We start from the raw sequence: 56,809 nt of genomic DNA, 5'->3' as shown, positions 1-56,809 counted from the left end.
CCGTCGGGCTCCACGCCCTGACTAACACGCACACTATGTTCCTGCGGACTCTGGACGCACGCACGGTGGCCTGGGTGGAGACCGGGTACTCAGGGGACTTGGTAGAGGAGACGGCCTCCGTCGAACGACTGCAACTCAGCTACGATTCCGTGCGCGATCTGGCCCTACCCCCGGCCGCCTCCCGGGAGTTCATCGCGGAGATGTTGGAGGAAGCACCGTGCGTTCCATCGACCTGAGCATTGCAACTTGGCGCAAGAGCAGCTACAGCAACCAGGACGGCGGTGAGTGCGTAGAGGTCTCCCACGACTTCTTGGCCACCGCCACCTGGCGCAGGAGCAGCCACAGCAACTCGAACGGCGGCCAGTGCCTGGAAGTCGCCGACAACAGCCCGGCGGGACTCGTCCCCATACGCGACAGCAAGAACCCCACAGGCCCGGCCCTGATCCTCTCCGCCCCCGCCTGGGGCGCCTTCCTCGGAGGCGTCAAGGCGGGCGGCTGACCCCCGGCACGGGAGGAAGTGCATGCGCACCATCGACCTGAGTACCGCAACCTGGCGCAAGAGTTCGTACAGCAATCCGGACGGCGGCCAGTGCGTCGAGGTCTCCCACGATTTCCTGACGGCCGCCGCTTGGCGCAGGAGCAGCCACAGCAACTCGAACGGCGGCGCATGCCTGGAAGTCGCCGACAACAGCCCGGCGGGACTCGTCCCCATACGCGACAGCAAGAACCCCACCGGCCCGGCACTGGTGCTCTCCGCCCCCGCCTGGTCGGCCTTCGTCGACGGCGTCAAGGCGGGCGGCTGACCCCCGGCACGGGAGGAAGTGCATGCACACCATCGACCTGAGCACCGCAACCTGGCGCAAGAGTTCGTACAGCAATCCGGACGGCGGCCAGTGCGTCGAGGTCTCCCACGACTTCCTGCGCGACGCCTTGTGGCGCAAGAGCAGCCACAGCAATCCGGACGGCGGCGCGTGCGTCGAGGTCTCCCACGACTTCCTGGCCACCGCCACCTGGCGCAGGAGCAGCCACAGCAACCAGGACGGTGGCGCATGCCTGGAAGTCGCCGTCGACAGCCCGGCGGGACTCGTCCCCATACGTGACAGCAAGAACCCCACAGGCCCGGCCCTGATCCTCTCCGCCCCCGCCTGGGACGCCTTCCTCGGGGGCGTCAAAGCGGGAGGTTGACCCCGCCGCGCACACCCGGCCCGGCGGGCGACCCGCTACCGTGGCCAGGATGAGCACCCCGGACGCCCCCCGTTCCCTGGCGGAAGCCCTCAGGGCGTGCGACGACGCGGCCATGGTCGCGTTGTTGCGGGCCCGGCCGGACCTCCTCACGCCGGTCCCGAACGACCTGTCGCAGCTCGCGACCCGCGCGGGCACGCGGGCGTCCGTCGTCCGCGCCCTGGAGCGGCTCGACCGGTTCACGCAGCAGGTCGCCGAGGCCCTCGCGGTGGCGTCGGAACCGGCCACGTACGGGGAGCTGCTCGGCCTCGTCGCCGGTGACGGCGAACCGGGCGAGGTCCGGGACGCCCTGGACCGGGCCCTCGCGACACTGCGCGGGCAGGCCCTGGTGTGGGGCGGCGAGGACCGGTTCCGCCTGGTGCGCACGGCACGGGAGCTGCTCGCGCCGACGCCGCAGCGGCCATCGCCGACAGGGCTCGGGCCGACCGTGGGCGAGGCGATGGCGGGGATGTCGCCGGGCCGCGTACAGAGCCTGGTCTCGGCGGCAGGCCTGGCGGCGACGCACGACGCGGTGTCGGCGGTGGAGGTGCTGACGGCACTGTTCACCGACCGCAAGCGGATGGCGGCGCTCCTGGACGAGGCGCCCCCGGCGTCCGTGGAGGTGCTCTCACGCCTCGTGTGGGGGCCGCCGTACGGCCAGGTCACCGCCGAACCGGCGGCGCACCTGCGCTGGCTCATCGACCGGGGACTGCTCCTTCCGACCGCGCCGGGGACGGTGGTGCTGCCGCGCGAGGTGGCCCTCCACCTGCGCGGGGGCCGCGCCCACCGGGTCCTTGAGGCGACCCCGCCGCCCGTGCTGGCCGCGCGCGAACACCGTCCACAGGTTGTGGACAGCACCGCCGCGGGCCAGGCGCACATGGCGCTCGCCACCGTCGAGGAACTCCTCAAGGACTGGGACGAGGGCGGTCCCGCGGTGCTGCGGGCGGGCGGCCTGAGCGTGCGCGACCTGAAGCGGACCGCGGTCGCCCTTGACGTACCGGAGCCGCAGGCGGCGTTCTGGGTGGAGCTCGCCTACGCGGCGGGACTGCTCGCGGCGGACGGCGAGACCGACGAGCGGTACGCCGCCACTCCCGCGTACGACACCTGGCAGGAACTGCCCGTCGCCGAGCGGTGGACGCGGCTCGCCACCGCCTGGCTGGTCGCGACCCGCACGCCGGGCCTCGTCGGCGGACGGGACAGCAAGGAACGCACCCTGTCCGCGCTCGGGCCCAACCTGGACCGCTCCGCCGCGCCCGAGGTGCGGGTACGCGTGCTCGAACTGCTCGCCGAACTGCCCGAGGGCGCCGCCCCCGACACGGAGTCCGTACTCGCCCGGCTCCGCTGGGAACGGCCCCCCGGCACGAGCGGCTCCGACCTGCGGGCCCGCCTCGCCCACTGGACCCTGGAGGAAGCCGAACTCCTCGGGGTCACGGGACGCGGCGCCCTGTCCGCCCACGGCCGGGCGCTGCTGGCAGGTGGCCTTGAGCAGCCCACACCCGTTCACCCCGGACCGGGGGGTGGGGCCGCCCCCTACCGGCCCCCCACCGCCGCCGAACTCGCCGCCGCGGGCAAGCAGGCGACCCGCCTGCTCACCCCCCTGCTCCCCGAACCCCTCGACCACGTGCTGCTGCAAGCAGACCTCACCGCCGTCGCACCAGGACCGCTGCGACGGCCCCTCGCCGACGCCCTCGCGGTGCTCGCCGACATCGAGTCCAAGGGCGGCGCCACCGTGTACCGGTTCACGCCCGGCTCCGTGCGCCGCGCGCTCGACGCCGGGCAGAGCGCGTCCGACCTGCACGCCTTCCTCACCGCGCACTCCCGCACACCCGTACCGCAGCCCCTCGCGTACCTGATCGACGACGTCGCGCGGAAACACGGCCACCTGCGCATCGGCGCCGCCTCCGCCTACGTACGCTGCGACGACGAGGGCGTCCTGAACGAGATCCTCGCCGACAAGCGCGGCGAGGGGCTGCGCCTCCGGCGGCTCGCGCCCACCGTGCTCGCCACCCCCGCCGACCCCGCGACCCTCATGGAAGGGCTGCGCTCCATGGGCTTCGCGCCCTCCGCGGAGAGCGCCGAGGGCGACGTCCTGATCACCCGCGCGCACAGCCACCGCACGCCGCCGCGCACGGCGCCCGAGCCGGTGCCCGACGGCCCGCCGCTGCCGGACGCCACCCTCATCGGCGCCGCCGTACGCGCCATCCGCGCCGGCGACCTCGCCTCCACGGCCCCCCGCAAGGCCGCGCCCACCGCCACCCCCGGCGAACTGCCCCGCACCGCCGCCGCCGAGACCCTCGCCACCATGCAGGCCGCCGTCCTCACCGGCGAGACCCTGTGGATCGGCTACGTCAACGCCGAGGGCGCCGCGAGCCAGCGCGTCATCGCGCCCGTACGCGTCGAGGGCGGCTTCGTCACCGCCTACGACCACACGGCCGACGAGGTCCGCACCTACCCGCTGCACCGGGTCACGGGTGTGGCGGAACTGGCGGACGATCCGAGCTGACCACGGGGCCCGGCAGGGCCTCGCCGCCGGACCCGGCCGGGCGGTCCGGCCTGCGCGTCCAGCGGTGCCACCAGTGATGGCGCCGCGGGTGCAGCGCACGGCCGAGGCGCCGCCCGGCGAGGAGATAACCGATCAGCGCACCGGCCGTGTTCAGGAGCACGTCGTCGACGTCGAAGGCCCGCCCGGTGACGAGAACGCCCTGCGCGCTCTCCACCATCAGCATCACCAGGGCCGTCACCACGGCGACCCGCGCAAAACCGCGCGCCTTCGGCATCAGCATCGGCAGCAGCACGCCGAAAGGCACGCCGAGCAGGATGTTGCCGCCGATCTGCTTGATCGTGTCCTTGAAGTCCGGCTGGTCCAGATACGCGCTGATGGAGTCGCCGGGGCGCAGGTTGGTGTGGGTGAGGTCGGTGGACCCGGGTGAGGGCACCAGGGTGGCCCTGGCCAGCAGGACGGCGAAGCCGACCATGCAGACGAAGCTGAGCAGCAGGACAAGGCCGCGGGCGAGCACCGCGGTGCGGGTCCCGCGCTGCAACCGCGGCACCGTCGCCGCCCGCTCGTCACCGGGCTGGGGGCCGCCCTCGTCACGGCGCTGAGGGCTCATCTCGTAACCGGGCTCAGGGCTCTTCCCGTAACCGGGCCCAGCGCTCTTCTCGTAGCGAGGCTCGGGGCCCTTCCCGTAACCGGGCCCAGGGCTCTCCTCGTAGCGAGGCTCGGGGCCCTTCCCGTAACCGGGCCCAGGGCTCTCCTCGTAACCGGGCTCGGAGCCCTTCTCGTAACGGGGCTCAAAGTCCTTCTCGTAACGGGGCTCAAAGCCCTTCTCGTCACCGTGCTCGTGCGTCGGCTCGGCAGTCATACCCCCCGGATACCCCCGAGCACGCGACGTAGCGAAGTTTCTCCGGCAGCGGGGTTCTCCGGCAGCGGCTGTCTCCCGGCAGCGAGGGTCTCCCGCCGGGGAACTTCAGCTCGGCGCACGCCCCGGCGCGCCAGGCGCACCGCGCCACCCCGTCCGACGCCCCGTGCCCCGGCCCGTCAGGACCACCTTCGGCCAACTCCCGCACGAACACATATCGTTACCCATAGCCTACATAGCGTGACCGTCACGAAACCGTTGCTCGACTCCGATCCGCGGCGCCTCGGGCCCTACCGCCTGGTGGGCGTGCTCGGGCGCGGCGGCATGGGCGAGGTCTTCCTCGCGCGGGACCGCCGCGGGCAGCTCGTCGCCGTCAAGCGGGTGCGGCCCTCGCTGGTGCACGAGCGGGACGCCCGGCGGCGGTTCGCCCGGGAGGTCGCGGCGGCCCGCCGGGTCGAGAGCCCCCTCGTCGCGCAGGTCCTCGACGCCGCCCCGGAGGCGGACCAGCCGTGGCTGGCCACGGAGTACGTACCGGGAATCGCGCTCTCCGAGGCCGTCGACACCTATGGACCGCTGCCGGAGCCGTACGTCCGCGCCATCGCCCGGCAGTTGACGGACGCCCTCGCCGCGATCCACCGCGCCGGGCTCGTGCACCGCGACTTCAAACCGTCGAACGTGCTGCTCAGCGCGCACGGCCCCCGTGTACTGGACTTCGGCGTCGCCCGACATCTGCACGCGAGCACCTTCACCACCAGCCAGGCCTTCCTCGGCACGCCCGCGTTCGCCGCGCCCGAGCAGTGGGACGCGGCCGGCCTCACCGGCGCCGCGGACGTCTTCTCGCTGGCCTCCACGCTGGTGTTCGCGCTGCGCAAGCGGGCGCCTTTCGACGCGGAGGACATGTGGCGGGTGATGTACGCGATCCGCTTCGACGAACCCGACCTGTCGGACCTGCCCTGCCACTGGCAGGCCCTCACGACGCGCTGCCTCGCCAAGGACCCGGCCCGGCGCCCCACCCTGGCCGAGCTGGCCACGGCACTCGACCACTTCCCCTCGGCCGGGGAGGACGTCGTCCTGCCGGACGGCCTCGCCGAACTGCTCCCCGCGCCCGCCGGGCCCCGGCCGCCGGGCCCCCGGCCGCGCGGGCCGGAGCCGGGTCCCGGTCGGCGGGAGGTGCTGCGGGCGGGGGCCGCGGTCCTGTTCGGGGCGGGGTGCGCGGGCCTGGTCGCGGGGGACCGGCGGGCGGGGGCCGAGGTGTGGACGTTCCGCACGCACGGCGCGGTCCACCAGCTCCTGGCCGCGGACGGGACCCTGTACGCGGTGGACTCCGTTGGCTACGTGTACGCCTTGGACGCGCGCACCGGCGAGTGCTTCTGGAGCGAGTGGCTCGACACCGGGAGCACGTGGCCCCGGCTCGGCGGCCCTGCCGTCGGCGCCCCGGCGCTCTACGTCACGGGTGACACGCTGTACGCCCTGAACCCGACGTCCGGGCAGGAACGGTGGAACCTCGGCCTGAGCGCCGCCGGTGCCCCGGTGGTGACACAGCAGGCCGTCTGCGTGATCACCCCCGACGCGCACGGCACCGGCGACGAACTCGCTCTCGTGGACCCTTACCTGGGCGAGCAGATCTCCGTGGGCCCCGACGGCCTCGCGGCCCGGGTGCGGGGCGGGCGGGACGCGTTCACGGCGCCCGCGGCTGTCGACGACACCACGCTCGTCATCGGCGAACGCAGGGGGACCCGCGGTCTCCTGCACCGCGTCAGCCTGGCGAACCGACGCGACCACCACATCGTCCTCCTGCCGGGCGACGCGCTCCCCGCCCCCGCCGCGCCCCTCCTACGCGGCGGCATCGCCTACCTCGGCACGACGGGCCCCGGCGCCGGACTCGCCGCCGTCGACGTGCACACCATGCGGCCCGTCTGGTCCCGCCCCCTCGGCCCGCCCGGCGAAACGTGGTCCACCCCGGTGTTCGACGACGTCACCGGCCTCGTCCACCTCACCGGCCGCAGCAGCGGCGTCCACGCCGTCGACCGCAGCACCGGCGAACCCGCCTGGACCCACCGCCTCACGGCCCCCACCCCCAGCACCCCCGCCCTCGCCGACGCCGTCCTGTACGTCCTCACCCTGGCCGGCGACCTCATCGCCCTGAACACCCGCGACCGCGGCACCCCCGTACAGCGCCGCTCCTACGCCCCCTTCCCCACCGGCACCCCGGCCCCCGCCCCCGTCACGGCCCACGGCCTCGTCCACTTCGCCACCGCCGACCGCGTCGTCCGCGCGGTCCCCCAGACGTCCGCCCCGACGGCATAGGCCCGTGCGTACGGGCGGCAGGGGCCGGTCCCACGGCGGCAGGGGCCCGCCCCCGGCGGCGATGCGGCACACTGGATGTTTGGCCTAGCGAAAGGGCACCCCCCGGTGAACGGACCGCTCATCGTCCAGTCGGACAAGACTCTGCTGCTCGAGGTGGACCACGAGCAGGCCGACGCCTGCCGCCGCGCCATCGCCCCGTTCGCGGAGCTGGAGCGCGCACCCGAACACATCCACACCTACCGCCTCACGCCCCTCGGCCTGTGGAACGCCCGCGCCGCCGGGCACGACGCCGAGCAGGTCGTCGACGCCCTCGTCGAGTACTCCCGCTACCCCGTCCCGCACGCCCTGCTCGTGGACGTCGCCGAGACCATGGCCCGCTACGGCCGCCTCACCCTCTCCAAGCACCCCACCCACGGCCTGGTCCTGACCAGCACCGACCGCCCCGTTCTTGAGGAGATCCTCCGCTCGAAGAAGGTCCAGCCGCTGGTCGGCGCGCGCGTCGACCCGGACACGGTCGCCGTGCACCCCTCCGAGCGCGGCCAGATCAAGCAGACCCTCCTGAAGCTGGGCTGGCCCGCGGAGGACCTCGCCGGGTACGTCGACGGCGAGGCCCACGCCATCGACCTGGACGAGACCGGCTGGGCGCTTCGCCCCTACCAGCGGCAGGCCGTGGAGAACTTCTGGCACGGCGGCAGCGGCGTCGTCGTACTGCCCTGCGGCGCGGGCAAGACCCTCGTCGGCGCGGGCGCCATGGCCGAGGCCAAGGCGACCACGCTCATCCTCGTCACCAACACGGTCTCCGCCCGCCAGTGGAAGCACGAGCTGGTCAAGCGCACCTCCCTCACCGAGGACGAGATCGGCGAGTACAGCGGTACGAAGAAGGAGATCCGCCCCGTCACCATCGCCACGTACCAGGTCCTCACGACCAGGCGGAAGGGCGTCTACCCGCACCTGGAGCTCTTCGACTCCCGCGACTGGGGCCTCATCCTCTACGACGAGGTGCACCTCCTGCCCGCGCCCGTCTTCAAGTTCACCGCCGACCTCCAGGCCCGGCGCCGGCTCGGGCTCACCGCGACCCTCGTACGCGAGGACGGCCGCGAGTCGGACGTCTTCTCCCTCATCGGGCCCAAGCGGTTCGACGCGCCCTGGAAGGAGATCGAGGCGCAGGGGTACATCGCGCCCGCCGACTGCGTCGAGGTCCGCGTCAACCTCACCGACAGCGAGCGGCTCGCGTACGCCACCGCCGAGGCCGAGGAGAAGTACCGCTTCTGCGCGACCACCGCGACCAAGCGGAAGGTCACCGAGGCGCTCGTGCGCAAGCACGCGGGGCAGCAGACGCTCGTCATCGGCCAGTACATCGACCAGCTCGACGAGCTGGGCGAGCATCTCGACGCGCCCGTCATCAAGGGCGAGACCACCAACGCGCAGCGCGAGAAGCTCTTCGGCGCCTTCCGCGAGGGCGAGATCTCCGTCCTCGTCGTCTCCAAGGTCGCCAACTTCTCCATCGACCTGCCCGAGGCCACCGTCGCCATCCAGGTCTCCGGCACCTTCGGCTCCCGCCAGGAGGAGGCCCAGCGCCTCGGCCGCGTCCTGCGGCCCAAGGCCGACGGGCACGAGGCCCGCTTCTACTCCGTCGTCGCCCGCGACACCATCGACCAGGACTTCGCGGCCCACCGCCAGCGGTTCCTCGCCGAGCAGGGGTACGCGTACCGGATTCTGGACGCGGACGCGGTACTGGCGGAGGACGCCTGAGGCCGGGGGCCCTGCCGGGGGCTCCCCAGTCCCGCCCCTTCCCGCTGTGTCGATCAGCGGCTCCGCCGCGGGCAGGGGCGCTGCGCCCCCTGGACCGCAGCCTCATGCGGTGCGTCAGCTCGCGGCGACCACCGAATGTTCTGGTGCGTCGAGCCACGCCGTCGTGTGGCCGTCGCTGTCCACGGTGAGGCCGAATCGGTCGATGCCCGGCCGCCCCTGCTCGTCCCACCAGCGGACGGCGGCTTCCACGTCGTCAGCCAGTGCTGACAGCCACCCTCCACCGTCCGTGGAGAGGTAGACGCGCTTGCCGTCATCCGTCACCCACGGCATGAGGCGAGCCGCCCCCGCTGATGCGTCGGCAAGGTCCCGCCTGCGCTGTCGGTCTGCGTCTGTCCTGCGAACCATCTCGGCCCCCGGCCTTCCGACTCTGGGATCACCGGGAACGCTAGGAGCTGGGAGCATGCCAATCCACGTGCGTAGCAAGGCAGTTCGCAAGGACCAGTGCGGGAACTGCCATGGCGCGTGGTAGTCAGCCGGTGACACCCAGGTGGGCGGCCATGTCGCGCATGTCCTGAGTCAGGGTGCGCTTTCGAGTCTTGAGCAGGTCCGTCATCACGTACCGGGCCATAGGCTGGTGCTTGATCCACTCACCGGACGTGCGGCGAACGGACATCAGCACATCCATGGCGTCCTGGTGCTGCTTCAGCGTCGAGTGCGCCCTGGCCACGTCCAGCCTGTGACGGTCCCAGTTCGGAGCGGTCGGCTTACCGAAGTTCCGAAGCGCCTTGCTGGCCAACAAGCCATCGTCCGCACGGCCGAGAACGCCTCGTGCGTCCCCGAACAGCGACAAATCCTCAACAACCTTCAGCTCCGCCGTGACAGGACCGAAGCCGCCCCAGTGGAGCGGGAACTCCGCGTTCTCACCACTCATCGCGCTGGCAGCCGTCCCCGCCATCCTGCGGGCCTCCCGCGCCACATCCGGGCGGTTGTTCCGGACGGTGGCAGACGCAACCCTCAGCCACAACTCACCCCACACGGCCAAGTGCGCCGGGGCCGCCTCTGACATACGGGGTTCGATCTCCGCTGCCGTCTGCGCCGCGAGCTGCTCACTCTCGTCAAACCGGTCCTGTCGCAGCAGCAGCCAGCACATCCCGACGACTCCCGTTGCAGCGGTGAGCGTCTGGCCGGTCTCCCGAGCAAGCCTGATCGCTTCCACCAACGCGTAGTACGCCATGTCGTACTGCCGAACCTGCGTCAGGTACTTGCCCGCCAGCAGCAGCGCATGACAACGAGCGATCATCGCCTGCTGCTGCTCCTCGCCCTCCAGCGCCTCCACGGCGGCCTCAGCGGACCGCAGCAGCCCCGGCAGGCGCTTGGCCACGGAGTCGTAGCGGTCCGCCCAGTAGAGCGCGTGAGCATCCGCTGTGACCCTCCGCAGCGCCGACAGTTCCTCGGTCTGCCCCCGGTCCGTCATCGGCGCAGCGAGGCCGACGGGAGGCATCAGAGCCTTGCGCAGCTCCACCAGGTAACGGCGGTTCGCCTCATCCCCGATCACCGGCGTCGTGGTCTCCGTGGCGAACAGTGCCGACGTGGGGACACCCAACGCGCGAGCCAGCGCATGCAACGTCTCCATACGCACGTCCCCGCCCTGCTCCACCTTGCGTACGGTCCCCACAGAGAGATCGGCCGCTTCGGCTAGCCGCTCCTGGTTCATGCCTGCCGTACGCCGGTGGTTCCTGACGTTCTCGGCCAGCCCAGTAGCCATGGTGCACGCTCCCTTTGACAGCAACGGCAGTCGTCACAGCAGCGTACGCCCGGCAAGTTGACCCCGGACACACGAAAGCCCCTGTGCTGGTCAGCCTGGTGAGGGTGATCAGCGCAGGGGTCCGCTCCGGAACGTCGGGAAAGGGGCGGGATCGGGGGCTTCGCAGCAGCGCCGTCCACCCGCACAGGACCACACCCCCCACCGCGTACGGCGAAGCCAACGGCTGTTGCCACCACGTGAGGTGGAGGTCGGCGGAACCGGCGTGCGGCACGAGCCACAGGGTGCGTGCCGTGAACAGCAGGGCGACCACCCCCGCCGCGCCCCTGCGCCCCTCCCCCACCAACACCACGACCACCGGCACACACCACACCCAGTGATGGGACCAACTGATGGGCGAGACGAGCAGCGCGGCGAAGGCGGCGACGAGCACCCCCCAGGCCGACCCCCCACACCGCCGGGCACCCCACAGCCCCGCGAGGGCGGCGAGCACGGCGGGCCCGACCCACAGCACCCGGGGCTCGGGCGCGGGCTCGTGGAGGAGCCGGGCGACCACCCCCTGCAAGGACTGGTTGTCGACGATCCACGCCTTCCCGACCCGCCCGGTCTCGAAGATCCGCCGCGTCCAGAAGTCGACACTGGCGGCGGGCAGCGCGAGCGCCCCCAGGAGCACGGTCCCGGCACACGCGGCCAAGGCGGTCACGGCTTCCCGCACCCGCGCACCCGGCCCCCGCGTCAGATCCCACAGGACCAGGCAGGCGAGCGCCAGGTTGATCTGCCCGAACAGCACGGTCTGGAAGACAGGTTCGAGCCACAGCGCGAACGCGGCGCCCGCGCACAGGGCCGCGGGCCGCGACGGAACCCCGGCGAGGCGGCAGGAGAGGTGCAGGAGCAGCAGCAGAAGAGCGACGTTGCCGACGACGAAGGCCGCCTTGAGGGCGGCGAGCGGCAGCCAGGTCGTGGGGACGAAGAGGAGGGCGGCGAACGGCGGGTAGGTGGCGGGCAGTTCCCACCGGGTGACGGTGAACCCGTACAGATCCCGTCCGTCGACGACGGCGGCACCCTCGGCCCGGTACACCTGGGCATCGGCCATGGGCAGCCCGTGCACTCCGCAGAGGGCGGCGAAGCCCGTACAGGAGAGGGCAAGGAGGAGGATTCCGGTCACCGCGTGGGGTGACCGTGTGGCCACGTACCGTCGCATCACGGCGGTGACCCTAGCGAAGGTCCGCGAACGGCCGGTGTATCCGGCCCGGCGGGCAGTCGCTCCGCGACAGGCAGTCGCCTCGCCTCAGCGGCGGGCAGTCGCCTCAGCGGCGGGCAGTCGCCTCAGCGGCGGCGGACGCCCGCCTCTTCCGCGAACTCGCCGAGCACGGCCACGCCGAAGGCCGTACCCATGAACACCTTCGCGGCCCGCAGGGCGGTGCCGAAGCGGTGCGGACGGTGGTCGCCGGAGAGCGCCGTGGCGCCGGCGGCGGGACGGGGGCCTGCGGGCCCGGAGGACAGGGACGCTGGGGTGAAGGTTGCGCTGCTCATGTATCCATGGTCCGCCCGTGGGGGCCCGCACGCATCGGCCTCGCGGGGTAACCGCGCATGGCCCCCGGTACGACTCGCGGGCGGTGCCGTCCGCCTCGGGACGGAGCCGCGAGGAGGACGTCCCTCAGGGTTTTCTCGGGGGTGCCTCAGGGTTTCGGGGGAACCGGCGGGACCGGCGGGACCGGAGGAAAATCGTTGGCCCCGCCACCGGACGCTCACCTAAGCTTTCCCCTTCCCGCCTCCCGCCCCAGCGGAGCGCCGCCGCCCGGCCGGAAACCGGCGGCCCCGAGCACGCACAGAGCACCGCACCACCCGTATCCGCCGGAGGCCCCCGCAGTGAACGCCGTACCCGTGCCCGGGCTCGCACGAGAGCCCGAGAGTCCCCTCGCCCGTGAGCGGGCGCACCTCACCGCATCCCGTTCCGCCCTGCGCGCCATGCGTGAGGACGTGGCGTCCCTGGACATCCGTGACGTGACGGCGAACTGGGTCAACGCCGCGGTCCTGCAGAGCCAGATCGACGACCGGATCAAGGCGCTCGCGGACCTCGCGCACACGCCCCTGTTCTTCGGCAGGCTCGACTTCCTGCACGCGCCGGGCGCCGAGCGGGCCGAGGGCGGCGAGGGCGGCGAGGGCGAGCGGTTCTACATCGGGCGCAGGCACGTGCACGACGCCGACGGCGACCCCATGGTGATCGACTGGCGCGCCCCCGTCTCCCAGCCGTTCTACCGGGCCTCGAAGAAGGACCCGCAGGACGTCGGCCTGCGCCGCCGCTTCGGTTACACCGCCGGTGAGCTGACCGCGTACGAGGACGAGCACCTGACGGACCCCGGCGAGGCCGAGCAGGTCAGCAAGCTGCTCCAGCAGGAGATCGAGCGCCCGCGCGTGGGCCCGATGCGGGACATCGTGGCGACGATCCAGCCGGAACAGGACGAGATCGTGCGCGGCGGGCTCACCGGCTCGGTCTGCGTCCAGGGAGGCCCCGGCACCGGCAAGACGGCGGTGGGCCTGCACCGGGTGGCGTACCTCCTGTACGCGCACCGGGAGCGGCTCGCCCGCACCGGCACCCTGGTCATCGGCCCGAACCGCTCCTTCCTGCACTACATCGAGCAGGTCCTGCCCGCGCTCGGCGAGTTGGAGGTCCGGCAGGCCACCGTCGCCGACCTGGTCGCACACGTCGAGGTGCGCGGCACGGACGACCCGGCGGCGGCCCTGGTCAAGGGCGACGCGCGGATGGCTCAGGTGCTGCGCGGGGCGCTGCGCTCGCACGTCACGATGCCGCGGGAGGGCATCGTGGTGGTGCGCGGCTCGCGCCGCTGGCGGGTTCCGGTGTACGAAGTGGAGGCGATCGTCGAGGAGTTGCTGGCCCGCGACATGCGGTACGGGGCCGCCCGCGAGGCCCTCCCGCAGCGCATCGCGCACTCCGTACTCGTCCAGATGGAACGCGCGGGGGAGGCCCCGGACGACCGGGTGCAGGACGCGGTGGCCCGCAACGCGGCGGTGAAGGCGGCCGTGAAGGCGATCTGGCCGCCCGTCGACCCGGCGAAGCTGGTGCTTCGGCTGCTGTCCGACGAGGAGTTCCTCGCCGCGCACGCCGAGGGGATCCTCGACGAGGTGGAGCAGAAGGCGGTGCTGTGGGCGAAGCCCGGGCGCGGGGTGAAGAGCGCCAAGTGGTCGGCGGCGGACGCGGTCCTGATCGACGAGGCCGCGGACCTCGTCTCCCGTACGCACTCACTCGGGCACGTCGTCCTGGACGAGGCGCAGGACCTCTCGCCGATGCAGTACCGGGCGGTGGGGCGCCGGTGCACCACCGGTTCCGCGACCGTCCTCGGGGATCTGGCGCAGGGGACCACGCCGTGGGCTACGCGGAGCTGGGACGAGGCGCTCGCGCACCTCGGCAAGCCGGACGCCGTGGTCGAGGAGCTGACCGCGGGGTTCCGCGTGCCGCGGGAGGTGATCGCGTACGCGTCCCGTCTTCTGCCCGTGATCGCGCCGGGCCTCGCGGAGGTGGGGTCGGTGCGGGAGGCTCCCGGCTCGCTGTCGGTGCGCCGGGTGTCCGACCCCACGGACGCGGTGCCTGCCGCCTGCGCCGAGTCACTCCGCCACGAGGGGTCCATCGGCCTGATCGCGGCGGACGCGCGCGTGCCCGACCTCGCGCGGGCCCTGGAGCGGGCCGGCCTCGGCTTCCTCTCCCCCGGCGAGGAGACCACCCCCGACGTCCGCCTCACCCTGGTCCCGGCGTCCCTGGCCAAGGGCCTGGAGTACGACTACGTGGTCCTGGACGAGCCGTCCGCCGTGGTGGCCGCCGAGCCCGACGAACGCACGGGCCTGCGACGCCTGTACGTGGCCCTGACCCGAGCGGTATCGGGCTTGACGGTGATCCACTCGACCCCCCTGCCCCCTGCCCTGTCCGGCACATAACGGGACCCCTCACACCGGCTGTGCCCACCGCTCCCGCCCCTGTCGCCCCAGAGCCGGGGGCCGCCGCACCGCCCCGAACGCCGCTCCGCGGCGGGAATCCCCCACCCGCCCACCCATCTCCAGCCCCCAGCCCGGCTCACCCACACCACGATGACCGTCCGACGACGCCCCCACCCACCGACCCGAGCCCGCCGAACAACGGCCGCGACACGGGAGACCCGAGCCGGGAGGCGGGCTGGAAACGGCCGGGCGGAGGGATTCCCGGCGCGAAGCAACGGGGTCGCCCCCCACCGACCCGCACACGCCGAACAACCACCGCTACACAGGAGACCCAAGCCCGGCCCCGGACTGGAAACGGGCGGGCGGGTGGGGGGGATTCCCGGCGCGAAGCGACGGGGCCACCCCACCGACCCGCACACGCCGAACAACCACCGCGACACAGGCGACCCAAGCCCGGAGGCGGGCTGGAAACGGGCGGGCGGGTGGGAAAGGCTCCCGGCGCGGAGCGACGGGGTCAGGAATCCAGGGCGCGGCGCCAAGCCGAAACGGCGGAGGCAGAGAGCGGAGCGCCCCACCCGTGGGGCCGAGCAGCTCCGCCGATGTGAAACCCATCAACCCCACCCGCCCGCAGCACGGCGACATGCTCAAGCCGAAGCCCCCCACCGACGAGCAACCGGGCCTCATACCCGGGCTCCCCGGAACGCGCCGCCTCGGAGAGCAACGTGCCGAGCCCCTCATCGACCCCACCCGCGGCCCCGGCGGTGAGATACGTGTCGAGCCCGGGCAGATCGGCGAGCTGTTTGCGCAGGGCGTCCCGGTCGGCGACCCGGTCGATGGCCCGGTGGAACGTCCACCGGCACCCGTCGAGCGCCCCCACGACCCGCTCGACGGCGGCGACATCGGCCCCGCCGGTCTCGGCGTCGAGGAAGCCGAGGACGAACTCGTCGGCCCCCGCGCCCCGCAACTCCCGCGCGCACCGCACCAGCGCGTCGACGTCCCCCGCGTCGAACCCGTCGGCGAGCCTCAGCATGACGCGCAGCGCGATGTCCACGGAGGCACGGATCTCGGCGAAGGCCTCGACGGACGGCGTGAGCCCGTCCGCGGCCATGTCGGTGACCAGTTCGAGGCGGTCCGCCCCTCCGGCCTGGGCGGCGACCGCGTCCTCGGCGTCGAGGGCGATCACCTCCAGGAGCGCGCGCTTGCTCATGGATGTCTTCCTTCGGGAATCGGCGGGTCCGGGCGGGCGTAGGCGTCGCGCGGAACGACGACCACGGAAACACAGGTCGACCACGGAAACACAGGTCTAGTCCAATTACCAGGGTACGCGCAGATCACCCCGGCGGGAATCGGACCGCGCCGGGGTGATCAGGCCAAGCGCCGCGAAGATCAGGCCACGCGGCACCGGAAATCTCAGCTCAGTGGCTGAAAGCCACGCAGCCGCAGGCTGTTGCCGACCACGAAGACGGACGAGAAGGCCATGGCCGCCCCGGCGAGCATCGGGTTGAGCAGCCCGGCCGCGGCGAGCGGCAGCGCGGCGACGTTGTAGGCGAAGGCCCAGAACAGGTTGGACCGGATCGTACCGAGGGTCTTCCGGGCCAGCCTGATCGCGTCGGCGGCGGCTCGCAGATCACCCCGTACCAAGGTCAGATCCCCCGCCTCGATGGCCGCGTCCGTCCCCGTACCCATCGCGAGCCCCAGGTCGGCCTGCGCGAGGGCCGCCGCGTCGTTGACGCCGTCACCGACCATGGCGACCGAACGCCCCTCCCCCTGGAGCCGCTTGACCACGTCGACCTTGTCCTGCGGAAGCACCTCGGCGATCACATGCTCCGCCGCGATGCCGACCTCGGCGGCGACGGACTCGGCGACGGCACGGTTGTCGCCGGTGAGCAGCATGGGCGTGAGCCCGAGCGCGCGCAGCCGCCGGATGGCCTCGGGGCTGGTCTCCTTCACGGCGTCGGCGACTTCGAGCACGGCCCGCGCCTCACCGTCCCAGGCGACGGCGATGGCGGTGCGCCCGGCCGCCTCCGCGGCGTCCTTGGCCCGCTTCAGCTCCTCCGGCAGTTGGATCGCCCACTCATGGAGCAACTGCTCACGCCCCACGAGCACCGCATGCCCCTCGACGATCCCCTGCACCCCGAGCCCCGCCACGTTGGCGAAGTCCTCCAGCGCCGGTAGTTCCCCGACCCGCTCGGCGGCGCCCGCGGCGACGGCCTGGGCGATCGGATGCTCGGAGGCGTGCTCCAGGGCACCCGCGAGCCGCAGCACCTCGTCCTCGGAGGCGTTGTCCCCCACTCGCGTGGCGAGCAACGTCATCCGGCCCGTGGTCACCGTGCCGGTCTTGTCCAGGACGATGGTGTCGACGCGCCGCGTGGTCTCAAGGACTTCCGGGCCCTTGATGAGGATGCCGAGCTGCGCGCCGCGTCCGGTGCCGACCATGAGCGCGGTGGGCGTGGCGAGGCCGAGGGCGCAGGGGCAGGCGATGATCAGTACGGCGACGGCGGCGGTGAAGGCCGCTGTGAGCCCCGCGCCGTTGCCGAGCCAGAAGCCGAGCGTGGCGATCGCGAGCGCGATGACGACCGGTACGAAGACGCCGGAGACGCGGTCGGCGAGCCGCTGGGCCGCGGCCTTGCCGTTCTGCGCGTCCTCGACGAGCCGCGCCATCCGCGCCAGTTGGGTGTCGGCGCCGACGCGTGTCGCCTCCACGACGAGTCGGCCGCCGACGTTCAGGGTGGCACCGGTGACCGCGTCGCCGACGGCGACCTCCACTGGCACGGACTCGCCGGTGAGCATCGAGGCGTCGACGGCGGAGGCCCCTTCGAGCACCCGCCCGTCGGTGGCGATCTTCTCGCCGGGCCGTACGAGGAACCGGTCACCGGCCTTCAGCTCCCCGACCGGCACGGTTTCCTCCCGCCCGTCCCGGAGCACGGTCACGTCCTTCGCGCCCAGTTCGAGCAGCGCCTTGAGGGCGGCGCCCGCCTTCCGCTTGGACCGGGCCTCGAAGTACCGCCCGGCGAGGATGAACGCGGTGACGCCCGCGGCGGCTTCGAGATAGATGTTCCCGGCCCCGTCACCGCGCTCGATGGTCAGCTCGAAGGGGTGCGTCATGCCGGGCGTCCCCGCCGAGCCGAGGAACAGTGCCCACAGCGACCACAGGAACGCGGCCGACGTACCGACCGATATCAGCGTGTCCATGGTGGCCGCGCCGTGCCGGGCGTTGGTGACGGCCGCCTTGTGGAAGGGCCAGGCCGCGTATGTCACGACGGGCGCGGCGAGGGTCAGGGACAGCCACTGCCAGTACTCGAACTGGAGCGCGGGGATCATCGCCATCGCGATGACGGGCACGGAGAGCACGACGGCGGTGATCAGCCGCTCCCGCAGCGTCCGCAGCTCGGAATCACCGTCTCCTTCCCCCTCGCCGCCCGGCCCGCCGCCCCCACGTTCCGTGCGGGGTGGGGCGGGCTCCCGCGCGGTGTACCCGGTGGCCTCGACGGTGGCGACGAGATCGGTGACGGCGACCTCCGCGCCGTCGAAGCTGACCTTGGCCTTCTCCGTGGCGTAGTTGACGGTCGCCGTCACGCCGTCCATGCGGTTGAGCTTCTTCTCGATACGGGCCGCGCACGAGGCGCAGGTCATGCCACCGATGGCGAGTTCCACCTGCGTGGTGCGGGACGTCTGCGCGGAGGTCTGCGTGGAGGTCATGTCTGCTGCTCCTCATGCCCGGCATACCCGGGCCCGGTATCGCTTACGAGGTCCATATTTACCCCCAGGGGGTATGCAGACGCAAGTGTTTCCCGCGCTTGACTTCATACCCCTGGGGGGTATCGTCAGGACACATGAAGACCGGACTGAGGATCACCGCGTACGCCACCGCCGTCGCGGCGGCGTTCACCGCCGCGTACGGAGTGGGCACGAGCGTCGACAGCGTGAGCACACCGGCGGCGCACAGCGAGAGGAGCGAGCACGGCGAACGGGGCCACGAGGACGCGGGGAGCGGGACCGGCACCACGTCCACCCCGGCGGGCCTCCAGATGACGGCCCACGGCTACACCCTCGGCCTACGGACCCCGCGCGCGGAGGCGGGCACCCGCACCGACCTGCGCTTCACCATCACCAGGGAGTCCTCGGGGGCACCCCTGAAGACGTACGCGAAGGAGCACGGCAAGGAGCTGCACCTGATCATCGCCTCGCGCGACCTGACGACGTACCGCCATCTGCACCCGGTGCGCACCGCCGACGGCACCTGGTCGGTCCCGGCGACGCTGCCGAAGGCCGGGGACCACCGCGTGTTCGCGGACTTCAGGCCCGCCCACGCCAAGGAGAAGGTGACACTCGGCGCGGACCTGGCCGTCACCGGCCCCTACGCCCCCGACAAGCTGCCGCCCGCGAAGGCCACGGCGAAGGCGGGCGACGGCTACGAGGTGCGCCTGACCGGCACCCCGGCCCCCGGCAAGCCCCGCGAGCTGACGCTGCGCGTCCTGCGCGACGGCAAGCCGGTCACCGACCTCCAGCCCTACCTGGGCGCCTACGGCCACCTGGTCGCCCTGCGCGCGGGCGACCTCGCGTATCTGCACGTCCACCCGAACGGGGAGCCCGGCGACGGCAGCACGAAGCCAGGACCCACGGTCTCCTTCACGACGACGGCACCGAGCGCGGGCACCTACCGCCTGTTCCTGGACTTCCGCCACGAGGGAAAGGTCCGCACGGCGGCGTTCACGGTGAACACGGCACACGCCCACTGAGCGGTGCGAGAACTCAAGAAAAGATCGACAACTCCTCCTGCGTGGCGCCCGCGAGCTCGAACTCCGAGCCCGGGAGCGGGCGTCCCGCGTACAGCCGGACCAGCGTCGACGCGTCCCCGATGTACCGTGCGGGCGGCCGGCTGCCGTCGCCGACCCCGAGGATCAGCGGCTCGTCGAACCCGTCGAGGTCGGCGTGCAGGGGCAGCGCCCCACGCTGCTTGCTGAACGCGGCGAGCAGCGGTAACGCGTCCGCGAGCCCGTCACCCCCGTACGCGCCCGGCAGCCCCCAGGCGTCCCGTACGTCACCCGCGTGCACCCACTCACCGAGCGCCACACCGTCGAGGAGCCCCTTGGAGGCGGCGATGGGCCCGCCCGCATGCGTCATCCCGTGCTCCAGCTCGTCCACGATCCGGGAGTTCGGCCAGTCGGCACGCTCGGCGATGTCACGGTCGTTGCCCTCCGCGGTGAAGGCACCGCCGTCGAACCGGCTCTCGATCACCCGGTCGAGGGCGGCCGAGCAGTGCGCGAGCACATCGCGAACCGCCCACCCCGGGCAGCAGGTCGCCACGGCGAACGCCGCGTCGTCGGCGGCACGGAGCAGCGGGATCAACGCGTCACGCTCGGTGCGCAGCAGCCGTCCCGGCCGATCGGACTCGTACGTTCCGTCGGCGGAGATCACGTCGTACGTCATGGCGGCCAGCCAAGCGCCCACCGCCCGGAATGGCAACGTCCACGCACCAATTGACCTCGTGTGGTGGATGTTCGTGGGCCGCGGCCCCTCTCGACCCGCCCGGCGAAGTGTTTTCAGCCCGTCCGGCGTTTGAGGACGAGGCGCGGAGCGCCGATAAGCGGGGGTCCAGGGGGCGCAGCGCCCCTGGTTACGGGAAAGGGGCGGGCCTGGGGCGCCCCGCGAAGGCCTAGGGTCACCCCATGCCCGACGCAGACACCCACACCGACACCGAAGCCAAAGCCGCGGCCGAGGCCGAGCCCGAGGCCGAGGCCGAGCCCGACAAGGAAGCCCTCCGCCAATCCTGGCGGGAAGCCCTGCTCGGGGCCCGGGGCAAAACCACGGGCCCAGACCCCACCCCGTACGCGGACAACCTCCTGACCCGCTGGTCGGAACCCCACCGCCGCTACCACACCCTCACCCACCTGAAAGCCGTCCTCACCCACCTGAACACCCTCCAGCCCCACGCGGACACCCCGCACACGGTGCGGCTGGCAGCCTGGTTCCACGACGCCGTCTACGCCCCGGACCGCTCCGAGAACGAGGAACGCAGCGCCCGCCTCGCGGAACGCGCCCTCACCGAGGCGCGCCTCCCCCCGGAGGCCACCGCGGAAGTGGCCCGCCTGGTCCGCCTCACGACCACCCACGACCCGGCCGAGGGCGACCGCAACGGCGAGGCCCTGTGCGACGCTGACCTCGCGATCCTCGCCGCGCCCCCGGCGGCGTACGCCGCGTACGCCGCCGCGGTCCGCGAGGAGTACGCCTTCGTCCCCGACGAGGCGTTCCGCGCGGGCCGGGCGGACGTGCTGCGCCAACTCCTCGCCCTGCCCCGCCTGTTCCGCACCCCGTACGGAACCGCCCACTGGGAGGCCGCGGCCAGGGAAAACCTCACGACGGAGCTGGCACTGCTCACGTAACCTCACCGCATGCTCTTCAACGGCGGGGAACGGATCGACGAGGCGACGGCACACGCGGTGGCCGCGCTGCGCGCGGTGGCGAAGGACGGGTACGACTGGTCGACCCCCGCGGGCGGCCTGGAGTGGAGCTGCCTGGCCACGGCCGAGCACATCGCGAGCGACTTCACCGCGTACGCGACGCAGCTCACGGGCCGCACGGCGGGCACCGGCGGCTATGTCCCGATGGAGATCCACCTGGACGAGGGCACCGACGCGGACGGCGCGGTGCGCTGCGTCGAGGCGAGCGCGGGCCTGCTCGCGGCGGTCGTACGGACGACGCCGCCGGGCGTGCGCGGCTGGCACCCGTACCCGTACGGCAGCGCGGACGCGGCGGGCTTCGCCGCGATGGGCGCCATCGAGCTGATCCTGCACACGTACGACATCCTGAACGCCTTCGACGTGGCGTACGAGCCGCCGGCCGGGCTGTGCGAGGCCCTCCTCACCCGCCAGTTCCCGCACGTGCCGCCCGCCCGCGACGGTGAGGACCACTGGCGGGTGCTGCTGTGGGCGACCGGGCGCGGCGAACGCGCGGGCCACGCCCGCAAGGAGCGCTGGCGCTGGCACAACCCGATCCAGCTCCCCGCGGGCCCCGTCGAGCTGATCGAGGTGTCCCCGGACGCCGCCGCCGACCTGGCCGCGGGCGGCACGGGCGGCGTCCACTGGGCCGGTGACGGTCCCCACGAGGGCGCGCGCATGGGGGCGGAGCGCACGGCGAAGGGGTACGCCGCCGGGGCGCACCGCCCCGAGTGGGGCATGTTCGCCGTCGTCCGCACCGCGGACCGGCGCGCGGTCGGCGCCATGGGGTTCCACGGGGTGCCCGACGACGAGGGCTGGGTGGAGGTCGGCTACAGCCTGGTCCCCGAGGCCCGCGGCAACGGCTACGCGACCGAGGCCCTGCGCGCCCTCACCACCTGGTCCCTGAACCACCCCGACCACACCGCCGTCGCAGGCGTACGCGCCCTGACCGACCCCGACAACACCGCGTCCCACGCGGTCCTGACCCGCGCGGGCTTCATCCGCACGGCGGACCTCGGCGACGACTTCGCCTTCGAGCTCCGACGAGGGGCTGACTTCTTCAGCCCCTCCGGCGTTTGAGGAGCGGGGCCCGGGGCGGAGCCCCAGGATCGGAGAAGGGGCGGGACTGGGGCGCCCCCGCGAGGACCTACCGCCCCGCCGCACCCTTCCGCCGCCGCAACCCCGCCGCCAGCAGCACCCGCACCAACTCCCGGGAGGGAACCTCCACGGCCCCCGCCCGCACGGCGTCCCCGTACCGATGCGAGGGAAGGTCGTAGTGGTCCCGCTCGAAGGCCCGCTCGGGCACCCCGATCCGCGCCGCGAAGGCATGCAGCTCCTCGTACGAGAGGTCACTGACGAGGTGGGACCAGAGCCGCCCGTGCCCGGGCCAGGTCGGCGGATCGATGTAGACCGTCACCGGGCGACCGAGCCGAGCGACCCCACGGCGGCGACCACGACGCCCGCCTTCCCGCACACCCAGTGCGGATCCGCCCCCAACTCGGGCTCCACATCGAGCGCGTGCGGATCGCCCGAACCGCACACCGGGCACAGCGGCCACCGCCCGTAGCGCTCCAGGAGAGCGTCCTGCACGTCCTGCGCGACGAGCCCGGCGACGTACTCGGCGCCTTCGGGCCACTGCTCGACCCACCAGCGCCGCTGCGCCACGGAGTCCTCGACGAAGGAGACCACGTCGGGATCGGCCACCTCGTCCGCGACCAGGTCGGCGAGGACCAGCGCACGGGCGGCGTGCAGCGCCCGCTCCAGCGGGCCCACGGGGACGGAGGATGCGGATGAGTCCATACAGCCATTGTGCGCCCTCGCCCGAGCACGTCCGAGGGCCGGTCGGGCCGCCGCGCACCCGTGAGCCGACGCGGTCGGGAGTCTTGACCCTCCCCCGCCCCGAAAATATCTTTCAAAGGTGACCCAAGACGTGAAGGAAATTTTCGCGGGTGGTGCACCCCCGGCCCCGGCCGCCCTCGCGGCCAAGGTCCGCACCCTCGCCCCGTCGATGACCCGCTCCATGCAGCGGGTCGCCGAGGCCGTCGCGGCCGACCCGGCGGGGTGCGCCGCGCTCACGGTCACCGGCCTCGCGGAGCTCACCGGCACCAGCGAGGCCACGGTGGTCCGCACCGCCCGCCTCCTCGGCTACCCCGGCTACCGCGACCTGCGCCTCGCCCTCGCGGGCCTCGCCGCCCAGCAGCAGTCGGGCCGGGCACCCGCCGTCACCGCCGACATCGCCGTCGACGACCCCATCGCGGACGTCGTGGCGAAACTCGCGTACGACGAGCAGCAGACCCTCGCCGACACGGCCGCGGGCCTCGACACCGTGCAGTTGGGCGCGGCCGTCGGCGCGCTGGCCGTCGCCCGCCGCGTGGAGGTGTACGGCGTCGCCGCGTCCGGGCTCGTCGCCCAGGACCTCGCCCAGAAGCTCCTGCGCATCGGGCACGTCGCGCACGCCCACTCCGATCCGCACCTCGCCGTCACCAACGCGGTGACGCTCCGCGCGAAGGACGTGGCGATCGCCATCACCCACTCCGGGTCCACGGGCGACGTCATCGAGCCGCTGCGTGTCGCCTTCGAGCACGGGGCGACGACGATCGCGATCACCGGGCGGCCCGACGGCCTGGTGTCCCAGTACGCCGACCACATACTGACCACGTCCACCGCCCGCGAGAGCGAGCTGCGGCCCGCCGCAATGTCCTCGCGGACCAGTCAGCTCCTTGTCGTGGACTGCCTGTTCGTGGGGGTGGCGCAGCGTACGTACGAGACCGCGGCGCCTGCCCTCGCCGCTTCTTACGAGGCGCTCGCGCACCGCCACAGGTCTGGCGGGGACGCCTCTGTCGGACGGTGATGTCCCGTTGGCCGGGGGGCGCCGTTTATCGGCCTTCGGCCTCGTCCTCAAACGCCGGACAGGCTGAACTACCGCCGCACGGGCTGAAACTACCGCCGCACGGGGGGAAACTACCGCCGGGCGGGGTGGGACCGTCACCCGTACTCAGTGCAAGAAGTCTCCGACCTCACATCGCGAAAGAGTCCACACCCCATGACCTCCACCACAGACGGCTACGGCGAACTCCGGGCCCAGTTGGAGTCCCTCACCACCGAGGCGTTCCGGCCCGAGTTGTCCGAGATCGACCGGCTGCCGACGTCGGAGATCGCGCGGATCATGAACGGCGAGGACGCGGGCGTCCCGGCGGCCGTCGCCGCGGAGCTGCCGCGCATCGCCGCGGCGATCGACGCCACCGCCGAGCGCATGGCCCGCGGCGGCAGGCTGATCTACGCGGGTGCCGGTACCGCGGGGCGGCTCGGCGTGCTCGACGCCTCCGAGTGCCCGCCGACGTTCAACACCGACCCCGGCGACGTTGTGGGCCTGGTCGCGGGCGGCCCGAGCGCGCTCGTGACGGCGGTCGAGGGCGCCGAGGACCGCGAGGACCTGGCCGCGCAGGACCTGGACTCGCTCACCCTGACCGCCGACGACACGGTGGTCGGCATCTCCGCGTCCGGCCGTACGCCCTACGCCGTCGGCGCGGTGGAGCACGCCCGTGCCCGGGGCGCCCTGACGATCGGCCTGTCCTGCAACGCCGACAGCGCCCTCGCCGACGCCGCCGAGCACGGCATCGAAGTCGTCGTCGGCCCCGAACTCCTCACCGGCTCCACCCGGCTGAAGGCGGGCACGGCCCAGAAGCTCGTCCTGAACATGCTGTCGACGATCACGATGATCCGGCTCGGCAAGACGTACGGGAACCTCATGGTCGACGTGCGCGCCTCCAACGAGAAGCTGCGGGCCCGCTCACGCCGCATCGTCGCCCTCGCCACCGGCGCCGACGACGCGGAGATCGAGGCCGCGCTCACCGCCACCGACGGCGAGGTGAAGAACGCGATCCTCACCATCCTCGGTTCGGTCGACGGCCCCACGGCCGCCCGCCTCCTCACCGAGTCCGACGGCCACCTGCGCGCGGCCCTGGAGAACTCCCGTACGGAGTAGCGCGGCAGCGGCCGCCGGTCACCCGGCCCAGCGTCCCGTGGTGAACGCGAGGGCGAACACCGTGGACAGCGGTACGAGCACGCCCACAAGGACGTTCGTGACCCAGGCGCGGCGCAGCGACCAGGCGCCGAGGAGCGCCCACAGCGGCCACCACAGGAGGGTGGCGCGGGGCAGCGACATGTACCAGTACGAGGTGCCGAGCGCCCAGAGGCTCAGGGCGATGTAGGTCGCCTCCGGCCAGCGGCGGCGGCGCAGGAGGACGGCGAGGAGGGCGAGACCGACGAGCATGGCGACGAGTTCGGCCGCGAACATCAGGGCGTACCCGGAGCGGTAGTCGCCGTCGAAAGCGGCCCGCCAGGTGTTCGCCCACGCCTCCCACGGCGCGTGGAACTCCCGGTTCCAGCCGCGTTCCTGGGCGTGCTTCCAGGCCATCCAGTCACCGGTGAGGGCGTACAGGTACCAGGTGTACAGGAGGACGGGGAGCGCGGGCAGGGCGAGCCACGGCAGCGGGCGCCAGCGCCGGTTCGCCGGGCGGGCGCCGACGCTCACCACGAACTGCACGGCCAGGGCGGCCGCGAGGAAGAGTCCGCTGACCCGGACGGCGGTGGCGGCCGTGGTGAGCACGGCGGCGAGCGCCCAGCGGCCCCGCAGCGCGGCCAGCCAGGCGGGCAGGGCGAGCGCGAGGAAGAGGGACTCCGTGTACCCGGCGGCGAGGAAGACCGCGCACGGCGAGAGCAGGACGAGCAGCACCGCGCGCCGCCCGCCCGCCGCCCCCGCACCGCCGGTGGCCCCCGCGATCCGGGCCAGCGCGAGCACCGCGACGGCCCCGGTCACCAGGGAGATCAGCAGACCTGCCACGCCCCAGTGCGGCACCACCGTGTGCACCGCCCGCAGCAGCAGCGGAAAGCCGGGGAAGAAGGCCTCCTCGTTGGCGAACCCCGGCACGGCGTCGTCGGCACGGCTGTAACCGTGCTCCGCTATGTGCCGGAAATGCACCCAGTCCCACTGCTCCCAGACCCCGAGCACGGCCGCACCGCGCCGGGCCTCCGGATCACGCGGGAACAACTGCGCCCCACAGTAGGCGGTGAGCCACAGCCCGGCCCGGGTGAGCAGATAGACGAGCAGCACCTGCCGGTCGTCGGCCCCGACCCGCACCCGCTGCCACGGTGACGCTCCCGCGAGGGGCGCGGGGGCCGTCCGTACCGGACGGGAGGGGGCGGCCGTGGCCATGGGCGATCTCCGTTTCGACACACGGTGCTGTGCAGCCCGTCCGGTGGGCGGGCAGTTTCGGCCCATCCGTCGAGCGGCTTTCCACCTGTCCGGCGGGCGGGCGCTTTCAACCCGTCCGGCAAGCGGCTTTCCACCTGTCCGGCGGGCGGGCGCTTTCAACCCGTCCGGCAAGCGGCTTTCCACCTGTCCGGCGGGCGGGCGGTTTCAACCCGTCCGGCAAGCGGCTTTCCACCTGTCCGGCGGGCGGACGGTTTCAACCCGTCCGGCAAGAGGCTTTCCACCTGTCCGGCGGGCGGGCGGTCTCAACCCGTCCGGCAAGCGGCTTTCCACCTGTCCGGCGGGCGGGCGGTTTCAACCCGTCCGGCAAGCGGCTTTCCACCTGTCCGGCGGGCGGGCGGTTTCAACCCGTCCGGTGGGCAATCCAAGCCCGTCCGGCGATTGAGGACGAGGCCGTTCAGGCCGATAGGGGGGTCCGGGGGCGCAGCCCCCGAAAGGGCGGCACGCTAACCGGGGGGCGCCCCGGACGACTCCGGCCCCCCAGTGGGCGGATACGTCCGCGCGGACCCCGACCCGGACCCGGACCCGGACCCGGACCCGGTAGGGTCAGTGGTGGGCGGCGGCCCGGACGAGGACGGCGGCGGCACCGAGGCGGAAGGCGGCGGCGCCGAGCCGGACGGCACCGTGGTGGGCCCCGGCGAGTCCCCGGAGGACGGCGCGGGGACGGACGCAGGCCCGTCCGTACGCCCGGCGGGCCGCACACCCCCCTCCCCCTGATCGGCAACCCCGACCAGCACCCCACTCACCCCACCGAAAACAACAACGGCGGCCGCCGCGAGCACAGCGAAGCGCCGCCGCCGCACCCGCTCACCCCGCCGGGTGATCTCCGCGGCCGCCGCGGGGGCGGCAAGCCCGTGCCCCTGCCCCGCGAGCCCCCGCAGCGCAGCCGCCAGAGCGCTGTCGTCATCGGGACGGCCCCCGGGGCCGGGACAACCCCCGGCGTCGGGGCGACCCCCGGGATAGGGACGACTTCCGGGATCGGGACGGCCCCCGCCGTCGGGGTGCCCGCCGTCGGGGTGCCCGTCGCGTGGCTGCTCAGCCACCGTGCGCCTCCTGCGTGGAGAGGTCCCGCAGTCGGGGCGCGAGCGCGGCCCTGCCACGGGAGAGATGGGTCTTGACCGTGCCGGTGGACAGGCCCGTCTCGTGGGCGATCTGCTCGACGGACAGATCACACACGTAACGCAGGGCCACGGTCCTGCGCTGCTGCGGGGACAGTTCCCTGAGCGCCTCGACCAGAACGACCGCGCCGGGATCAGGCGCGTCCGCGGCGCCGGGCCCGCCGTGCCGCTGCCAGGCCTGTTCGGCCCGGAACAGACCCTGCCTGCGGCGCAGCGCGAGCCGCCAGGCAACGGTCCGTACGTAGGCCTCGGGCGCGGCCTCGCGCCGCAGCCGCCCACGCCTGCTCCAGGCCTTGACGAACGCCTCCTGCACGACGTCCTGCGCCTCGTGCAGATCGCCGAGCATCACATAGAGCTGTCCGGTGAGCCGTCTGACCGCATGGGCGTAGAACTCCTCGAATTCCTCAGCGGTCAATGACGTGCTCCCCATCTGGTCGGTACACCTTCTCTAGCCCCGCGGCCTACGATCCGGTTGACACCCGCCCCGAAGTTTTTCCGGGATTCGCGCGGCCCCCGGAAACACGAGTGGGGTGGGCGGGACCGCGACGGTCCCGCCCACCCCACTCCGCCGGCTCCGCCGACCGCGGGTCAGCTCAGCGTCGCCAGCGCCTTCGGGTCGTACGACGACAGCTCGTCGAAGGCACCGCCGAGGACCTTCGCCGCCCACCGCGGGTCCGCGAGGAGGGCGCGGCCGACGGCGACGAGGTCGAACTCGTCGCGCTCCAGGCGGTCGAGGAGGTTGTCGAGACCCTGGACGGGGGCGCCCTCGCCCTGGAAGGCGCGCACGAAGTCGCCGTCGAGGCCCACGGAGCCGACGGTGATGACCGGCTTGCCGGTGAGCTTCTTCGTCCAGCCCGCCAGGTTCAGATCGGAGTCGCCGAACTCGGGCAGCCAGTAGCGGCGCGTCGAGGCGTGGAAGGCGTCCACACCGGCCGCGGCGAGCGGGGAGAGGAGGGCGTCGAGTTCCGCCGGGGTGTCGGCGAGACGGGCGTCGTAGGCGTCGGCCTTCCACTGGGAGTAGCGGAAGACGACAGGGAAGTCCGGGGCGACGGCCGCGCGGACGGCGGCCACGATCTCCGCCGCGAACCGCGTGCGGGCCACCAGGTCGCCGCCGTACGCGTCCGTGCGCCGGTTGGTGCCCGACCACAGGAACTGGTCGATCAAGTAGCCGTGCGCGCCGTGCAGTTCGACGCCGTCGAAGCCGATGCGCTCGGCGGCGGCGGCGGCCTCGGCGAACGCCCCGATCACGGCGTCGAGGTCGGCGCGCGTCATCGCCCTGCCGGTGCCCTCGGTGCCGTCGAGGCGCAGCCCGGAGGGACCGACCGCGGGGGCGTCCGCGAACGGGGGCTGCCCCGCGCTGCGCACCATGCCGATGTGCCAGAGCTGCGGCATGATCTTGCCGCCCGCCTCGTGCACGGCGTCCACGACCTTCGCCCAGCCCGCGAGCTGCTCCGCGCCGTGGAAGCGCGGGACGCGGTCGCTCTCACCCGCCGACTCGTGGCCGACGTAGGTGCCCTCGGTGATGATCAGTCCGACCTGTGCGGCGGCCCGCCGGGCGTAGTACCCGGCCACGTCCGCGCCCGGAACCCCGTCGGGGGAGAAGTTCCGGGTCATCGGCGCCATCACGATCCGGTTCGGAACGGTGAGCCCGCCGAGGGTGAAGGGCCGGGACAGGACCGCGGCGGCGCGGTCGGCGGGGGCACGGTCCGCGGGGGCGGAGACGGGGGCCATGAATGAGCTCCTCAGAAGGTCGGTCAGATCGGTCACGAATGGAACGGAGGCATCCTCCGCATTCGTCAACAGCCCACTGGACCGCCACATTCCGCCTGGGGCACACGCACCGCGAAAAGCCCCCCCCCGGGAAGGACCCGGGCGCGCCAAAGGGGCGGCACCCCCCTCTCGGAGGGCACCGCCCCTTCGTACAACTCAGGAAAGCCGTACGGCTTCAGGACAGCCGATCAACCACAGGGGCCGATCAGAAGTCCATGTCACCGCCCGGCATGCCGCCCGGAGCGCCCGCGGCAGCGGCCTTCTCCGGCTTGTCAGCGATGACGGCCTCGGTGGTGAGGAACAGCGCGGCGATGGACGCGGCGTTCTGCAGCGCGGAGCGCGTGACCTTCGCCGGGTCGATGATGCCCTCGGCGATCATGTCGACGTACTCGCCGTTCGCGGCGTTCAGGCCGTGACCCGGGGTGAGGTTGCGGACCTTCTCCACGATGACGCCGCCCTCAAGGCCGGCGTTCACGGAGATCTGCTTCAGCGGGGCCTCAAGGGCCAGCTTCACAGCGGCGGCACCGGTGGCCTCGTCGCCTTCCAGCTCCAGCTTCTCGAAGACCGAGGAGGCCTGGAGCAGGGCCACGCCACCACCGGCGACGATGCCCTCCTCGACGGCCGCCTTGGCGTTGCGCACGGCGTCCTCGATGCGGTGCTTGCGCTCCTTGAGCTCGACCTCGGTGGCGGCACCGGCCTTGATGACGGCCACGCCGCCCGCGAGCTTCGCCAGGCGCTCCTGGAGCTTCTCGCGGTCGTAGTCGGAGTCGCTGTTCTCGATCTCGGCGCGGATCTGGTTGACGCGACCCTGGACCTGGTCGCTCTCACCGGAGCCGTCGACGATGGTCGTCTCGTCCTTGGTGATGACGACCTTGCGGGCGCGGCCGAGCAGGTCGAGACCGGCGTTCTCCAGCTTGAGGCCGACCTCCTCGGAGATGACCGTGCCACCGGTGAGGATGGCGATGTCGCCGAGCATGGCCTTGCGGCGGTCGCCGAAGCCCGGGGCCTTGACGGCGACGGACTTGAAGGTGCCGCGGATCTTGTTGACGACCAGCGTGGACAGGGCCTCGCCCTCGACGTCCTCGGCGATGATCAGCAGCGGCTTGCCCGACTGCATGACCTTCTCCAGGAGCGGAAGGAGGTCCTTCACGTTGGAGATCTTGGAGTTGACGATCAGGATGTACGGGTCGTCGAGCGACGCCTCCATACGCTCCATGTCGGTGGCGAAGTACGCCGAGATGTAGCCCTTGTCGAAGCGCATGCCCTCGGTGAGCTCAAGCTCCAGACCGAAGGTCTGCGACTCCTCGACGGTGATGACGCCTTCCTTGCCGACCTTGTCCATGGCCTCGGCGATGAGCTCGCCGATCTGGGTGTCGGCGGCGGAGATGGAGGCCGTCGAAGCGATCTGCTCCTTGGTCTCGACATCCTTCGCCTGCTCAAGGAGGGCGCCGGAGACGGCCTCGACGGCCTTCTCGATGCCGCGCTTGAGGGCCATCGGGTTGGCGCCGGCCGCGACGTTGCGCAGGCCTTCCTTGACGAGCGCCTGGGCCAGGACGGTCGCGGTCGTCGTGCCGTCACCGGCGACGTCGTCCGTCTTCTTCGCGACTTCCTTGACCAGCTCGGCGCCGATCTTCTCGTACGGGTCCTCGAGCTCGATCTCCTTGGCGATGGACACACCATCGTTGGTGATCGTGGGGGCGCCCCACTTCTTCTCGAGGACGACGTTGCGACCCTTGGGGCCCAGGGTCACCTTGACGGCGTCGGCGAGCTGGTTCATGCCGCGCTCGAGGCCGCGCCGTGCCTCCTCGTCGAACGCGATGATCTTGGCCATGTGAAGTGGTCCTCCCGGACGGGGTGGAAAAGCAAACGGACCGTGCTGGCGCCCGCGACGGACGGTCTGCGTGCCGTGTGGTTCCTTGCCCCACCCGGCCTGCGGACCTCACCGACCCGATCCAAGTTCTGTCACTCTCACTCGTAGAGTGCTAACGCCAATGATTAGCACTCGACCCCCGAGAGTGCAAGGCTGCCCCCGGACCCCGGAGGGGGGAGGGGGAGCGCACCCGCCGGCCCGCGCCGGGCGCACGAAGGGCCCGCGCCCCGTTCCCGGGGTGCGGGCCCTTCGTCTGCGTCGTGTCGGTGGCCGATCGCGTCAAGCCGCTTCAGACGGCGAGCTTGACCATGTCCGCCTGCGGACCCTTCTGGCCCTGCGAGATCTCGAACTCGACTCGCTGACCTTCTTCCAGGGTGCGGTAGCCGTCCATCTGGATCGCGCTGTAGTGGACGAATACATCCGCACCACCGTCGACCGCGATGAAGCCATATCCCTTCTCCGCGTTGAACCACTTGACGGTGCCCTGAGCCATGCCTAACTCCCCTATTACTGGCCCTTGCGCAGGACCGCACTTCGCGGACCCGGGTCAGACCTCACTCCCCATGGGTGTGGGGGTGTGCGCCGGAACGCGTCGACCGCGGCTGAATGTATCTGTCCAACTGCCGTCTGCAACAGGTCAATCGGACGAGAATTCTGGGCAGGACTGTTTTCCGATATGGGGAGAATTCACCGAGGTTCGGGGCAAGTCGGGCCGGGCAAAAGCCGCATAAGGCTTGAATGGGCCGCATACTTTGGCTGCTTCTTGTCGGCCCGAGGCCGACTTCGCATATGCGCCGGGCATGACCCGAGGCGGGAGGCGAAGCTCCATTCCCATACTGTACCGCGCTCAACCATACAGAATTGCCCCCTCCGCTTTCTCTCGCGGAGGGGGCAATACCGGTGACTCCGGGTACGGTCAGCAGCCGCCGGCGACGGCCGGAATGATCGAGACGCCCGCGCCGTCCGGCGTGGCCGTCGCCAGGCCCTGCTCGAACCGCACGTCGTCGTCATTGACGTACACGTTCACGAACCGCCGCAGCTTGCCCTGATCGTCCAGGACCCGGGCGGCGATTCCGGTGTGCTTCTTCTCCAGATCGGCGATGACCTCACCGAGGGTGCCCCCCTCGGCGGCGACCTCGGCCTTGCCGCCGGTGTAGGTGCGGAGGATGGTAGGAATCCGGACGTTCACGCTCATGGGGTTCACCTCTGAGGGACGGGAGTGGAGCCCCTGAAAGGGGCGCGGGGAACTGCGCGAGGACGGACCACGACCGTTCGTCGGCGACGGCGATCAGGCCCTACGGCGCCTAACCGGCAAGCCCGGCGGAGCGAAACGCCTCAAGGCTCGGCTTGATGGTCGCGCTGGCCTGCGAAGTCTCAGCGACAGCGTCAAGTGTCTTCAGACCGTCCCCGGTGTTGAGCACGACGGTGGTGAGGGCGGGATCGATCAGCCCGGCCTCGACCAGCTTTCGAGTGACCCCCACGGTCACCCCGCCCGCCGTCTCGGCGAAGATCCCTTCCGTACGTGCGAGGAGCTTGATCGCGTCGACGACCTGCTGGTCGTCGACGTCCTCCACCGCACCGCCGGTGCGCCGCGCGATGTCCAGGACGTAGGGCCCGTCGGCCGGGTTGCCGATGGCGAGCGACTTGGCGATGGTGTTCGGCTTCTGCGGGCGGACCACGTCCTGCCCGGCCTTGAACGCGGCCGAGACCGGCGAGCAGCCCTCCGCCTGGGCGCCGAAGATCTTGTACGGCTTGTCCTCGACCAGGCCGAGCGCGATCAGCTCCTTCAGACCCTTGTCGATCTTCGTGAGCTGGGAGCCGGAGGCGATGGGGATCACGAGCTGATCGGGAAGCACCCAGCCCAACTGCTCGCAGATCTCGTACGCGAGGGTCTTGGAGCCCTCGCCGTAGTAAGGCCGCAGGTTGACGTTCACAAAGCCCCAGCCCTCGCCGAGCGGGTCGCCGATGAGCTCGGAGCAGAAGCGGTTCACGTCGTCGTAGTTGCCCTCGATGCCGACGAGCTCACCGCCGTACACGGCGGCCATGACGACCTTGCCCTGCTCCAGGTCGTGCGGGATGAACACGCAGGAACGGAAGCCCGCGCGGGCGGCGGCGGCGCCGACGGCCCCCGCGAGGTTGCCCGTGGAGGAGCAGGAGAGGGTGGTGAAGCCGAAGGCGCGGGCGGCTTCAAGGGCCTGCGCGACGACGCGGTCCTTGAAGGAGTGCGTGGGGTTGCCCGAGTCGTCCTTGACGAACAGCTTGCCCGGCTCGACGCCGATCTCACGGGCGAGGTTGTCGGCCTTGACGAGCTTGGTCCAGCCCGGGTTGAGGTTCGGCTTGTCGGCCACGTCGGCGGGGACCGGGAGCAGCGGCGCGTACCGCCAGATGTTGGCCGGACCGGACTCGATCTTCTTGCGCAGGGCCTCCGGGTCGCCGAGCGGCAGGTCGTAGGCGACTTCGAGCGGTCCGAAACACTCGGCGCAGGCGAAGATCGGGCCGAGCTCGAAGCGGGTTCCGCACTCGCGGCAGGAGAGGCCGGACGCGGGGCCGAAGTCGACGGCGGGGGTCCCGGTAGCAGCGGTGGCGCCGGTGGCGGGGGAGGTTTCGACGGTCTGCACAGCCATGGAGGCGAGGCCCTTTCTCCTCATCTTCCTCGCGGCGCATCTCGCCGCGAGACGGAATTGGCACCTTCCCGAGCCGGGAGCCTCGCGACGCCGGATCCGATGGATCGCGTACGAGACCGACTGGGTGGTTGCCGGGGCTTCAACGGGCCGTATCCCTCTGCCCCTCTGGATGAGCGGTATGGCGCCGGGCGCGGAACGCCCGGGCATTTGTGACGCGGCGGCCACCGACATGCGATGGTCATGCGCGTTGTTCAAGACTGTAACCGAAGCCCTGGACGCTTGAGATAGTCGTCCGAAGCGCGAGATGGATCACAATCGGGAGGACCGCGCGTGCTGGAAGAGGTCGAGCGCTGGCTGAGCAGGCGTTCCTGGTCCGTCGCCGACCGCCCGCTCACCGCCCTCCTGACCGCCAAACGGGCAGCGGGCACCTCGGTGAGCGTGGTACTGCCCGCTCTCGACGAGGAGGAGACCGTCGGCGGCATCGTGGCCGAGATCCGCCGCGCCCTGATGGAGCGGATACCGCTGGTCGATGAACTGGTGGTGATCGATTCCGGTTCGGGCGACCGCACGGCCGAGGTCGCCGCGGCCGCGGGCGCCCGGGTCGTGCACCGCGACGAGATCCTGCCGCGCCTTCCCGCGCTGCCGGGCAAGGGCGAGGTCCTGTGGCGGTCCCTCCTGGCCACCCGCGGTGACATCGTCGCGTTCGTCGACGCGGACCTGAAGGAGTTCTCGGCGGACTTCGTCTCCGGCATCGTGGGGCCGCTCCTCACCGAGCCCGACGTGGACTTCGTGAAGGCGATGTACGACCGCCCCCTCGGCTCGGCTCCGGGACAGGGCGGCCGGGTCACCGAGCTGATGGCGCGCCCGCTCCTGAACATGCACTGGCCGCAGCTCGCCGGGTTCGTGCAGCCGCTCGGCGGCGAGTACGCGGCCCGCAGGTCGCTCCTCGAACGCCTGCCCTTCCCCGTCGGGTACGGGGTCGAGCTCGGGCTGCTCGTGGACGCGCTGCACACCGTGGGCCTGGACGCCCTCGCGCAGGTCGACGTCGGCGTACGCGTCCACCGCCATCAGGACGGGCAGGCCCTCGGGCGGATGGCGGCGGCGATCTACCGCACCGCGCAGGTGCGGCTCGCCCGCGCCCATCTCGTACGCCCCGAGCTGACCCAGTTCGTCCGCGGGGAGCACGGCTTCGAGCCGCGGACGCACCCCGTGGACACCGCGGAGCGGCCACCGATGGCGCAGGTCGCGGAGTACGCGCGGCGCCGGGTGGCCTGAGCGGGCGGTTCACCGCGCGGTCGGTCGCGGTCGGACCCGGCGTGATCGGGCGGTCGGACCCGGCGCGGTCGGTCGCGGTCGGACCCGGCGTGATCGGGCGGTCGGACCCGGCGGGGGCGGTCCTGTCGGACCCGGCACGGTCGGCCCGGTTGGACCCGGCGGGGATGTGACGTCGGCCGCCCGTACGTTTGAGCGTTTCCGTCAGCGGCTAGGTTCGCCACATGGTCTCCGAGCACGCAGCCGCCCAGGTCCTCGTCGCGTCGAACCGCGGCCCTGTGACGTACTCCCTCGGCGAGGACGGGACGCTCGACGCCAAACGCGGCGGCGGCGGGCTCGTCTCCGGGCTCAGCGCCATCGGCGACGAGGCCGACGCCCTGTGGGTGTGCTCGGCGCTCGGCGACGGCGACCGCGAGGCCGTGCGGCGCGGGGTCGGCGAGCCGGGTGTGCGGATGCTCGACATCGACGCCGCCGTGCACGCCGACGCGTACAACGGCATCGCGAACTCGGTGCTGTGGTTCGTGCACCACATGCTGTACCAGACGCCGCTCGAACCCGCGTTCGGCCCTGAGTTCCGGGCGCAGTGGGCCGCGTACGAGACGTACAACCGGGCCTTCGCCGAGGCGCTCGCGCTGGAGGCGGCGCCGGGCGCGGCCGTCCTCGTACAGGACTATCACCTCACGCTGGTGCCCGGCATGCTCCGCGAACTCCGCGACGACCTGCGCATCGGGCACTTCTCGCACACGCCCTGGGCGCCCGTCGACTACTTCCGGCTGCTGCCCGACGACATCGCCGAGCAGATCCTGCGCGGGATGCTCGGCGCGGACCGGCTCGGGTTCCTCACCGGGCGGTGGGCCGACGCCTTCACCGACTGCTGCGTGGCGCTCCTCGGCGGTACGACGGGCACGCGCGTCGGCGTGCACGGGCTCGGGGCCGACGCGGACTTCCTGCGGGAGCGGTCGCGCCGGGACGACGTCGAGGAACGGCTCGTGGTGCTGCGGGAGCAGATCGGCACGGACCCGACGGGGGCGCCCCGTAAGGCCGTCGTCCGGGTGGACCGCACCGAACTGTCCAAGAACATCGTGCGCGGCCTGCACGCGTACCGGCTCCTCCTGGAGGAGCGGCCGGAGTGGCGCGAGCGGGTCGTGCACGTCGCGTTCGCCTATCCCTCGCGGCAGGACCTCGCGGTGTACCGCGACTACACGGCGGAGGTCTCGCGTGTCGCCGAGTCCATCAACTCCGCGTACGGGACCGCCGACTGGACGCCCGTCGTCCTCCACGTCAAGGACGACTTCGCGCGCTCCCTCGCCGCGTACCGGCTCGCCGACGTCGCCCTCGTCAACCCCATCCGGGACGGCATGAACCTCGTCGCCAAGGAGGTGCCCGTCGTCTCCGACGAGGGGTGCGCGCTTGTTCTCTCCCGCGAGGCGGGTGCGTACGCGGAGCTGGGTGAGGACTCGCTCACCGTGAACCCGTACGACGTCTCGGGCACGGCGGCGGCGCTCCACGAGGCGCTCGTGATGCCCGCCGCCCACCCACCCTTGCCCCTCCGCTGTGGGCAACTGGTCCGCCAGGGGCGAGGGGGGTACCTCCCTGCTCGAGCGGAGCCGAGAGCTTGGGGGAGGGTGGGCACAGCCCCGGCTTACGGCGCCCGTAATGTTGGCGGAGGGGTACGGCGAAGCGCGGCCGACGGCCAGGTCAGGTCAGCCGCGCGGCCAGTCCCGCCAGGAGGGCGACCACGGCGGCGGGCCCGTCGACGACGACGTCGGCACGATCGGCCAGCTCAGTGACCTCCGCACTGCCACTGCACACCAGCAGCCCCCGAACATCCCCGCCCGACCGCAACTTGTCGACGGCGGCGAACGCGGGCAGATCCCCGAGATCGTCCCCCGCGTACAGGACGGACTCGGCACCCACCTCCCGTACGTAGTCGACCAGGGCGACCCCCTTGTCGATCCCGGGCGGCCGCAGCTCAAGCACGAGCCGCCCCGGCTCGACGATCAGCCCGTGCCGAGCGGCCAGCTCACCGAGCGGCCCCCGCAACTCCTCGAACGCCGCCTGCGGATCCCGCGCCCGCCGCGTATGCACGGCGACGGCCCGCCCCTTCTCCTCGATCCAGGTCCCGTGCCACGCCCCGATCGCGTCCAGGAACCCCGGCAGCTCGGCCCGCGCGCCCGCCACCCCGGGATGCGGCTCGGCGGCCTGCACGGTCGCGGTGACGGCGTCCCACCGCTCGGCCCCGTAGTGCCCGAGGACGACGAGGTGTTCGAGGCCGGGAACACCCGCGAGCCCGCCGTGGCGGACGGCGACCCCGGCGGGCCGACCGGTGACGACGGCCACGGAGCACACCTTCGGCGCGAGCGCGGCGAGCGCGGGCACCGCGTCGGGGTGCGCCCGCGCCTGCTCGGGGTCGGGCACGATCGGCGCGAGCGTGCCGTCGAAGTCGAGGGCGATCACGGCGCGTTCGGGCCGGGCCAGGATCGCGGCGAGGCCGTCACGCCCGGCGGGCGTCAGCGGCTGCGGCAGGCAGTACGTCGGGTCACCCATAGGCCAGACCTTAGCCTCAACGTTCGGCGCGCCGCGCCTGCCGGACCCGCCGCAGCCGGTTAACGGTGACCGGATCGTGGGCCAGGGCACGCTCGTCGTCGAGCAGCGCGTTCAGGATCTGGTAGTAGCGGACCGGGGCGAGCCCCAGCTCCTCCCGGACGGCCCGCTCCTTGGCGCCGGGCCCGGCCCAGTTGCGCCGCTCCAGGGCGAGCACCGCCTTGGCCCGCCCGGAGAGCTCACCGGAACCGGGCCGCGCGTCGTCCGCCGCACCGGGCGCGCCAGGCCCACCGGGAGCACCGGGAGCACCGGGAGCACCGGGCTCTGGGTAGTCCGTCATGACGACCACGCTAACCCCGGCCCCGCCACCGGGTCACTGCGCGTTCTCCTCCGCGGCGGCCTTCGCCTCGATCTGGCCGAGGATGGCCTCCGGGTTGCCGTTCTCGTCGACGGTCTTGCCGATGTACTTCTTGACCTGCACGGACACCTGCGCCCACGACGTCTTGCCGACCGGGTAGAGCTGCGAGGCGGGCAGCTCCTCGAGGAACTGGCCGAGCTTCGCCGAGTCCTCCTTGTTCTCCGCCATCGCCTGCGACGCGGACGTCGTGACGGGCAGCAGGTCGTACTCGCGCGAGAAGTCGAGGACGTTCTTGGTGCTGTAGACGAAGTCGAGGAACTCGCCGATCTCCTTGCGGTGACCGTTCTGCTTGAAGGCCATCATCCAGTCGGCGACACCCATCGTGGACTGGGCCTTGCCGTCGATGCCGGGCATCGGCACCATCCCGTACTTCAGGCCCTTCTTCGCGGCCATCTGCATCAGGGTGGGGTGCCCGTTGAGCATGCCGACGTCACCGCGCGTGAAGGCCGCGAAGGCCTCGGCACGGTTCAGCTTTCCGGGTGGTGTCGGACCGGTGAGGCCCTTGCCGACCAGCTCGTCCTTCAGCCACTTGAAGGTCGTCACATTGGGCTTGGCGTCGATGTCGTACGAGCCGACGTTGTCGGTGTAGCCGCCGCCCCCGCTGAGCAGCCACTGCATCGTCTCGGCCTGCGCCTCCTCCGGGCCGAGCGGCAGCGCGTAGGGGATCTTCACACCGCGCGCCTTCAGCTTCTGCGCGGCGGCCTGCAGCTCGCTCCAGCTCTCCGGCGGCTTGATGCCGGCGCTCTTGAACAGCTTCTCGTTGAAGAACAGCAGACGCGTGGACGCGGCGAACGGCATGCCGTACTGCACCCGGTTCACCTCGCCCGCCTTGGAGAGCGGGGCGAGGAAGTCGGCCTGGGTGGGGATGGAGAGCAGGTCGTCGGCGCTGTACAGCTTGTCCTGCGCGGCGTAGTCGGCGTACGCGCCGATCTGGGCGAGGTCGGGGGCGTTCCCGTCCTTCACCATCTCCTTGACCTCGCGGTCGACGTCCGTCCAGGAGTGCACGGTCACATCGACCTTGATGCCCGGGTGCTCGGCCTCGAACTTCTTCGACAGCGCGTCCCAGTACTTCTTGGAGGTGTTCGCCGAGGAGTCGCCGTAGTCGGCGGCCACGAGCTTGAGGGTGACATCACCGGAGTCGCCGGAGTCGCCGCCGCAGCCGGCGAGCAGTGCCGTCATGCTCAGCGCGGCCACCGCCGCGGTCAGACCTGTCACGCGCCGCTGCACTGCTGTTTCCCACCCTCGTCGTTCCTGGCCGAACTGCGAGTTTCCCCCGCGTCCCGATACAAGGTCTACACCACCCGCATATCACTTCTGCAACGGCCTTGGCTTATTGCAGCGCCCACGTACTCCTGCTAAGCACTCCCCTGCACCCGCCCCACCGCACCCCGGACCACAACTCCCGCACCGGCAAGGAGCCTTGGCGCATGTCGCGTACCGCAGAAGAGACAGCCACCCAGCCCGACTGCTGGCGCCGTGCGGCCGACGCCGCCGGCACCTTCGACGGCCTGCCCCGGCCGGGCGAACGGGTCGCCGTGACCGGGTGCGGTACGTCCTGGTTCATGGCGATCGCGTACGCGGCGCTGCGCGAGGCGGCCGGGCAGGGCGAGACGGACGCCTTCGCCTCCTCCGAGTTCCCCACGGGCCGCGCCTACGACCGCGTCGTGGCCATCACCCGCTCCGGCACCACGACGGAGGTCCTCCACCTCCTCGGCGAGCTGCGCCGCACCGTCCCGACCCTCGCCCTGACCGGCGACCCGAAGACGCCCGTCATGGAGGCGGCCAACGCGGTGGCGGTCCTGGACTGGGCCGACGAGGAGTCCGTCGTCCAGACCCGCTTCGCCACGACGGCGCTCGCGTTCCTGCGGGCGGGGCTCGGCGACATCCCCGGCGTGAAGCCGGTGCCCGAGGCGGCCGCGGACGCCGAGGAAGCGCTCACCACTCCCCTGCCCCCCGCCCTGCTGACCGCCGAACAGTGGACGTTCCTCGGCCGCGGCTGGACCTACGGACTCGCGCTCGAAGCCGCCCTGAAGATGCGGGAGGCAGCCGGGGCCTGGACGGAGGCGTACCCGGCCATGGAGTACCGCCACGGCCCCATCGCCATCACCGGCCCCGGCCGCGTCACCTGGACCTTCGGCACCCCACCGGAAGGACTCACCGCCGACGTCACCCGAGCCGGCGGCACCCCGATCACCCACCCCGGCCTGGACCCCCTGGCCGCCCTCGTCCACGCCCAACGCCTGGCGGTGACCGTGTCCGAGTCCCGAGGCCACAACCCGGACCACCCCCGCAACCTGACACGCAGCGTGATCCTGCCCGACCTCTAGCCCGTCCGGCGACGTCTTCCAGCCCGTCCGGCGACGTCTTCCAGCCCGTCCGGCGTTTGAGGACGAGGCGCGAAGCGCCGACAAGGGGGGTCCAGGGGGCGCAGCCCCCGGTTACGGGAAAGGGGCGGGCCTGGGGCGCCCCGCGAGGACCCCACCCACCCCCCGAGGCCGAGGAAGAAGCACACCCCAAGGCCCAGGGGCCAGAACATGTGGACTAGACCTCTCACGGGGTCACACGCGACACTGTCCCCGTGAGACATGTCATCGCCCTGGACGTGGGCGGCACAGGAATGAAGGCCGCCCTGGTCGGGGCAGACGGCACCCTGCTCCACGAGGCCCGCCGCCCCACCGGCCGCACCCGAGGCCCCGAAGCGGTGGTGAGGTCGATCCTCGACTTCGCAGCGGACCTCCACGCCCACGGCCTCGCCCACCTGGGCGAACCCGCCGCCGCGGCCGGCGTGGCCGTACCCGGCATCGTCGACGCGGACCACGGCATCGCGGTGTACGCGTCCAACCTGGGCTGGACCGACGTACCGCTGCGCGACCTCCTCAGCACCCGCCTGGAAGGCATCCCCGTGGCCCTCGGCCACGACGTCCGCACCGGCGGCCTCGCAGAGGGCCGTCTGGGCGCGGGCAAGGGCGCCGACCGCTTCCTGTTCGTGCCGCTCGGCACGGGCATCGCGGGCGCCATCGGCATCGACGGCACCATCGAACCGGGCGCCCACGGCTCGGCGGGCGAGATCGGCCACATCGTGGTGCGCCCCGGCGGCCCGCCCTGCGGCTGCGGCCAGCGCGGCTGCCTGGAGCGCCTCGCCTCCGCGTCCGCGGTGAGCAAGGCCTGGGCGGAGGCCAGCGGCGACCCGGCGGCGGACGCCGCGGACTGCGCGAAGGCCGTACGCTCCGGCGACCCGCGCGCCGTGGACGTCTGGCAGCACGCGGTGGACGCCCTCGCCGACGGCCTCCTGACGGCCCTCACCCTCCTGGACCCGCACACCCTGATCATCGGTGGCGGCCTGGCGGAGGCCGGGGAAACCTTGTTCACACCGCTGCGCGCGGCCATCGCCGACCGCGTGGTGCAGTTCCAGACACTGCCCGAGATCGTCCCCGCGGCACTCGGCGACGCGGCGGGCTGCCTGGGCGCGGGCCTGCTCGCCTGGGACCTCCTGGCGGCTCCCCGGCCCACCGAAGACCCCCACGACTCCCCGGAGGTAACCACCTGATGGCCCCCAGCAAGGTTCTCGCCGGTGCCCAGGTGGTACTGCCCACCGGAACCGTCCCCAACGGCCGCGTCATCGTCACGGACGGCGGCCGCATCGCAGGGAGCGCTCCCGCGGACGCCGAGGCGGTCGACCTGACCGGCCACTGGCTGGTCCCCGGCTTCGTCGACACGCACAACCACGGCGGCGGCGGCGCGTCCTTCACCAGCGGCACGGCCGATGACATCCTGCGCGGCGTCCAGACCCACCGCCTGCACGGCACCACCACCGTCGTGGCCTCGACCGTCACCGGCGAGATGGACGCCCTCGCCCAGCGCGCGGGCCTGCTCTCCGAACTCGCCGAGCAGGGCGACATCGCCGGCATCCACTTCGAGGGCCCCTTCATCTCCCCCTGCCGCAAGGGCGCGCACAGCGAGGCACTCCTGCGCCACCCGGACCCGGCGGAGGTCCGCAAGCTCGTCGACGCCGCCCGCGGCCAGGCCCGCATGGTCACCCTCGCCACCGAGCTCCCCGGCGGCACCGACTCCGTACGCCTCCTCGCCGAACTGGGCGTGATCGCGGCGATCGGCCACACGGACGCCACGTACGAGCAGACGAAGGAAGCCATCGACGCCGGCGCCACCGTCGCCACCCACCTCTACAACGCCATGCCCGGCCTCGGCCACCGCGCCCCCGGCCCCATCGCCGCCCTCCTGGAGGACGAGCGGATCACCATCGAGCTGATCAACGACGGCACGCATCTGCACCCGGCCTCCTTCGAGCTGGCCTTCCACCACGCGGGCGCGGGCCGCGTCGCCCTGATCACGGACGCGATGGACGCGGCCGGCTTCGGGGACGGCACCTACCTCCTCGGCCCGCTGGAGGTCGAGGTGAAGGACGGCGTCGCCCGGCTCACCGAGGGCGGTTCGATCGCGGGCTCCACGCTGACCATGGACCGGGCGTTCCAGCGCTCGGTGACCGTCGACGGGCTGCCCGTCGGCGACGTCGTGGCCGCCATCTCCGCGAACCCGGCCAAGCTCCTCGGCATGTACGACCGCATCGGCTCCCTGGAGCCCGGCAAGGACGCGGACATCGTGGTCCTGGACGCCGAGTTCGCGCTCAAGGGCGTGATGCGCAAGGGCGAGTGGGTCCTCGACCCCACCGCGCCCTGACCCGGCGCCCCACGCGGCTCCGGCCCGCGTACGCACCGTTCGGGTGAGGCGGTTGGTCCGAGGTCTGGGCCAACCGCCGTCTTTTTGGCATGATCAGAACCCGAGAGCCGCACGCAGCGCACAGCTCCGTGTTCCGTCGTCCCGGGGGTGAAGCAGTGATCGTCACGGTCACGCCGAACGCCGCTCTCGACCTCACGTACAAGGTTCCCGTCCTCACCCCGCACGCCTCGCACCGCGTCACCGAAGTGACCGAACGCGCGGGCGGCAAGGGCCTGAACGTCGCCCGCGTACTCGCCGCCCTCGGCCACGACGTGACGGTCACCGGCTTCGTGGGCGGCGACACCGGCCACGCCCTGCGCGACCACCTGACCAGCGTCCCCGGCGTCACCGACGGCCTGTACCCGGTCGCGGGCGCGACCCGCCGCACCCTCGCCGTCGTGGACGCCCGCACCGGCGACACCACCCAGCTCAACGAACCGGGCCCGACCGTCACTCCCGCCGAGTGGTCCGGATTCCTCGCCGCGTACGAGGAGTTGCTGCGGGGCGACGACGTGCGGGCCGTGGCCCTGTGCGGCAGCCTGCCGCCCGGCGTGCCGGTGGGCGCCTACGCCGTCCTGGTACGCGCCGCCCGCGCCGCCGCCGTACCCGTACTCCTCGACACCAGCGGCGAACCCCTGCGCCGCGGCGTCGCCGCCCGCCCCGACATCGTCAAGCCCAACGCCGACGAACTCGCCGAACTCACCGGCGCCCACGAACCCTCCCAGGCCACCCGCGACGCCCGCCGCCGCGGTGCCCACGCCGTCGTCGCCTCCCTCGGCGCCGAGGGCCTCCTCGCCCTCACCCCGGAGGGCACCTGGCGCGCCCGGCCGCCCGGCCTGATCCGCGGCAACCCCACCGGCGCCGGCGACTCCGCCGTCGCGGGCCTGCTCTCCGGCCTGGTCCGCCAACTGCCCTGGCCGGACCGCCTGGCGAACGCGGTCGCCCTGTCGGCGGCTACGGTCGCGGCCCCCGTGGCTGGCGAGTTCGACGCGGCGGTGTACGAGGACGTCCTGCCGAAGGTCACCGTGACGGGCGACGAGCCACCTGCGCAGTGAGCGGAGCGGGTGGTGGCGGCTCGGGCACGCCTGGACGCCGCCCGCCGCAACCCGAGACGGCCCGGCACGGCTCGGCCCGGCACGGCCCGGCCCGGCTCGGCCCGGCTCGGCCCGGCGCGGCGCGGCTCGGCTCGGCCCGGCATGGCTCGGCTCGGCCCGGCATGGCTCGGCTCAGCCCGACACAGCCCGAGACGGCTCGACTCAGCCCGAGACGGCTCGACTCGGCCCGGCATCCTCGGCTCAGCCCGAGACGGCTCGACTCGGCCCGGCATCCTCGGCTCAGCCCGAGACGGCTCGACTCAACCCGACAAGCTCGACGCAGCTCAACGGGCCGCCGCAGGCCCGGGAATGGGGTCAGCATGCCACTCGCCACCACCGGCGAACTCGTCGCCCACGCCGTCACCCGGAGCCGCGGCATCGCGGCCTTCAACGTCATCACCCTCGAACACGCGGAGGCCATCGCCCTCGGCGCCGAACGGGCGGGCACCGCCGCCGTCCTCCAGATATCCGAGAACGCCGTGAAGTTCCACGGCGGCCGCCTCACCGCGATCGCTACGGCGGCCGCCGCGGTGGCCCGCGCCTCCTCGGCCCCGCTCTCCCTCCACCTGGACCACGTCACCGACACCGCCCTGCTGCGCGCCGCACACGCCGAGGGCTTCAGCTCGGTGATGTTCGACGCCTCGAAACTCGCGTACGCCGAGAACGTCAAGGAGACCGCCGACGCGGTGCGTTGGGCGCACGAGCGCGGCATCTGGCTGGAGGCGGAACTCGGCGAGGTCGGCGGCAAGGCGGGCGAGGCCCCGCTGGACGCCCACGCCCCCGGCGCCCGCACCGACCCGACGGAGGCCGCCGCCTACGTCACCGACACCGGCGTCGACGCCCTGGCCGTCGCCGTCGGCTCCTCCCACGCCATGACCGAACGCACCGCCGCCCTCGACCACGACCTCATCGGGGCCCTGCGCACGGCCGTCCCGGTCCCCCTGGTCCTGCACGGCTCAAGCGGCGTCCCCGACACCGAGATCCGCCACGCCATCACCGCCGGCATGACCAAGATCAACGTGGGCACGGCCCTCAACACCGCCTTCACCGGCGCGGTACGCGACCACCTCACCGCCCACCCCACCGGCGTCGACCCCCGCACATACCTGACCCCGGCCCGCGAGGCGATGGCCGGGGTCGTGGAGAGCTTCCTGCGCCTGACGAACTGACGCGCTCACCAGGCCTGTTACTCCTTGACGTGCCCCGCCTTCAGCCACACCCGGTCGAGGACCGCGTCGCACTTGTCGCCCTGCTGGCAGGAGACGGAGATCGTATTGGTGCCCTTGTTCAACTGGACGAAGGCGAAGGTCTTCGTCCAGCCCTTGTCCCACGCCCCCTCCCCGGCACCGGTGAAGTTGTCCATGTTGAGCTTGCGACCGGACGGCGTGCCGTTGATGCCGAGCGTCGTCTCGGCCGCCTTGCCCGGCACGGAGTACCCCACGAAGACGGTGTAGGCACCGCTCTTGGGAATCCCGTCGACCGTCCAGGTCACCTGCGCCCCGGGCTTCTCCAACCCGGACACGTACACCCCGCCCGCGGACTGGGCGCCCTTGATGTCGGACGCGGTGGTGGTGCCGCCCTCCAGCTTCAGGGCCTTGGCGTCGGCCTTGGGCAGGTCGGCTTCGGGCTTCTTGCCGTCGTCCTTGGACGCGGTCGGGCTCGGCTCCTCGGACACGGACTGGTTCTGGGACGGCCCCGCCTCGTTCCCGCCGTCGTCCCCGTCACCGCCGCCGAACACCATCGCGGCACCTATCCCGAGGGCCACCACGGCGACCACGGCGATGGCACCGATCAGCAGACCCTTGGTGTTGGGCCCCCGCCCGCGACCGCCGCCGTTGCCCGCGTGGCCCGGCATCCCGGGCGCCCCGGGCCCACCGGCCTGCCGCGTCGGCGCGGTGCCCCCCGGCTGCGCCTCCGGGGCGGCGTAGTGGGCGTTGGGCTGCCCGTACGCCTGCTGCTGCGTCTGGGCGGGCGGATAACCGTACGCGGGGGCCTGGGCGTGGCCCTGGGCCTGCTGGCCGTACTGCCGCTCGCCGACCGCGCGTACGTGGTTGTACGACCTCGGCCCGGGGTAGCCGTACCCGCCGCCCCCGGAGGGCGGTGTCGCGCCGGCTGCCTGGCCATCCGCGTACAGATAGCCGAACGGGTCGTCATCGCCCTCTGGCGCGCGCGGCGTGTGCTCGCCGTTATTGCCGGGCGTCATTCGCAGGTCACTCCCTCGCATCGCGGATGCGGGCGAGCCTACCCGCTCCGGGTGACCGCCCACGGTGACGTTGACTTCATCCAGGACATCCAACGGGTGCGCGGGCGCGGGGTCCGGCGGCCGCCCGCCCCCATCCCGACTCACGCGCGGCGCCCGCCGCCGGTTCCGTTACCGCGTACGGGAGTTCGCTCGCGCCCGTCCCCGGAACCCACTCGCCCGTCCCCGGATCCCGCTCGGCCGCCCGCGGTCCTCCGCCCTCACCCGGCCCGCCGATGCTGCTTGGCCCGCGAACGTTTCTCGATGTACATCCGCTGATCCGCCGAATGCAACACTTCATCCGCAGACATCCCGCAATGTGCCCATCCGATACCGAAGCTGGCCCCGACGCGCACGGCCCGCCCGTCCACCCGGATCGGCGGGATGATCGCGTTCCGCAGCCGCACCGCGAGGTCCTGCGCATCGGCCCTGCCAAGGCCGTCGGCGAGTACCACGAACTCGTCACCACCGAGCCGCGCCACCGTGTCCCCGTCCCGAACACCGTTGGTCAGCCGCCGAGCGACCTCGATGAGAACGGCGTCACCGGTGTGGTGCCCGAAGCGGTCATTGATCGACTTGAAGCCGTCGAGGTCACAGAAGAGGACGGCGAGGCCCTTGGTCCCGTCGTCCGGAACGGCCTCCTCCGGCGGGGCGATGGTGTGAACATGGTGGTCGTAACCGTCGCCCTGCGGGTCCGCGCCCACGCCCTGCCCGTGGCCCCCGGCGTACCCCGGCGCATACAGCCCACTGTTGTCGTACGCCGCATCCAGCGAGTCCACCGTGGACGGCTGACCCGCATGCGGCCTGCGACAGAGACGGGCGCTGAGCCGGGCACGCAACTCCGCGGAGTTCGGAAGGCCGGTGAGCGAGTCGTGCGAGGCACGGTGCGCGAGCTGCAGCTCACGCCGCTTGCGCTCCTCGATGTCCTCGACGTGCGTGAGCAGAAACCGCGGCCCGTCCGCGGCGTCGGCCACCACCGAGTTCCGCAGCGACACCCAGACATACGTCCCGTCCCGCCGCCCGAACCGCAACTCGGCCCGCCCGCCCTCCGCCGACGTACGCAGCAACGTACCGATGTCCTCGGGGTGCACGAGTTCGGAGAAGGAGTAACGGCGCATCGCCGACGCGGGACGGCCCAGCAACCGGCACAACGCGTCGTTCGTCCGCAGGATCCGCCCGTGCTGATCGCCACCCATCTCGGCGATGGCCATGCCACTGGGCGCGTACTCGAAGGCCTGCCGGAAGCTCTCCTCGCTGGCACGCAGCGCCTGCTGCTCGCGCTCGAGGCGGACCAGGGCCCGCTGCATGTTGGCCCGCAACCGCGCGTTGCTGATGGCGATGGCCGCCTGGAACGCGTACATCTGCAGCGCCTCACGCCCCCACGCCCCGGGACGCCGCCCGTTGCGCGGCCGGTCCACGGAGATCACACCGATCAGTTCGCCCCCGGACGACCCGGTCGCGTACATCGGCGCGAACAGCCGGTCCGAAGGGTGCCACTCGTCCTCGAACCGCGGCTCGGGCCCCTCGGTGTACCACTGCGGCACGTCGTCCTCGTCGAGGATCCAGCCCTCCGTGTACGGGATGAAGCGCAGCGCGCCCCAGGCCTCGCCCATGGTCAGGCGGCGCTCCCAGGACTCGCGGGAGCCCACACGGCCGGTGATGAGGGCCTCGGCTGCCGGATTGCCCGCGAAGGCGGCGACGACGAGATCGCCGTCAGGGCGCACGAGGTTGACGCACGCCAGCTCATAGCCAAGCCCGTTCACCACGCCGTCGGCGACGGTCTGCAGCGTGTCCGCGAGGCTGCGGGCCGTGTTGAGGTCCGCAACCACCTGATGCAGTTGCCGCAGGGTCGCAAGACGGACGTACGGCTCCGACTCGGTCTCCATGCTCGCTCTCCCCGAGACCTCGACAGCAACTCCAGGATCCGCAGCGTCCTCAGTGTCCTCAGTGTCCGTATCTCTGACTCTTCCGACTCTTCCGACTGATCGTGCTTCTTCTGAGCCTCTGTGTCTCCGCGCTTGCCCGTACTGCCTGAACTGGTACGCACTACTTCCCCTACGGGCAGGTACCGCCACCCGTACTGCCGGATACTGCTGCCGGTGCCGGTCAGGCCCCATCGCCCGTACCGCAGTGGTGCCGGTCGATACTCCTCGCCGCCGCCGCGCCTCTTCCGCACCCCGTCGTGCCGTCGCACCCTCGGCGTCCGCGCCGTCTCTGTACCTGTCCGATTGCCACGGTCACTGAATCACAGCGAGCTGCCCACTCGGTACACAGGGTCAACAAAATATGGGCCCTGTGACTCAAGTCACAGGTGGGAGATCCGATTTGAGCCCCTGAGTTGAGCCAAAGCGGCAGGCGGCAGGCGGCAGGCGGCAGGCGGCAGGCGGCAGGCGGCAGGCGGCAGGCGGCAGGCGGCAGGCGGCAGGCGGCAGGCGGCAGGCGGCAGTTTACGGTGAGGGCGGCCGTTTGCGGTGCGGGCGGCAGTTTGCGGTGCGGGCGGCAGTTTATGGTGCGGGCTGCGGCTGCGGGCTGCGGCCCACTCGGGTCCATCGTGAGCCCCGGTCCCGCCGCCGGGCGCGACCTCGGTCCTAGGTCCGCCCTCGGCCTGGAGGCCGATGCGGAACACTCGCCTCCGCAGTTAGCGTCGAAGCGTGGCTGCCAACCTGACCATGAAGACCCAGACCCTCCCCACCCCTCATCCTGTGGGGGTGAGCAACGACGAGTTCCGCGCCGCCATGTCCCGCCTGGCGGCGGGCGTGGTCCTGGTGACGGCCCATGAGCCCCCGCTGGACCCGGACGACCCCACGGCCCCCGGCGGCGAGGACGTCGGCATGACGGCGACCGCCTTCCTGTCCGTATCCCTGGACCCGCCCCTGGTCATGGTCAGCCTGCGCGAGGGCTCCCGCATGGACGACCTGCTGGCGGAACAACCTCTGTGGGCCGTGTCGGTCCTGTCCGAGAGCCAGCGCCACATCGCGGGCCGCTTCGCGATGAAGGGCCGCATCAGCGACCGTCTCCTCTTCGAAGACATCCCCTACGTACGCGGCGAGACCGCCGGTTCCCCCCTGGTGGGCGGCGCACTCGCCACCCTCGAATGCCGCACGGAACAGACAGTGTCCGCAGGCGACCACACCCTGGTCATCGGCCGCGTACTGACGGCCCATCTCCCGAGCGCCGACGGCGGGCCACTGCTGTACTTCAAGGGCCGCTACCGCCAACTGGGCTGACCGCCTCCGCCCACAACGCACCGCCCTGCGGGGCCCCTGCCGCTAACCCCAGCCCTTCCCCGACCGCCCCTGCTTGGTCTCCCCACGCCGCTTCTTCTCCCGCAGCCGCCGCTCGTTGATCCCGCGCGGGATACGGGTGGCCCTGCGCGGCTTGGGCGGCGGCGCGGTGGCCTCCGCCAGCAGGGAGGCGAGACGCGTGGCGGCCATCTCCCTGTTCCGCCACTGCGAGCGGTGCTCGCTCGCCCGTACGCTGACGACACCGTCCACGAGCCGGGACGCCAGCCGCTCCAGCGCCCGCTCCTTCCACACCTCGGGCAACGCCTCCGTACCCGCGAGATCGAAGCGCAGCTCGACCTGTGAGTCACTGGTGTTGACGTGCTGCCCACCAGGCCCGGAGGAGCGCGAGAAACGCCACATCAACTCGGCCTCGGGCAGCGAGACGGAGCCACGGATGACGTAAGGGCGGTGACCTGACATGTGCACCATGGTCCCGCGTGTGCACACCTCCGTCACCCGCTTTTCAACAGTGATGCACCACATACGGGGCCCCGAGTAAAGAAAGTAAAGACAGTCTCCGGCATATGGAACCTTCGATACCCCCCTCGGCGTTCATAGGGGTGTCGGTACCTTCGTCCCAGCACGAAGCCCGCAAGTACACACGTACTACTCGGTTGTACTCACGCTAGGAAGGGACTCCCAACAATGGCTGTAAGCCTGTCCAAGGGCGGCAACGTCTCGCTCACCAAGGAGGCACCGGGTCTGACCGCCGTCACGGTCGGCCTCGGCTGGGACGTCCGCACCACCACGGGCACCGACTTCGACCTGGACGCCTCCGCCATCGCGGTGAACCCCCAGGGCAAGGTCTACTCGGACGCCCACTTCGTCTTCTTCAACAACAAGGAGACGCCGGACCAGACCATCGTCCACACCGGTGACAACGTCACCGGCCAGGGCGAGGGCGACGACGAGCAGATCAACGTCAACCTCGCGGGCCTCCCCGCCGACGTCGAGAAGATCGTCTTCCCGGTCTCCATCTACGACGCCGAGAACCGCTCGCAGAACTTCGGCCAGGTCCGCAACGCGTTCATCCGCATCGTGAACCAGGCCGGCGGCACCGAGATCGCCCGCTACGACCTGTCCGAGGACGCCGCCACCGAGACCGCCATGGTCTTCGGCGAGCTGTACCGCAGCGGCGCCGAGTGGAAGTTCCGCGCCGTCGGCCAGGGCTACGCGTCCGGCCTCGTCGGCATCGCGCAGGACTTCGGCGTCAACGTCTGAGGCTCCACCGAGTAGCTGAAAGCCCCGGCACACCAGAGCCGGGCAACTGAAGGGCCCCGACCGTGCAACTGGTCGGGGCCCTTCCCCGTCCCAGCTCCCCGCGCCGCCCCGCTCCCCTGCGCCTCGGGCCCCCGGCGCACCTGCGCCCCTGCGCCCACCCTGGCTCGCCCTATTGCGCACTCCCTACTATTCTAAGAACACAACTACTCGGGAATTTCGGCTACACAAGCTCGGCTGACACCGTCGCCCAGAACTCGGGTGCCAAACGAACGACAAGGGGGAGCAACCGTGGGGACCGGAGCTGTCCACGCCGCCTGGACGCGCGCCGCCCTCCCTCTCTGCCTCCTCGGCATCCTCGCCACCGAAGAGAAGAGTTACGGCTATGCCCTGCTCAGCCGCCTCACCGACGCGGGTATCGACGGCGTGAAGCCCGCGACGCTGTATCCGGCTCTCACCCGCCTCGAAGAAGAAGGCGCCGTCGAGATCGAATGGGGCGCCGGCGAGGGCGGACCGGGCCGCAAGTACTACCGCATCACCGACGCAGGGCGCGCCCGCCTGCACCGCGACCGCGCCGCATGGACGGCGTTCACCACCACCGTCGCCTCACTGACCAGAGCCGACGAACAGGACGCGGCCCTTTCCCCGGCACCCACCGGGGAAAGGAGGGACCAAGCGTGACCAAGGGGGGAGCCGCCATGAGCAAGCACCACGACCAGAACCCTCGCCAGGACCACGGGCGAGACGAGGGCCGGGACCAGGACCCGAGCCAGGATCTGGGGCGGGACCAGGACCAGGACCCGAGCCAGGATCTAGGGCGGGACCAGGACCAGGACCTGGGGCATGACCTGGGGCGGGACCAGGACCAGAGCCAGGATCTGGGGCGGGACGAGGGCCGAGGTCAGGGGCGGAGCGAGCGCCATGGCCGGGACCGGAGCCAGGGTCAGGGGCGGAGCGAGGGCCATGGCCGGGACCGGGGCCAGGGTCAGGGTCAGGGTCAGGGGCGGAGCGTGGTCCAAGTTCAGGACCAAGCACAGGGCCCGATCTCGGCAGGGGCACAAGCCCCGAACGTGAGTCCGGGTCAGTTCTCGGGGCCCGCTCCGGAGCACACGCCGACGGCGGTTCGGGAGCGTAAGCGGAAGCCGATGTGGGCGCGAGGGAAGTCGAAACCGGTTCGGGTGCCCGAGTCGACGCTGCCGTGGAAGCGCGAGGAGGACGAGGACTGGGCCGCCTCACTGGAAGTACGTCTCGTCCTCGATCACGACGCGCCCGCCGGTCTGGCAGATCAAGTCCTGGCCGAGGTCCACGAGCTCGTCCGGGAGGAAGAACGCCCCGCCCGCGAACTCTTCGGTGATCCCGGCGCCTACGCTCAGGTCGTCGCCGACGAACGCATCACCGAGGAACACCGTGCCCGCGTCGACGCCCACGGAATGACCCCCGGCGAACGCCTGTCCGCCTCCTTCGTCTCGTTCGGTGTGGCCGGGTTCCTCTTCTGTGCCTGGGAATGGCTGCGGGGCGGGCTGTGGGTCGGCATCGGCTGGCCCTCTGTCACCCTGACCACGACGATCGTCCTGGCTGTCGTACTGAGCTCACTGGCCGTCGTCGCCCGTGCCTCCGGGATGATCCGAGGGGCCCTGTGGTTCATGGTCGCCACCATCGCCACGGTGTGTGCGGGCGTCGGCGTCACCGCTGTCGTCCCCGGCGGTCAACTCTTCTCCGTGCCCGCGCCGGCTCTGGCGCTGGCCTGTTCGGCGGTCATCGCAGCCGCCGTACGGTTCCCCGACGCCACCATCGACCGGTGGTTCGCGAAGAACCCCACCGACCACGACGACGAGGCCTGGTTCGCCCGCCTCGACGGCCTGCTGCGCGGCCGCCACGCCATGTCGGCAGCACAGGCCGACGGCCATATCCGCGAGGCCCGCCAGCACCTCGCCTCGGCGCCTGACGACGGAGGTGCCCCGGACGTCTTCGGCGACGTCGAGGTCTATGCCCTGCGTCTGGCCGAGGGCCCCAGCCGCAACCGTCGCTTCGCCCGCCGCCAGTTCTACGGCTCGTGCGTGCTCACTCTCTCCCTCACGATCATGCTGATCGACGATCTGACCGACCCCGGCTCCTCCCCCTTCTGGCTCGCCGCCAACATCTGTGCCCTCGGTGCCATGCTCTGGTCCCTCGTCACCGAGTGGCGCCGCTCCACCGACCCCGGCACCCCCGGCGCCCCCATCTCCGAGTCGTCTGCCCCCTCGGCGTCCCCGTCCCCCGACTCACCGTCCTCCTCCACCTGACAGGGCCATCGGAGCGCCGGCTCGCACCGTCCCGGTCCGGTTATCCCCTGCACGCGACGCAGGGGCGTGGGGCACGGGCGCAGTTCCATCCCCGGCCCGGCGGTCGGCCCATGACGCCATAGCCGGACAATCAACCCTCATCCGGCCGACCGTGCGATTAGCCTGCGCCGCATGATTCTCGAACCGCTCCCGGCCACCACCAACGGCGTTGCCCCTGTCGATCTGCCCGGCCCCCTACTCACCGAGCTGACGGCCCTCTACGCCTCCAACCACGAGTTCTTCGCCCTCAGCGGTGACTTCCCCGACGCCAACGACATCAGGGCCGAGCAAGTCGCCACTGCCCTCGCCGACGAACTAGCTCAGCCGGGCGCCGAAGTGCTTCTGGGGCGTTCCGAGGGCCGTCTCGTCGGTGTCGTCGTCACCCTCGCCCGTCATCCCGACCCGGCCGATCCCGACCCCTGGATCGGTCTTCTCCTGGTGGACGCTCAGGTGCACCGCACCGGGATCGGAAAGGAGTTGGCCGCCGTCATCGAACAGCGCTTCCGCGCGGCGGGCCATCACGGCGTCCGTCTCGCCGTCCTCGACAACAACCCGAAGGGCCTGGCCTTCTGGACCGCCCTCGGCTACGAACTGGTCGACCATCGCGAGGACACTCAACTCGGCCGACCCTGCGCGGTACTGCGCAAGCCGCTCTGAGCCCCCCCCGGTCGGCCCGCACTGACCGTCGGACCGCGCTGACCCCAAACTGCTACGCGATGCAATTGACAAGGAACGGTGCCTCACACCGGCTTCGCGATGTCGGCGGCTCGACCTGATCCCGACCCGCCCGGCGAGTTGTACGGGTGCTGCGGGCAGGCGGGTTCAGTGGTCTCGTAGACGCTGCGCCACGCGGTTCACCAAAGAACATGACGGCGGAGCAAACAATCACGGTTGTCCGGCTACCGATTGGCCGGTTACGGATTGTCCGGCTTCCCCTCTCCATAGAGCCATTCCGTCCACACCTGCTTCAGTTCTTCGCGCGACTCGTCGTCTCCCGCATGCTTCTCCACATATGTCGTGAAGTCCTTGGTATTCGCGTTGCCGTGGCGATAGGCCTTCGCCCAGCCCTGGATGATGTCGTAGAAGGTCTCGTCGCCGACGGTTTCGCGAATCTTGTGGATTACCATCCCACCCCGGTCGTACACGGGAGCATTCGAGATGCTGGCTGCGTCCGGCTGTCTGGCCGGCGGGAAGTCCCAGATGGCTTCGTTGTCCGCCTTCGACTCGTAGTACTCCCCTTCGTACAGTGCGTCGAAGGTGTCCTGTGCGCTGTCGCCGCCGTTGTCCTCCTCCCACAACCACTCTGCGTAGGTCGCGAAACCTTCGTTGAGCCACATGTCCTGCCACGACTTCGGCGTGACCGAGTTGCCGAACCACTGGTGGGCCAGTTCGTGCACAAGGGTGGAGGTGTCGGCAGCCTCGACGGGGAACACCGGCTTGGTCTGTGTTTCCAGTGCGTACCCCAGGCCCACCCGGTCGTCGACGATCGCGCCGGTCGAGGAGAACGGATACTCGCCGAAGTTGAGCTCCGCCCAGTCCATGATCTCGGGGATCTTTGCTAGAACCTTCTCTGTCTTCTCATACTTGCCCTTCGAAAGCGTCGGGTCGATTGCCGTGAACACCGGGACACCGGAGTTCGTTTTCGACGTCATCGACTTCTTTGTGTCGTACTCACCGATCGCCACAGTCGCCAGATAGCTGGCCATGGGCTCGGCGTTGTGCCAGGCGAACGTGGTGCGGCCGTTCGTCGTCGTCTCTTGCGTCAGTTCACCGTTGGAGATGGCTTGCAGTCCCTTGGGCACGGTGATCTCTATGTCGTAGGCGGCCTTGTCGTTCGGGTGGTTGTTGCTGGGGAACCACGCCATGGAGCCCGCCGGTTCACCGACCGCGAGGGCGCTCTTGTCTTCCTTCAGCCAGCCTTCCTTGGAGCCGTCCGCGTCAGTGACCGTCTGCGGCGTACCGGAGTAGCGGACGGTCGCGCGGAATGTCTCGCCCCGATCGAGGACGTCGCGTGGGCGAACGGTCAGCTCATCACCGGAGCGGTTGAAGCGGACCTCCTTGCCCTCGACGGTGACGTCCTCGACATCCAAGCCCTTGAGGTCGAGATTGAAGGCGCTGAGGTTCTTGGTGGCCCGAGCCGTGATCTCCGCGGTGCCGGTGAGGTGGCGGGACTCGGGGTCGTAGCCAAGGGTCAGGCCGTAGTGCGCCACGTCGTAACCCCCGTTGCCGAGTTTGGGGAAGAAGGGGTCGCGGACGCCTGCTGCGCCGGGAGTGCCGTCCACGCCGCCACCAGTGCAGCCAGTGAGGGCGACAAGAGTCAGGGTGGCCAGGGCGGCGGGGGCGATGCGTCGGGCGCGTGGCCCCCTGGTCAGAGGGGCGGTGGCTCGGTAGTTCACCTCGATGATCCTATGGCCACCGCCCTGTGATTCCTCGGGCCAGGGGCGCCGGTCGTCAGCGGCTGAGCGTCGCCGCACCCGCCTTGGCGAACTTCTCGTCCAGGTCCCCGCTCGGCGCGCCCGCCACGCCTATGCCCGCGATCGGGGCGCCCTTGGCAGTGATGGGTGTTGCCCCCGCGAGGAACAGCGTGCCCGGGATGTCCTTGAGGTTCGGAGCCTGCTCGAGCCGCTTGGTGAGCTCGGAGGTGGGGGCGTTCCACGACACGGCCGTGTAGGCCTTCCGCTCGGCGGACTCATACGACTGCGGACCGGCGCCGTCTCCACGCAGCGTGACGATCGTGTTGCCGTTGCGGTCGACGACGGCCACCGTCACGCGCTGGTTTTCCCTCTTCGCAGCGTCCAGGGCACCCTGCGCGGCCTTGGTCGCCGCGGCCACGGAGAGGTGCGTGGACCCGGTGAGGTTTTGACTGCCCGCATCCGCAGTCACCGCGGCCTTGGCGGCATCGTCCGGCGTACCGGCCGTGGCCGAGACCGTGCCGAACGTCGCTGCCCCGACTGTGGCGAGGGCGGCGGCCGTGGTCAGGAAACGGGTGCGTGGGGAGAGCTGCTTCATCGACTTCATGTCCGTTGACTCCTGTGCGAGTGCGCTCTGTTGCGAGCGAGCGGCGAGCCGATCTCGCCACGCAATCCATCGTCCGGCCCTCGCCAGGCCCTTCCCGTCAGCGTTCCGGCTGCCCGCCTCGCGCGCTTCGGCTGACGGCCGTGTCAACCGATCGGATGACCCGGTCGCGAGGATCCGCGGGCCAGAATGGAGGAGTCTTCCCAGTTCAAGCGCGTGTGTCCGAGCGAAGAGATCTCTCGCAGGTTCTCTCGGCACGGTTCGCTCGCCAAAGCCCAGACCCTCCCGCTTGGGCTTTCGCACGGGCTCGAACGCACATCGTTCGATCACTCGCATTTGATCGCGCGATCCAAACGAGAAGATCCGAGTACGCAAGTCCAAGCACACAGGTCCGAGCACACAGGTTCGGGCACCCGGGTTCGAGTACGCAGGTTCGAGCGCGAGCAACGGCCGGAAAGGAGACCAGCATGGATCAGCACAGTGGCGGCCCCGGCCCCATGGGCAGCGTCAGCCCCAAGGACACCCTGGGCAGGACTGACGGCCACAGCAGCACGGCCGACCTCCGCGCCTCCGCCCCCGTGTCGCGCTGGCTCGGCGCCGTCATGCACACGGCGTTCTTTCTCCTCCTCGGCGCCTCCCTCGCCCGTTTCCTCCTGCGTCATCCGGGCGAGCCCCGCACCCCTGGCATCATCGCCCTCTCCATCACTCTCGCCTTCCTCTACGTCCTGGCCCCGGCACCCGGCGCCGCCCCCAGCACCCGCCGCCCCGTCTGGCTCGGCGCGGTGGTCGGCGCCTGGGTGGTCCTGGTCGTCCTCGCGCCCAGCTTCGCGTGGTGCGCGGTGCCCCTGTTCTATACGGGGCTGCGCACACTTCCGACCCGAGCGGCACTGGCCCTGGTCACGGCGCTCACAGCCCTCGTGGTCGGCGCCCAGCTCAGACTCGCCGGCAGTTTCGACCCGAACCTCGCCTTCGCACCTCCCGCCGTCGCGGCTGTGGCGACCGCAGTGTTCATCCACATGCAGCGGCAGACCGAGCACCAGCGCGCCCTGAACGACGACCTGATGCGCACCCGACGGGAGCTGGCCGCCACCGAACGCCGCGAAGGCACACTCGCCGAGCGACAGCGCCTGTCGATGGAGATCCACGACACCCTTGCCCAAGGCTTGTCCAGTCAGCAGATGCTGCTGCAGGCCGCCGACCGAGTGTGGGACGCCGATCCGGCGACGG

General features: G+C 71.8%; 51 protein-coding genes, 2 pseudogenes and 1 riboswitch (2 of these 54 cut by a window edge). Of the genes and pseudogenes, 27 read left to right on the top strand and 26 right to left on the bottom strand.

Annotated features, from left to right (window positions below):
* The 5 genes in view from IG78_RS0131140 to IG78_RS0131120 are tightly spaced (at most 49 nt apart) and all read left to right on the top strand, a layout consistent with a single transcriptional unit that may run on beyond the window.
* Positions 1-236 carry the end of a helix-turn-helix domain-containing protein gene (locus IG78_RS0131140; RefSeq protein ID WP_030569327.1) on the top strand. It extends 607 nt beyond the left edge of the window, so 236 of the gene's 843 nt are visible here — the last part of the coding sequence; the start codon falls outside the window, past its left edge; it ends in the stop codon at positions 234-236.
* Positions 218-499: a DUF397 domain-containing protein gene (locus tag IG78_RS0131135; RefSeq protein WP_030569324.1), complete on the top strand. Its 282-nt coding sequence runs from the start codon at positions 218-220 to the stop codon at positions 497-499. The genes IG78_RS0131140 and IG78_RS0131135 overlap by 19 nt, the downstream gene beginning before the upstream one ends.
* A 22-nt stretch (positions 500-521) precedes the next feature.
* Entirely contained in the window at positions 522-803 is a 282-nt protein-coding gene (locus tag IG78_RS0131130) for a DUF397 domain-containing protein (protein WP_030569321.1), read from the top strand.
* Between the two features lie 22 nt (positions 804-825).
* Complete coding sequence (locus IG78_RS0131125; RefSeq protein WP_030569318.1) at positions 826-1,185, top strand: DUF397 domain-containing protein; 360 nt, start codon at positions 826-828, stop codon at positions 1,183-1,185.
* Between the two features lie 49 nt (positions 1,186-1,234).
* Positions 1,235-3,724 carry a helicase-associated domain-containing protein gene (locus tag IG78_RS0131120; protein WP_030569315.1) on the top strand — a complete coding sequence of 830 codons (2,490 nt, stop codon included), beginning with the start codon at positions 1,235-1,237 and terminating at the stop codon, positions 3,722-3,724.
* Here IG78_RS0131120 and IG78_RS52480 read toward each other — a convergent pair.
* Positions 3,687-4,583, bottom strand: a complete 897-nt coding sequence (locus tag IG78_RS52480; protein WP_078965880.1) for a VanZ family protein — start codon at positions 4,581-4,583, stop codon at positions 3,687-3,689. The two genes, IG78_RS0131120 and IG78_RS52480, sit on opposite strands and share 38 nt — an antisense overlap.
* Positions 4,584-4,820: 237 nt before the next feature.
* On the opposite strand from IG78_RS52480, the gene IG78_RS44380 reads away from it, so the two are divergent.
* Both IG78_RS44380 and IG78_RS0131105 read left to right on the top strand, forming a co-directional pair.
* Entirely contained in the window at positions 4,821-6,887 is a 2,067-nt protein-coding gene (locus tag IG78_RS44380; protein WP_051853072.1) for a protein kinase domain-containing protein, read from the top strand.
* Between the two features lie 105 nt (positions 6,888-6,992).
* Complete coding sequence (locus IG78_RS0131105) at positions 6,993-8,639, top strand: DNA repair helicase XPB (protein WP_030569305.1); 1,647 nt, start codon at positions 6,993-6,995, stop codon at positions 8,637-8,639.
* A 114-nt stretch (positions 8,640-8,753) separates the two neighbouring features.
* Here IG78_RS0131105 and IG78_RS50705 read toward each other — a convergent pair whose 3' ends face one another.
* From IG78_RS50705 to IG78_RS0131085, 4 genes and pseudogenes are all read right to left on the bottom strand, one after another.
* A complete protein-coding gene (locus tag IG78_RS50705; protein WP_318657894.1) occupies positions 8,754-8,960 on the bottom strand; it encodes a hypothetical protein in 207 nt (68 codons plus the stop codon).
* A 208-nt stretch (positions 8,961-9,168) separates the two neighbouring features.
* Positions 9,169-10,404: a helix-turn-helix domain-containing protein gene (locus tag IG78_RS0131095; RefSeq protein WP_030569303.1), complete on the bottom strand. Its 1,236-nt coding sequence runs from the start codon at positions 10,402-10,404 to the stop codon at positions 9,169-9,171.
* 127 nt (positions 10,405-10,531) lie between these two features.
* Positions 10,532-11,602: pseudogene (locus IG78_RS0131090) on the bottom strand (glycosyltransferase 87 family protein); the annotation flags it as partial.
* 125 nt (positions 11,603-11,727) lie between these two features.
* The gene (locus IG78_RS0131085; RefSeq protein WP_030569301.1) at positions 11,728-11,934 is read right to left on the bottom strand and encodes a hypothetical protein; all 207 of its coding nucleotides are present in this window, start codon (positions 11,932-11,934) and stop codon (positions 11,728-11,730) included.
* A gap of 336 nt (positions 11,935-12,270) precedes the next feature.
* Here IG78_RS0131085 and IG78_RS0131080 point away from each other — a divergent pair, with 336 nt between their 5' ends.
* Complete coding sequence (locus IG78_RS0131080) at positions 12,271-14,352, top strand: HelD family protein (protein WP_078965879.1); 2,082 nt, start codon at positions 12,271-12,273, stop codon at positions 14,350-14,352.
* A 514-nt stretch (positions 14,353-14,866) separates the two neighbouring features.
* Here the strand turns inward: IG78_RS0131080 and IG78_RS0131075 are convergent.
* Both IG78_RS0131075 and IG78_RS0131070 read right to left on the bottom strand, forming a co-directional pair.
* Positions 14,867-15,559 (bottom strand): copper homeostasis protein CutC, encoded by a 693-nt coding sequence (locus IG78_RS0131075; RefSeq protein ID WP_030569295.1) that lies wholly within the window; start codon positions 15,557-15,559, stop codon positions 14,867-14,869.
* 203 nt (positions 15,560-15,762) lie between these two features.
* Entirely contained in the window at positions 15,763-18,051 is a 2,289-nt protein-coding gene (locus IG78_RS0131070) for a heavy metal translocating P-type ATPase (RefSeq protein WP_030569292.1), read from the bottom strand.
* Positions 18,052-18,185: 134 nt separating this feature from the next.
* Between IG78_RS0131070 and IG78_RS0131065 the strand changes: the two genes are divergently transcribed.
* A complete protein-coding gene (locus IG78_RS0131065; RefSeq protein WP_051853071.1) occupies positions 18,186-19,091 on the top strand; it encodes a hypothetical protein in 906 nt (301 codons plus the stop codon).
* Positions 19,092-19,104: 13 nt separating this feature from the next.
* Here IG78_RS0131065 and IG78_RS0131060 read toward each other — a convergent pair whose 3' ends face one another.
* Entirely contained in the window at positions 19,105-19,782 is a 678-nt protein-coding gene (locus IG78_RS0131060; protein WP_030569287.1) for a maleylpyruvate isomerase family mycothiol-dependent enzyme, read from the bottom strand.
* Between the two features lie 239 nt (positions 19,783-20,021).
* On the opposite strand from IG78_RS0131060, the gene IG78_RS0131055 reads away from it, so the two are divergent.
* Positions 20,022-20,735 (top strand): HD domain-containing protein, encoded by a 714-nt coding sequence (locus IG78_RS0131055; protein WP_225882390.1) that lies wholly within the window; start codon positions 20,022-20,024, stop codon positions 20,733-20,735.
* Between the two features lie 9 nt (positions 20,736-20,744).
* Positions 20,745-21,869: a GNAT family N-acetyltransferase gene (locus tag IG78_RS0131050; RefSeq protein ID WP_030569283.1), complete on the top strand. Its 1,125-nt coding sequence runs from the start codon at positions 20,745-20,747 to the stop codon at positions 21,867-21,869.
* A gap of 67 nt (positions 21,870-21,936) precedes the next feature.
* Here the strand turns inward: IG78_RS0131050 and IG78_RS0131045 are convergent, their stop codons facing one another.
* Positions 21,937-22,206, bottom strand: a complete 270-nt coding sequence (locus tag IG78_RS0131045; RefSeq protein WP_030569281.1) for a DUF4031 domain-containing protein — start codon at positions 22,204-22,206, stop codon at positions 21,937-21,939.
* The gene (locus tag IG78_RS0131040) at positions 22,203-22,589 is read right to left on the bottom strand and encodes a hypothetical protein (RefSeq protein WP_030569279.1); all 387 of its coding nucleotides are present in this window, start codon (positions 22,587-22,589) and stop codon (positions 22,203-22,205) included. The genes IG78_RS0131045 and IG78_RS0131040 overlap by 4 nt, the downstream gene beginning before the upstream one ends.
* Positions 22,590-22,707: 118 nt before the next feature.
* On the opposite strand from IG78_RS0131040, the gene IG78_RS0131035 reads away from it, so the two are divergent.
* Both IG78_RS0131035 and murQ read left to right on the top strand, forming a co-directional pair.
* Positions 22,708-23,640, top strand: coding sequence for a MurR/RpiR family transcriptional regulator (locus tag IG78_RS0131035; RefSeq protein WP_051853070.1), 933 nt, complete (start codon positions 22,708-22,710; stop codon positions 23,638-23,640).
* A 192-nt stretch (positions 23,641-23,832) separates the two neighbouring features.
* Entirely contained in the window at positions 23,833-24,774 is a 942-nt protein-coding gene (gene murQ, locus IG78_RS0131030) for an N-acetylmuramic acid 6-phosphate etherase (RefSeq protein WP_030569275.1), read from the top strand.
* Between the two features lie 18 nt (positions 24,775-24,792).
* Here the strand turns inward: murQ and IG78_RS0131025 are convergent, their stop codons facing one another.
* A complete protein-coding gene (locus IG78_RS0131025) occupies positions 24,793-26,004 on the bottom strand; it encodes a mannosyltransferase family protein (RefSeq protein ID WP_030569273.1) in 1,212 nt (403 codons plus the stop codon).
* 540 nt (positions 26,005-26,544) lie between these two features.
* On the opposite strand from IG78_RS0131025, the gene IG78_RS0131020 reads away from it, so the two are divergent.
* Positions 26,545-26,778, top strand: a complete 234-nt coding sequence (locus IG78_RS0131020) for a hypothetical protein (RefSeq protein WP_030569270.1) — start codon at positions 26,545-26,547, stop codon at positions 26,776-26,778.
* Between the two features lie 318 nt (positions 26,779-27,096).
* On the opposite strand, the gene IG78_RS0131015 is transcribed toward IG78_RS0131020, so the two are convergent.
* From IG78_RS0131015 to thrC, 6 genes are all read right to left on the bottom strand, one after another.
* Complete coding sequence (locus tag IG78_RS0131015) at positions 27,097-27,594, bottom strand: SigE family RNA polymerase sigma factor (protein ID WP_030569267.1); 498 nt, start codon at positions 27,592-27,594, stop codon at positions 27,097-27,099.
* Between the two features lie 173 nt (positions 27,595-27,767).
* On the bottom strand, positions 27,768-28,910 hold the full coding sequence (locus IG78_RS0131010; protein ID WP_030569264.1) for an NADH:flavin oxidoreductase: 1,143 nt from the start codon (positions 28,908-28,910) through the stop codon (positions 27,768-27,770).
* A 244-nt stretch (positions 28,911-29,154) separates the two neighbouring features.
* Positions 29,155-30,780 (bottom strand): chaperonin GroEL, encoded by a 1,626-nt coding sequence (groL, locus tag IG78_RS0131005; RefSeq protein WP_030569261.1) that lies wholly within the window; start codon positions 30,778-30,780, stop codon positions 29,155-29,157.
* 328 nt (positions 30,781-31,108) lie between these two features.
* On the bottom strand, positions 31,109-31,312 hold the full coding sequence (locus tag IG78_RS0131000) for a cold-shock protein (protein ID WP_005315736.1): 204 nt from the start codon (positions 31,310-31,312) through the stop codon (positions 31,109-31,111).
* A 423-nt stretch (positions 31,313-31,735) separates the two neighbouring features.
* Positions 31,736-32,014, bottom strand: a complete 279-nt coding sequence (locus IG78_RS0130995) for a MoaD/ThiS family protein (RefSeq protein ID WP_030569258.1) — start codon at positions 32,012-32,014, stop codon at positions 31,736-31,738.
* Positions 32,015-32,123: 109 nt separating this feature from the next.
* Positions 32,124-33,443 carry a threonine synthase gene (thrC, locus tag IG78_RS0130990; RefSeq protein WP_030569255.1) on the bottom strand — a complete coding sequence of 440 codons (1,320 nt, stop codon included), beginning with the start codon at positions 33,441-33,443 and terminating at the stop codon, positions 32,124-32,126.
* A 17-nt stretch (positions 33,444-33,460) separates the two neighbouring features.
* A riboswitch (SAM riboswitch) is annotated at positions 33,461-33,619 on the bottom strand.
* A 154-nt stretch (positions 33,620-33,773) separates the two neighbouring features.
* Between thrC and IG78_RS0130985 the strand changes: the two genes are divergently transcribed.
* Both IG78_RS0130985 and IG78_RS0130980 read left to right on the top strand, forming a co-directional pair.
* On the top strand, positions 33,774-34,718 hold the full coding sequence (locus tag IG78_RS0130985) for a glucosyl-3-phosphoglycerate synthase (RefSeq protein ID WP_030569252.1): 945 nt from the start codon (positions 33,774-33,776) through the stop codon (positions 34,716-34,718).
* A 221-nt stretch (positions 34,719-34,939) separates the two neighbouring features.
* Positions 34,940-36,505: an alpha,alpha-trehalose-phosphate synthase (UDP-forming) gene (locus tag IG78_RS0130980; RefSeq protein ID WP_249926147.1), complete on the top strand. Its 1,566-nt coding sequence runs from the start codon at positions 34,940-34,942 to the stop codon at positions 36,503-36,505.
* Here the strand turns inward: IG78_RS0130980 and otsB are convergent.
* From otsB to IG78_RS0130965, 3 genes are read right to left on the bottom strand one after another with little or no spacing between them, the layout of a single operon-like run.
* A complete protein-coding gene (otsB, locus tag IG78_RS0130975) occupies positions 36,414-37,262 on the bottom strand; it encodes a trehalose-phosphatase (RefSeq protein ID WP_030569246.1) in 849 nt (282 codons plus the stop codon). The genes IG78_RS0130980 and otsB overlap by 92 nt on opposite strands.
* A 16-nt stretch (positions 37,263-37,278) precedes the next feature.
* Positions 37,279-37,599, bottom strand: a complete 321-nt coding sequence (locus tag IG78_RS46515) for a DUF3263 domain-containing protein (protein WP_078965729.1) — start codon at positions 37,597-37,599, stop codon at positions 37,279-37,281.
* 33 nt (positions 37,600-37,632) lie between these two features.
* Entirely contained in the window at positions 37,633-38,904 is a 1,272-nt protein-coding gene (locus IG78_RS0130965) for an ABC transporter substrate-binding protein (protein ID WP_030569240.1), read from the bottom strand.
* A 200-nt stretch (positions 38,905-39,104) separates the two neighbouring features.
* On the opposite strand from IG78_RS0130965, the gene IG78_RS0130960 reads away from it, so the two are divergent.
* The 5 genes from IG78_RS0130960 (at position 39,105) to IG78_RS0130940 (ending at position 44,674) form a co-directional block, all read left to right on the top strand.
* On the top strand, positions 39,105-40,004 hold the full coding sequence (locus tag IG78_RS0130960) for an SIS domain-containing protein (RefSeq protein ID WP_030569237.1): 900 nt from the start codon (positions 39,105-39,107) through the stop codon (positions 40,002-40,004).
* Between the two features lie 251 nt (positions 40,005-40,255).
* Positions 40,256-41,224: an ROK family protein gene (locus IG78_RS0130955; RefSeq protein ID WP_078965728.1), complete on the top strand. Its 969-nt coding sequence runs from the start codon at positions 40,256-40,258 to the stop codon at positions 41,222-41,224.
* Positions 41,224-42,372: an N-acetylglucosamine-6-phosphate deacetylase gene (nagA, locus tag IG78_RS0130950; RefSeq protein ID WP_030569231.1), complete on the top strand. Its 1,149-nt coding sequence runs from the start codon at positions 41,224-41,226 to the stop codon at positions 42,370-42,372. Before IG78_RS0130955 ends, nagA begins: the two co-directional genes overlap by 1 nt.
* A 155-nt stretch (positions 42,373-42,527) precedes the next feature.
* Positions 42,528-43,466 (top strand): 1-phosphofructokinase family hexose kinase, encoded by a 939-nt coding sequence (locus IG78_RS0130945; RefSeq protein ID WP_030569228.1) that lies wholly within the window; start codon positions 42,528-42,530, stop codon positions 43,464-43,466.
* 359 nt (positions 43,467-43,825) lie between these two features.
* On the top strand, positions 43,826-44,674 hold the full coding sequence (locus IG78_RS0130940; protein WP_030569225.1) for a class II fructose-bisphosphate aldolase: 849 nt from the start codon (positions 43,826-43,828) through the stop codon (positions 44,672-44,674).
* A 17-nt stretch (positions 44,675-44,691) separates the two neighbouring features.
* On the opposite strand, the gene IG78_RS0130935 is transcribed toward IG78_RS0130940, so the two are convergent.
* Together IG78_RS0130935 and cdgB are read right to left on the bottom strand one after the other, a co-directional pair.
* Positions 44,692-45,708, bottom strand: coding sequence for a carbohydrate-binding protein (locus tag IG78_RS0130935; protein WP_030569222.1), 1,017 nt, complete (start codon positions 45,706-45,708; stop codon positions 44,692-44,694).
* 257 nt (positions 45,709-45,965) lie between these two features.
* Positions 45,966-47,630: a diguanylate cyclase CdgB gene (gene cdgB, locus IG78_RS0130930; protein WP_030569219.1), complete on the bottom strand. Its 1,665-nt coding sequence runs from the start codon at positions 47,628-47,630 to the stop codon at positions 45,966-45,968.
* 783 nt (positions 47,631-48,413) lie between these two features.
* On the opposite strand from cdgB, the gene IG78_RS0130925 reads away from it, so the two are divergent.
* Positions 48,414-48,971 carry a flavin reductase family protein gene (locus IG78_RS0130925; protein WP_078965726.1) on the top strand — a complete coding sequence of 186 codons (558 nt, stop codon included), beginning with the start codon at positions 48,414-48,416 and terminating at the stop codon, positions 48,969-48,971.
* Between the two features lie 42 nt (positions 48,972-49,013).
* On the opposite strand, the gene arfB is transcribed toward IG78_RS0130925, so the two are convergent.
* Positions 49,014-49,457, bottom strand: a complete 444-nt coding sequence (gene arfB / locus IG78_RS0130920) for an alternative ribosome rescue aminoacyl-tRNA hydrolase ArfB (protein WP_030569213.1) — start codon at positions 49,455-49,457, stop codon at positions 49,014-49,016.
* A 216-nt stretch (positions 49,458-49,673) separates the two neighbouring features.
* Here arfB and IG78_RS0130915 point away from each other — a divergent pair, with 216 nt between their 5' ends.
* The gene (locus IG78_RS0130915; RefSeq protein WP_030569210.1) at positions 49,674-50,249 is read left to right on the top strand and encodes a TerD family protein; all 576 of its coding nucleotides are present in this window, start codon (positions 49,674-49,676) and stop codon (positions 50,247-50,249) included.
* A 288-nt stretch (positions 50,250-50,537) separates the two neighbouring features.
* Entirely contained in the window at positions 50,538-50,927 is a 390-nt protein-coding gene (locus IG78_RS0130910; RefSeq protein WP_063760815.1) for a PadR family transcriptional regulator, read from the top strand.
* A 131-nt stretch (positions 50,928-51,058) separates the two neighbouring features.
* On the opposite strand, the gene IG78_RS0130905 is transcribed toward IG78_RS0130910, so the two are convergent.
* A complete protein-coding gene (locus tag IG78_RS0130905; RefSeq protein ID WP_157855918.1) occupies positions 51,059-51,265 on the bottom strand; it encodes a hypothetical protein in 207 nt (68 codons plus the stop codon).
* Between the two features lie 159 nt (positions 51,266-51,424).
* Between IG78_RS0130905 and IG78_RS0130895 the strand changes: the two genes are divergently transcribed.
* Positions 51,425-52,528 (top strand): hypothetical protein, encoded by a 1,104-nt coding sequence (locus IG78_RS0130895; protein ID WP_157855917.1) that lies wholly within the window; start codon positions 51,425-51,427, stop codon positions 52,526-52,528.
* Positions 52,529-52,699: 171 nt separating this feature from the next.
* Entirely contained in the window at positions 52,700-53,224 is a 525-nt protein-coding gene (locus IG78_RS0130890) for a GNAT family N-acetyltransferase (protein WP_030569195.1), read from the top strand.
* A 257-nt stretch (positions 53,225-53,481) separates the two neighbouring features.
* Here IG78_RS0130890 and IG78_RS0130885 read toward each other — a convergent pair whose 3' ends face one another.
* Positions 53,482-54,963 (bottom strand): M1 family metallopeptidase, encoded by a 1,482-nt coding sequence (locus IG78_RS0130885; protein ID WP_078965725.1) that lies wholly within the window; start codon positions 54,961-54,963, stop codon positions 53,482-53,484.
* Positions 54,964-55,018: 55 nt separating this feature from the next.
* Entirely contained in the window at positions 55,019-55,576 is a 558-nt protein-coding gene (locus tag IG78_RS0130880) for a GlcG/HbpS family heme-binding protein (protein ID WP_030569189.1), read from the bottom strand.
* 608 nt (positions 55,577-56,184) lie between these two features.
* Here IG78_RS0130880 and IG78_RS52775 point away from each other — a divergent pair.
* A pseudogene (locus tag IG78_RS52775) lies at positions 56,185-56,809 on the top strand (sensor histidine kinase) (its annotated part continues 380 nt past the right edge of the window); the annotation flags it as partial.

The organism is Streptomyces aureocirculatus (assembly GCF_000720475.1).
Classification (GTDB): Bacteria; Actinomycetota; Actinomycetes; order Streptomycetales; family Streptomycetaceae; genus Streptomyces; species Streptomyces aureocirculatus.
Note: the sequence above shows the minus strand (reverse complement) of the source record. Positions and strands in the feature narration are given on the sequence as shown.

Bases quoted from the DNA above. Each gene is read 5' to 3' on its own strand.
- IG78_RS0131025 (WP_030569273.1), bottom strand. From the start codon at position 26,004: ATGGCCACGGCCGCCCCCTCCCGTCCGGTACGGACGGCCCCCGCGCCC.
- IG78_RS0131060 (WP_030569287.1), bottom strand. From the start codon at position 19,782: ATGACGTACGACGTGATCTCCGCCGACGGAACGTACGAGTCCGATCGG.
- IG78_RS0131040 (WP_030569279.1), bottom strand. From the start codon at position 22,589: ATGGACTCATCCGCATCCTCCGTCCCCGTGGGCCCGCTGGAGCGGGCG.
- thrC (WP_030569255.1), bottom strand. From the start codon at position 33,443: ATGGCTGTGCAGACCGTCGAAACCTCCCCCGCCACCGGCGCCACCGCT.
- IG78_RS0130935 (WP_030569222.1), bottom strand. From the start codon at position 45,708: ATGACGCCCGGCAATAACGGCGAGCACACGCCGCGCGCGCCAGAGGGC.
- IG78_RS0130960 (WP_030569237.1), top strand. From the start codon at position 39,105: ATGTCGCGTACCGCAGAAGAGACAGCCACCCAGCCCGACTGCTGGCGC.
- IG78_RS0131130 (WP_030569321.1), top strand. From the start codon at position 522: ATGCGCACCATCGACCTGAGTACCGCAACCTGGCGCAAGAGTTCGTAC.
- IG78_RS0131085 (WP_030569301.1), bottom strand. From the start codon at position 11,934: ATGAGCAGCGCAACCTTCACCCCAGCGTCCCTGTCCTCCGGGCCCGCA.
- groL (WP_030569261.1), bottom strand. From the start codon at position 30,780: ATGGCCAAGATCATCGCGTTCGACGAGGAGGCACGGCGCGGCCTCGAG.
- IG78_RS0130925 (WP_078965726.1), top strand. From the start codon at position 48,414: ATGAAGACCCAGACCCTCCCCACCCCTCATCCTGTGGGGGTGAGCAAC.
- IG78_RS0131055 (WP_225882390.1), top strand. From the start codon at position 20,022: ATGCCCGACGCAGACACCCACACCGACACCGAAGCCAAAGCCGCGGCC.
- IG78_RS0131125 (WP_030569318.1), top strand. From the start codon at position 826: ATGCACACCATCGACCTGAGCACCGCAACCTGGCGCAAGAGTTCGTAC.
- murQ (WP_030569275.1), top strand. From the start codon at position 23,833: ATGACCTCCACCACAGACGGCTACGGCGAACTCCGGGCCCAGTTGGAG.
- IG78_RS0130915 (WP_030569210.1), top strand. From the start codon at position 49,674: ATGGCTGTAAGCCTGTCCAAGGGCGGCAACGTCTCGCTCACCAAGGAG.
- IG78_RS0131095 (WP_030569303.1), bottom strand. From the start codon at position 10,404: ATGGCTACTGGGCTGGCCGAGAACGTCAGGAACCACCGGCGTACGGCA.
- IG78_RS0131120 (WP_030569315.1), top strand. From the start codon at position 1,235: ATGAGCACCCCGGACGCCCCCCGTTCCCTGGCGGAAGCCCTCAGGGCG.
- cdgB (WP_030569219.1), bottom strand. From the start codon at position 47,630: ATGGAGACCGAGTCGGAGCCGTACGTCCGTCTTGCGACCCTGCGGCAA.
- IG78_RS0131070 (WP_030569292.1), bottom strand. From the start codon at position 18,051: ATGACCTCCACGCAGACCTCCGCGCAGACGTCCCGCACCACGCAGGTG.
- IG78_RS0130995 (WP_030569258.1), bottom strand. From the start codon at position 32,014: ATGAGCGTGAACGTCCGGATTCCTACCATCCTCCGCACCTACACCGGC.
- IG78_RS52480 (WP_078965880.1), bottom strand. From the start codon at position 4,583: ATGACTGCCGAGCCGACGCACGAGCACGGTGACGAGAAGGGCTTTGAG.
- IG78_RS46515 (WP_078965729.1), bottom strand. From the start codon at position 37,599: ATGACGGACTACCCAGAGCCCGGTGCTCCCGGTGCTCCCGGTGCTCCC.
- arfB (WP_030569213.1), bottom strand. From the start codon at position 49,457: ATGGTGCACATGTCAGGTCACCGCCCTTACGTCATCCGTGGCTCCGTC.
- nagA (WP_030569231.1), top strand. From the start codon at position 41,224: ATGGCCCCCAGCAAGGTTCTCGCCGGTGCCCAGGTGGTACTGCCCACC.
- IG78_RS0131050 (WP_030569283.1), top strand. From the start codon at position 20,745: ATGCTCTTCAACGGCGGGGAACGGATCGACGAGGCGACGGCACACGCG.
- IG78_RS0130980 (WP_249926147.1), top strand. From the start codon at position 34,940: ATGGTCTCCGAGCACGCAGCCGCCCAGGTCCTCGTCGCGTCGAACCGC.
- IG78_RS0130890 (WP_030569195.1), top strand. From the start codon at position 52,700: ATGATTCTCGAACCGCTCCCGGCCACCACCAACGGCGTTGCCCCTGTC.
- IG78_RS0131075 (WP_030569295.1), bottom strand. From the start codon at position 15,559: ATGAGCAAGCGCGCGCTCCTGGAGGTGATCGCCCTCGACGCCGAGGAC.
- otsB (WP_030569246.1), bottom strand. From the start codon at position 37,262: ATGGGTGACCCGACGTACTGCCTGCCGCAGCCGCTGACGCCCGCCGGG.
- IG78_RS0131010 (WP_030569264.1), bottom strand. From the start codon at position 28,910: ATGGCCCCCGTCTCCGCCCCCGCGGACCGTGCCCCCGCCGACCGCGCC.
- IG78_RS0131065 (WP_051853071.1), top strand. From the start codon at position 18,186: ATGAAGACCGGACTGAGGATCACCGCGTACGCCACCGCCGTCGCGGCG.
- IG78_RS0130880 (WP_030569189.1), bottom strand. From the start codon at position 55,576: ATGAAGCAGCTCTCCCCACGCACCCGTTTCCTGACCACGGCCGCCGCC.
- IG78_RS0130940 (WP_030569225.1), top strand. From the start codon at position 43,826: ATGCCACTCGCCACCACCGGCGAACTCGTCGCCCACGCCGTCACCCGG.
- IG78_RS0131000 (WP_005315736.1), bottom strand. From the start codon at position 31,312: ATGGCTCAGGGCACCGTCAAGTGGTTCAACGCGGAGAAGGGATATGGC.